Here is a 55,968-nt window from a genome sequence, read left to right as displayed (position 1 = left end):
GGCCTCTCCCTCGACGCGGCGCCGTCCGGAGGGTACGACGTCGTCCACGACCGGTACGGCGCGACCGTGGGCCGGTTCCACCGGCCGTGGGCGTGCGACGCGCTCTACCGTCCGATCACGGCGGCGTACGACCTCGACGGCTCGGTCCTCGTGATGACCGTCGGGCACCGGGAGGCCGACGCCCTCTATCCCGTCATCGCCGACCCGTTCTACGCCCGGTGACGTCCCAGGCCTCGGGTCCGATCCGGCCGGCCACCGTGCGGGACAGCAGTACCACGACGGCGAAGACCAGCCCGACCGCCGAAAGCGACATCGGACCCATGGCGCCCACTCTTCCCCAAATCGCCCTCGTATCGCACGAGGGGGTCGTGAGGCACGCCACAATGTAAACCGAGAGGTTCGCGGTTCGAAGTAAGTAGCGTATGCGCGTACGCTGATTACTTTACGACCGTGTCCGCCGGACGGGAGTCGAAGTGCTTTTCAGCCATGACACCGAGCACGCACTCCAGATCGTGGTCGATCTGGTCAACACCGGGCCGCCGGCCACCGCGACCGAACACCTTCCCGACCTGGCCGCCCTGCAGGAGTTCGTCGACCGCAACCTGCTGAGCGACGCGCACGACCTCGACGCCGGCGACCTCACCGCCACCCGCGGCCTTCGCGACCGCTTCCACGAGGTCTTCCGCACGGCCGAGGACAAGGAGACGGCCGTGCGCCGGATCAACGCGATCATCGCGGAGGCGCGCACCTCACCGCACCTGACCGACCACGACGGGTACGACTGGCACGTCCACTTCTTCGCGCCGGGCGCGCGGCTGGCCGAGCACCTCGCGGCCGAGGGCGGCATCGCCATCGCCTACGTCCTCGCCGCCGACGAGCTCGACCGGCTGCGCGTCTGCGAGGCCCCCGACTGCTCCCGGGTGCTCGTCGACCTGTCCCGCAACCGGTGCCGGCGGTACTGCGACAGCCGCACGTGCGGCAACCGCATGCACGTCGCCGCCTACCGCGCCCGTCAGCGCGAGTCGGCGACGGGCTGACCCGCGGGCCCGACGGAGGCCGGGCCACCCGGCTCGGCGACGCCGGGACGCGTCCGATCCGGGCCGCCCGGGTCCGTGGCGGGGCCGCTCCGCAGGGCGGCGACCGCGTCCAGCGCCCGCCGGGCCCCGGCGGCGTCGTGGACCCGGAAGACCCGGGCGCCGAGCCAGGCCGAGACCCCCAGCACCGCCATCGTCCCCACGCCGCGCTTGTCCACCGGCCGGCCGAGCGTCTCCCCGATGAAGTCCTTGTTCGACACGGCCACGAGGACCGGCCACCCGGTGCGGGTCAGCTCGCCGAGGCGACGCGTGATCTCCAGCGACTGACGGGTGTTCTTGCCGAAGTCGTGCGCCGGATCGATGAGGATCGCGTCGCGGCGCACCCCCAGCGACACGGCGCGCTCCGCCTCGGCGGTCACGTGCCGGACGACGTCGGCCACCACGTCGTCGTAGGCCACCCGGTGCGGACGGGTCCGCGGGCGCAGACCGCCGGCGTGCGCGCAGACCAGGCCGATGTCGTACGCCGCCGCCACCTCGGCCAGCCGCGGGTCAGGCCCGCCCCACGTGTCGTTGAGCAGGTCGGCTCCGGCCGCCGCGACCGCCTCGCCGACCTCCGCGCGCCAGGTGTCGACGCTGACGACCACGCCGGGGTGGCGTTCGCGCACCGCCGCGACCAGGTCGACGACCCGCCGGAGCTCCTCGGCGACCCCGACGTCCTCGCCCGGCCCGGCCTTGACGCCGCCGATGTCGACGATGTCGGCGCCGGCCTCCACCGCCGCGTCGACGGCCGCGAGCGCCGCGTCGAAGGCATAGGTCGCGCCCTTGTCGAAGAACGAGTCGGGGGTCCGGTTGACCACGGCCATGACCGCGAAGTCGTCGAGGGCCCGTCCGCCGAGCCGCAACCGGGCGGGGCCCCGGCCCGGGCTCGCGTCGGCGGGATCCTTCGCCGCCTCCGGCGTCTCCACCCCCCGGAGACGCCCGCCTCCCCCATCACGCACCACGACATCCTATTCGGCGCCCCCGGCCGGGCTCTGGGCACGGACCCCGCAGAGCCAAACGAATCTGATTCGGGTCACCGTGGGCCGCTATCGCCATCGCGCGGCGGGGGCGGCTAACCTCTGGGGTCACACGAAACGGGCAAAGCCCCGTGAGCATGGAGGTTCCGCTGACCACGCGAGCGCTCATCACCGGGATCACCGGGCAGGACGGCTCGTACCTCGCCGAGCATCTGCTCGAGCGGGGATACGAGGTGTGGGGCCTGGTCCGCGGCCAGGCGAACCCGCACGTGTCGAGGCTGCGCAAGCACATCGGCGACGTGGGGCTGGTCTACGGCGACCTCCTGGACCAGGGCAGCCTCATCTCCGCCGTGGAGAAGGTGCGGCCCGACGAGGTGTACAACCTCGGTGCCATCTCCTTCGTGCCCATGTCCTGGCAGCAGGCGGAGATCACCGCCGAGGTCACCGGGATGGGCGTCCTGCGGATGCTCGAGGCGATCCGGGTGGTCAGCGGCATCAGCGGCTCCCGCACGCCGGACGGCGGCCAGATCCGCTTCTACCAGGCGTCGTCGTCGGAGATGTTCGGCCAGGTGCGCGAGACGCCGCAGAACGAGCGGACGCCCTTCCACCCGCGCAGCCCGTACGGCGTCGCCAAGACCTACGGGCACTTCATCACCCAGAACTACCGGGAGTCGTACGGGATGTTCGCCGTCAGCGGCATCCTGTTCAACCACGAGTCGCCGCGCCGGGGAGCGGAGTTCGTCACCCGCAAGATCTCCCTCGGCGTGGCGCGCATCAAGCTCGGCCTGGCGACGGAGCTCCGGCTCGGGAACCTCGAGGCGCGGCGCGACTGGGGCTTCGCCGGCGACTACGTCCGGGCGATGCGGCTGATGCTCGCGCAGGAGACCCCGGAGGACTACGTCATCGGCACCGGCCGCACCCAGTCGGTGCGCGACCTCGTCGAGCTCGCCTTCAGCACCGCCGGTCTGGACTGGCGGGACCATGTGATCGCCGACCCGGGGCTCACCCGCCCCGCCGAGGTCGACCTGCTGTGCGGGGACCCGAAGAAGGCCCGGGACCAGCTCGGCTGGGAGCCCACCGTGTCGTTCGAGGAACTGGTCGCGATGATGGTGGAGTCCGACCTGGCGCTGCTGTCGCGCTCGGACCGGCCGGAGGACGAACCGCTGAGCTTCGACCACTGGTAGGGCCTGTCTCGAAGTCCTCGTCCGTAACGAGCGCGCAGTGGGTCAGCGGGGCTTCGAGCCAGGCCCTTCAGCGCGGCATGCCCGTCGCGTGCGAGTATGCCTTTTATGACGACGACCACCTGTGATCACGTTTCGACGCTGCCGGAGCCCGCGCCCGAGGCGCGCACTCCGGAAGGGTGTGAGGACTGCCTGCGTGTGGGCGGCCGGTGGGTCCACCTGCGGCTGTGCCTGACCTGCGGGCACGTCGGCTGTTGCGACTCCTCCCCTGCCAAGCACGCGACGGCGCACCACCATGAGACCTCTCACCCGATCGTGCGGTCCTTCGAGCCGGGTGAGGACTGGCGCTGGTGCTACACCGATGAAGTGATCGTTTGAACCTGCGACTGTCCGAGGCCCGTGGGCGCTGGGTGCTGGCCGCCACCGTCCTCGGCTCCAGCCTGGCGATGCTCGACGCCACGATCGTCAACGTGGCGCTGCCGCGCATCGGCAAGGACTTCCAGGCCTCCGTGGCCGGCCTGCAGTGGACCATCAACGCCTACACCCTCACGCTGGCCGGCCTGATCCTGCTCGGCGGCTCGCTGGGCGACCGGTTCGGCCGCCGGAAGGTGTTCGCGATCGGCGTCGTGTGGTTCGCGGTCGCGTCCGCCCTGTGCGGGCTCGCCCCGAACATCGGGATTCTGGTGCTCGCCCGTGCCCTGCAGGGCGTGGGCGGCGCGCTGCTGACGCCCGGGTCGCTGGCCATCATCCAGGCGTCGTTCGCGCCGGACGACCGGCCGCGTGCCGTCGGCGCCTGGTCCGGGCTCGGCGGCGTCGCGGGCGCGATCGGGCCGTTCCTCGGCGGCTGGATCATCGCGGCGGCCGGGTGGCGCTGGGCGTTCCTGCTGAACCTCCCGCTCGCCGCCGTCGTCGTCCTCGTCGCCGCCCGGCACGTCCCGGAGAGCCGCGACGAGAGCGAGCAACGGGGCTTCGACATTCTGGGCGCGGCGCTCGCCGCCCTCGCGCTGGCCTGCGTGACGTACGCCCTGACCGAGGCTCCCGAGAAGGGCACGTCGACGGCGGTCGTCGTCGTCACGGCCGTGATCGGCGTCGCGGCGGGCGCGGCGTTCGTCATGGTCGAGCGGCGCAGGTCCAACGGGCACGGCCCGAGCGCCATGATGCCGGTCGGGATCTTCCGGTCCGGCCAGTTCACCGCCGTCAACGTGGTGACGTTCCTCGTGTACGGCGGAATGGGCGTTCAGTTCTTCCTACTCGTCGTCGAACTGCAGGTCGTGGCCGGCTACTCCCCCATCCTCGCGGGCACGGCCCTGCTCCCCGTGACCGTGCTGATGCTGCTCCTGTCCTCCCGGGCGGGCGCCCTGGCCCAGCGCGTCGGCCCGCGTCTTCCCATGACCGTCGGGCTGGTCCTGGCCACCGCCGGGATGCTGCTGACCCTGCGCATCGGCCCGCACGCGTCGTACGTCCGGGACGTGCTGCCCGCCGCCGTGATCTTCGGGCTGGGCCTGTCGGCGACCGTGGCACCGCTCACCGCGACCGTGCTGGCCACCGCCGACGTCCGGCACGCGGGCGTCGCGAGCGGCGTCAACAACGCGGTCGCCCGCGCCGCGAGTCTCCTCGCGGTCGCGGGCGTCCCGCCCGCCGTCGGCCTCACCGGGAACGCCTACGCGAACCCGCACGTCTTCGACGACGGCTTCCACTCCGCCATGCTGTTCGCGGCGGCCCTGCTGGCCGTCGGCGCGGTGCTGACGTTCCTCACCGTCCGCGACGACGCCCTCAGTCCCGAACAGTGCACCGTCCGCCCGGAGTGCCCGTTCAACTGCCCCGTCGGCGCTCCGACGCTGGACCCGGGCACCGCCCGGGAACCGGCCTAGGGGTGTACGGCCCCCGCTTCTCGTACCCGGCTCAAGAACACGTACGGGGCCGTGCCCGGAAGGCGGCACGGCCCCGTCGCGTTGGTCAGGACACCGGGATCAGCCGCCATTCCTGACTGGGCGCGCCGCTCGGGGTGTTCTGCTGGACGCCCGCGCCCGGATCCCTGCGCTGCTGCCAGATGTCCACGGCGAGCCCGCTGTGGCCGTTGGTCAGCGTGTACGCGCCGCCCGGGGCCGGGGTGAGCTGCCACTGCTGGTTCGAGGCGCCGTTGTCGGTCCACTGGTCCAGGTCGGTCGCCGGCTCGGTGGACGCCCCGGGGACGTCGAGCACCTTGCCGCTGTTGACGTTGACGAGGACGTAGCGGGACCCGGCCTGCTTGAGCCGCCACTGCTGGTTGGATCCGCCGTTGTCGGTCCACTGCACGACCTTGCCGCCGTCGTCGCGCGACTGGCCGGCGACGTCCATCACCAGGCCGCTGCCGACGTTCTGCAGCCTGTACGTCGCGCCGGCCGTGGGCACGGGCACCAGCTCCCAGCGCTGGCTCGCCGCGCCCGATCCGGGGTTCTGCACGACCGCGGCGCCGTCGTCCTTGGACCGGACGTCGGCGGTCTTGCCGCTGTCCCGGTTCGTGATCGTGTAGTGGCCGTCGCCGGTCGGGACGAACCGCCACTGCTCGCTACCTGCGCGGGTGTCGGCACGCTGTTCCAGCTGGGCGCCGGCCGCCCCGGACGGCGCGGCCAGGACCTTGCCACCGGCTCCGACGATCTCCAGGTATCCGGTGCCGTGACCCTCCAGCCGCCACTGCTGGGCGGCGGCTCCGGTGTCGGCCGCCTGCACGATCTTCGTACCGTCGGCGGCGACGGACAGGGCCTTGCCGCTGCCCGCGTTCACCAGCTTGTAGGCCGTGCCGGCGGTGGCGTTCTGTCCCGGCGTGACCTTCAGGTCGTCGAACTGGGCGTTCAGCCAGCCCGCGCCCGGGATCTGCTTGTAGATGGCCGCGTCGGAGGCCAGCAGGTCGACCGGTCCGTCACCGGCCGTGCGCACCTGGAACTGCAGCGGCCGGATGTCCCCGCCGGGGACCGTCGTCTTGACCTCCACCGTCTGCGGCGTGTCGCTCAGCTGGACGGCCTGGCCGCCCACGTCGCTCTGGCCGTTGTAGAAGTTGAGGTAGACATTGCCCTTGCCGCGCAGGGTCAGGCTCGCCTTGTAGGAGGTGCCCTGGGCGAGCCCGCTCGGCGTGTACTGGATCCAGGTGTTCTGCTTGGCGTCGTCCATCTTCCAGTGGACGGCGCTCTTGCCGTCCGGCGTGGTCGCCTTCTCGACCGTGCCGCTCACGTCGCCGTCGAGGGAGTACGGGCCGTTCCAGTCCAGGTCGCCGGTCGGGTCGGTGATGAGGTTGCCGCCGACGTTCCCGCCGTCGCCGACGCCGACCGCCAGGCCGGCCGGTCCGGCGGCATAGGTGGAGTCGTGCGCGGTGCCGACCTGCCTCCCGTCGATCGCCGCCGTGATCGCGTCGCCCTGGAAGGTGAGCGCCAGGCGGTGCCAGCTGACCGGCCCGAGCGCCGCGACCTTTCCGGAGGCGAGGGTCGTCAGACCGCCGCCGGTGTCGCCGCGCACGATCGACCAGTCACCCGCGTCGGTGACCCGCAGGTAGTAGGCGTCGATGTGGCCGACCTCCCAGTAGTCGCGCCCGCCGTACCGGCCCAGCAGCTCCACGGAGCCGGTCTGCTCGAGCATGACGTCGGCGCTGACCGTGTAGTTCGTCCACGTGCCGTCGCCGATCAAGCTGTACGGTGTCGCCGCGTTGTCGTGCCAGACGATCGGCTTGACCGCTGACATCTGGCGGGCGCACTTGCCGGACCGCCCGGCGCCGCAGGGGACGATCTCGAACGAGCCGTGCTGCGGGGCGAGGTAGCCGGGAATCGCTCCCGTCCGCGAGTGGTCGAACGTGTCGGAGTACGGCAGCCCGAACGCCGCCGACGGCCCCGACGTCGCGGTGCCCTTCCCCGCACCGGTCGTGGTGGTCAGCGTGTAGACGCGTCCCGGCTTCAGCGTCACCGTGTACGTCCCGCCGGCCGGGGTGACGTCGGCGACGTGCGCGAGGTCGTCCGCCGGGTTCTTCGACGCGAGGTCGGTGGACCAGACGTGCACCGCCCCGGTCGACAGCCCACCCGTGACGCTGAAGCTGACGGTCTGGTCGGCGGTGGCGCGGGTCGTCTCGATCACGGTGCTGTAGTCGCGTCCCTTCGGCGACTTCAGCGTCACGTAGCTGCCGTTGGCGCGGTCGCCGCCCAGCAGGCCGCTCGCGCTGTCGACGTACGTCCAGCCGGGCCGGGTGAACTGGGTGGTGTGGGCGGTCACCCAGGCCTGCTTGCCGATCGCGAAGCGGCCCGACCACGGCTGGTCGTCCACGGTCAGCGCGGTGGTCTGGAACGGCAGGCCGGGCGGCAGCGCCGCGACGAGCGGCCAGTTGATGAACGAGGTCATCCGGCCGTCGACGTAGCCGAGGTTGATCGCCCGCGCCATCGCCGGCGCGCCGTTGTCGTAGTCCTGCGAGCCGTTCTCGCTGGCCCAGATCGGCTTGCCGACGTTCTTGGCGGCGTCGGGGGTGTCGCAGGTGTTCGCGCTGCCGCCGTCGCCGCCCTCACACGGGTAGTGGGCGCCGACGATATCCACGGCGGCGGCGAACTTCGGGTCCGCGGTGATCGCGTCGGCGACGTCCCAGCCGGAGTCGGCGGCCACGACCTTCGTCGCGTATCCGTTCGCCCGCAGGGCCGTGTGCAGGTTCTCGTACCAGGCCTTGTCGAAGCCGTTCTCGTTCCAGCCGCCGAGGTAGTCGATCGGCAGGCGGTGGGTCTTCGCGCAGCCGAGCCACTTCATCAGGTAGTCGACCATGTCCTGAGTCCAGAAGCTGCCCTTGCCGATCCAGCCGGGCGCGCCCCAGGACAGGGCTGCCAGCTTGATGTCCGGGTTGCGCTTCTTGGCCTGCTCCATCAGCCACCACTCGTAGCCGCGGTCGCAGTTCAGGTCGTCGGGCGAATGCATGTGGCTGGGCTCGGCGCCGTCCGTGGAGTTCATGTCCCCGCCGATCTCGACCTTCAGGATCTGCAGGGAGGCGCCGTAGCCGGGCTTGAACAGGTAGTCGAGGATCCGGCTCCGCTGCGGCTCGGGGTAGTCCGTCAGGAGCCGCGAGTTGCCGCCGCCGCCGCTGATCGCGCCGATCCCGTCGAACGTCCGGCCGCCTTTCGTCCCGTCGACGGTGACGGTCGTGCCGGCGGCCCGCGCCGACGCCGCCGGCGCCACGGCGGAGATGACGGAGACGAAGAGCGCCAGCAGGGCGAGGAGGACACCGCTCCGGTGTTTCAACATGATCATCACCTCGAGAAGGCCGCGACGGCGGCGTTCCAGCCGAAGCCCTGGCGGTCGAGACCGCTGGAGCCGAGGGGGTAGGGCCAGGCGGGATCCGCGCCCGCGATGTCGGGGTTCTGCTGCGTGACCTTGAACTCCTTGGAGAGCGGGGTGACGGCGACCTCCGCCGCGATCGAGTCGCGCATCGCGCCCCGCGCGGCGGACACGCCGTGCCGCGCCGCCGAGTACTCCGCGAGGTACTCCCACAGCAGCCAGCTCGCGCCGTTCTGGTACCAGCCGACCGGCTCGCCGAGCCCGATCACCTTGCCGGTCTTCGGGTCGTTGGTCAGCGTCAGGAACTCGCTCGGCGGGACGGCCGAGCCGTCCTCCTTGGCGAGGACCTTCATCCCGTACGGCGTGCGCTCCTGCGCGGCGAACGTGCGCCGCACCATCGTGTCGGTCAGCAGCGGCCTGCCGAACAGGTAGAGCGACAGGGCGTCCCCGACGAGGACGTCCGGGGACTTGAAGTCCTTGGTCGACAGCCACCGTACGTAGCCCAGGTGGTCGTCGTAGAGCCTGCGGTAGACGCCCGTCGCCGCGTCGATCTCCGCGTCGCTGACGTCCGCGCCGAGGCTCTTGGCGGCGCGGAGCGCCACCACGTACAGCCCCTGGTTGTACGCGTTGACCGCGCCCGTCGGGAACAGGTACCCGTCCAGCCAGGAGTCCGGGGTGATCTGGAAACCGGCGTTGTCGACCGGCGCGGCGGTCACGAACGCCCCGCCGCTCACCTGGTGGGCCCGGATGTAGGCCAGCACGAGGTTCGCCGTGGCGGTGTCCTTGACCGGCAGGCCCCACGTCGTCGCGTCGTGGTACATCCGGATCAGGTAGTACAGGCCGCTCTCGTCGCCGAAGAACGGCCCGCCGCCGGTCACGGGCACGTGCCCGGACTCGCCGCCCGATCGCGGGATCGCCCGGGTGAACTGCGCGAGCAGTTCCTTCTCGGTGTCCTTCGCGTACGGGGTGCCGTCCAGGCCGAGCGTCGTCCAGAAACTGTCCCGCATGTACGTCGTCGCACCGAAGTGGGCGTACTTCTGGTTCGGCGCCAGTGCCTTGACGCCGCTCGCGGTCGTCATCCGCGCCCAGTAGGCGGTGATCTTCGCGATGGCGGCGAACTCGTCGGCGGCGGCGCGGCGCAGCGTCGCGGCGGAGGACGCCTTCCCCCAGGCGGGCATGGACCGGTCCGGGGTGCTCAGCCCGAGCGTCTCGGCGGTCGCGAGCTGGGCGCCGAGCGCGAGGCCGTACGGCCCGGCGGCCGACCGGTAGAACACGCTGTGGAACGACCGAGCCTGCCCGTCGCCGAGCACGATCGGGTCGGCCTCCGTGCCGATCTGCGGGGCGGCCAGCCGGGAGCCGTCGATGACCAGGTGCGGGGCGGAGTAGCCGGGTAGCGGCTCGTCCCACGTCGCGGCGCCTGCGACGCCGTAGGTGTACGTCCCGTCGGACACGCCCAGGGCGGGCACCGGCGAGTCCAGCAGCGCGTTGGACGGGTTCGGGCTCTCGTACGAGGTCGTCTCCCCGCCGGTCCACAATGGCCGACCGATCTTGAAGTCGGTGTACGGGGTGTACCAGTAGACGACCGGACCGCCGCTCGTCGCGGTGCGGACCTGCGCGTCGATCACGTTGGGGGCGACGAACCGGTAGGTCTCCGACCGGGTCACGGTGGTCGAGCCGATCGCGTCCGTGGCGCCGGAGAGGGTCAGCGTCGCGGTCGCCGGGTCGTAGCTCACCGCGGTGTACCGGTTGGCGAGGCGATTGGCGTCGGTGACGGGCTGCCGGGTCACCGCGCGTACCGAGGTCTTCCAGGCGAGCAGGTCGACGTCCCCGGCGGCGGAGGTGCGGATCTGGAACTGCGGCGTCCGCGAGTGCTCGGGGATCGGCACGTCCAGGGTGAGCGTCTGCGGCTGCGGCGTCAGCGTCACCGGCGTTCCCCCGACGTCGCGGGTGCCGTCGTAGATGTTGAGGTAGACGGTGCCGGTGCCCTGCAGGGTCACCGTGCCCCGGTAGGTGGTGCCGACCTTGGCGTCGGCGATCGGCACCTCGATCCAGGTGTTGTTCTCCGCTCCCGGGAGCGTCCAGTGGACGGCCGATTCACCGTCCGGCGCGGCGGCCTTCGTGACGGCGCCGCCCCCGGAGCCGGGGCCGCTCCAGTCGAGGTCGCCGGCCGGGTGGCCGAGCAGGTCGTCGCCGGTCGGCTGGTTGAGGCTGGTGCCGGGCACGGCGGTCAGGTCGTACTTGCCGGTCATCCCGCGGGTCGTGATGAGCCGGGCGCCGTCGTGGATCTCGGCGTGGTATCCGCTCGACCCGTCGCCGGCGACCGTGACGTGCAGTGCGTCGGCGGGACCGTACGACCGGGGGGTGGGCTGAGAAGGGGACGTCGTGGGAGAGGCGGCGGGGGAACGGCCGGGACCGCGGACCGCTTGGGCCGCGCTTCCGGTGCTGAGGATGAGGATGGTCCCCGTGGCGATGGCCACGGGTGTCGCGCCGAGAAGGCGTGAGGGGCGGGGCATGCAACCCTCCAGGGCCGCAGGTGGTCTGGGGTGAAAAGACCGATGACAACGTTGTCGTGGCTGACGTGAGTGTCGTGTCCTGTGTGACCCATGTCAAGGTCTGCGCGTTTTTGTGCGAATACGTCGCCCTCAGTGGGACTTGGCGAAGGCCAGGAAGTCGCGGGCGACGGGGGTGAGCGGGCGGCGGGCGTGGACCAGGCCGATCGTCGCGGTGATCGGCGGCATGAGCGACCGCACGACGACCCCCTCGGCGGCCTCCACCTGGTTGCGGTACCAGAGGAGGGAGCCACGGCCCGCGCGGACCGAGGGGAGCCACGACGCGCGGTCGTCGGACTCGACCGCGGGGACCGGGCGGACGCCGAGGCGGGCCAGCAGCGCGTCGAGCTCGGCCCGTCGCGGCCCGCCGCGGGACGGCATGATCAGGCGCATGCCGTCGAGCGCGGACATCGGGACGGGCTCCCGGAGGTTCAGGGCGGGCGGGGAGATCAGCACGATCTCCCGTTGTTCGAGCGGATGCGCGGCGAGGTCACCGGGGACCGGCAGGTCGGTCAGGGCGAGGTCGGCCCGGCCGTCGCGGACGACCGCGCCGACCGCGTCGCGGCCGTCGCAGCGGAGCACCCGGACGCGTACGGCCTGCTGGTCGCGGGCGAACGCCGGCAGGAGGCGCGCGGTCAGCTCCGGCTCCAGGGTGAGGGTCGAGGCGACCCGCAGCTCCCCTGCCCGCGCGCCCGGCCGGCCGCCGGGCGGGCTGGCCGAGACCGCCGTGATGGCGTCGACCGCGCGCAGCGCGTCGCGGGCGTACCGCACGATCTCCTCGCCGGTGTCGGTGAGCGCGACGCCGCGCCCGGCGCGCGCGAACAGCTCGACGCCCAGCTCTCGCTCGAGTTCCCGGATCGCCCGCGACAGCGCGGGCTGCGCCACGAAGAGTGCCTGCGCCGCCGCGGTCATCGTCCCGTGGTCGGCGGTCGCAACGACATAGCGCAGCTGCCGCAGATTCATGCCACGACGGTATGACAACCCGCTGGATTGGTCGTTGACATAGCCGGAATTGGCCTGGACATCCTGGGTTGCCGATGTTTTCTCCCGGCCGTCAGATGATCATCTAAAAGACGGCCGGCCATTCTCGGCCCGGTCACGGCAGCTCCGCGCCGTACACCCGCTTGACGACGTCGAGATGCTGCCAGGTCTCTCCGACCCACGCCCCGGGAACCGCCCGTACCGCCTCCAGAGTGCTCAGGAGGACGTCGCGGGAGGTCGCGTCGATCCCGGCGAGCAGGTCGTGACGGCCGAAGCCGGTCACCACATAGTTGACGCCGGGCAGCGCCGCGATCCGGGACGCGGCCGTGGCGATGTCGGAGGACACCCGCACGCCAAGCCCGGCGAGCTCGCCGGAGCCGAGGGCCTGCGAGTCGACGATGCCGGTCACGTGGATGATCCCGGAGCGCATCAGGCGCACGGCGCGCGCCCGCGTCGCCGCCTGGGAGAGCCCCACGACCTCGGCCAGCCTCGTGTACGGGGTCCGGCCGTCACGAGTCAGCTCGCGGAGCAGTCGCCAGTCGATCTCGTCCAGGGACACGTCGGGCAGCTCGGTGACCACCGAATGCGCGTCCTTGACGACGGTCGTCACACGGAACACCTCGATGCCGCGCACTCCGGGCAGCGAGCGGACCGCGTCCACTTCTTCGACAAGGGCCGCATCGTCGCGTACGCGCAGCTCCGCGACGACGGGATGCGCACCGGCGGCGAGCGCCGCGAACCAGGCGGCGGCCCTGCGCGCGACGGCGTCGGCGACCTGCTTCGCCGGGCCGTCGACGTCGATCGCCAGGTGACCGATCGCTCCGGTCCCGACCACCGACGCGTGCACGATCCCCACCACACGCACGATCCCCGAATCGAGGAGGTGCTGTACGCGCGTGCGCACGGCCGTGCGGGACAGCCCTACACGGTCGGCGAGCGCCTGGAAAGTGGCCCTCCCATCCCGCTGCAGCTCGCGTACGAGCACGGCGTCGACCGCATCGAGCACGGGGTTCCTCCTCGGTATGTATGGTCCTGCAACTGTTTGCATGATCATTTCATTAGTGGCGTGTTCGCCGCGAAAACGGAGCGTTGTTCGTGTTTCTTCGCCGAACGACCACGAATGTGTCGGTGAGGCGCGAGGTCGGTGCCGAAATCGGCGCGTGACACGATGCAGCGGCATCTCAACGTCCGAGATCACCACGTCAGTACTCGCGTACCAGTTCGGCGAGTATTTGGCGACGCTCGTCACATGCAGCCCCGCGAAGAGCGCTTGAGGACGCCCTTTTCCGCCCGTCCGCGCGGACCGCGGATACGCCCTCGGAGCGGTGAACATCCGGCGGCACCATCGAGGGCAAGACTCTGAACTGCATGAATGCCTCTCAGCGAGGGGGCGCGGACCCATGCACCCGGCACCGGCCCGGGGGAGGCGCCGGATTCGCAAAGTGCGGTGGGACAGCTCAGACGTCAAGTGTTCCATGGGGAAATCACGGAAGGTCAATGACCCTGGCAGGAAACTTTCCTGCCGGGATCGTCGTGGAACCCGGTCCGACACGCCAGACTTGACAGATGAGACGGGGATCTCTCGTGGTCCTGCTCGTCCCGGCCGCCCGCCGTACGTCGAGGGGCGGAGGCGGCGACGCCCGCACGCCGCGACTCAGCGCGACGACGCCCGCCGTCGCCGCGACGCCCCGGGCGGATCGATCGTCGTCCCGCATCCGGGCGGTTCGGCCGTCGTGACGCGTCCGGGCGATCCCGCCCCGGAGACCGGCGCCGTCCTGTGCGCCCGAAGCCTGCACCTCGTCGAATCCACCTAAACTCCGCGCAGCTCATTGAACCGGGCACTTCCGGGTATCCCCGACAATGGAAGGCGGCCTTCCTCGTGCCGATCACTCCAGAATTCCGGACGGTGTAGACGAACGTGCGCCTGCTGAACGGTGAGCAACCGGCTCATGACCTGACCTACAACGACGTCTTCATGGTGCCCCGCCGCTCCGACGTCGGGTCCCGCCTCGACGTCGACCTGTCGACCTCGGACGGCAGCGGTACCACGATCCCCATCGTCGTCGCCAACATGACGGCCGTCTCCGGACGGCGCATGGCCGAGACGATCGCGCGGCGCGGCGGTCTCGCGGTCATCCCCCAGGACATCCCCGTCGACGTCGTCGCCAACGTCGTCCGCTGGGTGAAGACGCGCCACCTGATCGTCGACACGGCGATCAAACTCGGCCCGAGCGACACGGTCGGCGCCGCGCTCGGCCTGCTGCACAAGCGGGCGCACGGCGCGGTGATCGTTGTCGAGGACGACCGCCCGACCGGTGTCGTCACCGAGGCCGACTGCATGGGCGTCGACCGGTACACCCAGCTGCGGGAGGTCATGTCGCGCGACGTCCTCACGCTCCCGGACGACATCGACCCGCAGAAGGCGTTCGACACGCTGCACTCCCGCGGGCACCGGCTCGCCCCGGTGGTCGGCGGGGACGGCCGGCTCGTGGGCGTGCTGACCCGGACGGGCGCGCTGCGCGCCACGCTCTACCAGCCCGCCCTCGACGCGGACGGCCGGCTGCGCGTCGGCGTCGCCATCGGCGTCAACGGCGACATCGAGGAGAAGGCCCGCGCGCTGCTCGAGGCGGGCGCGGACCTGCTCGTCATCGACACGGCGCACGGGCACCAGGAGAAGATGCTCGGCGCGCTCCGCCGGGTGCGGGCCCTGAACCCCGGCGTACCGCTGGTGGCGGGCAACGTCGTGACCGCCGAGGGCGTACGCGACCTCGTCGAGGCGGGCGCCGACATCGTCAAGGTCGGCGTCGGCCCGGGCGCGATGTGCACGACGCGGATGATGACCGGCGTCGGCCGCCCGCAGTTCTCCGCCGTGCTGGAGTGCGCCGCCGAGGCGCGCCGGCTCGGCCGGCACATCTGGGCCGACGGCGGCGTACGCCACCCCCGCGACGTGGCGCTGGCCCTCGCCGCCGGGGCCGCCAACGTCATGATCGGTTCCTGGTTCGCCGGGACGTACGAGTCGCCGGGTGACGTCCAGCGCGCCGCCGACGGCCGGCTCTACAAGGAGAGCTTCGGCATGGCCTCGGCCCGTGCGGTCCGGCTCCGCACCGCCGACGACTCCCCGTTCGAGCGCGCCCGCAAGGCACTGTTCGAGGAGGGCATCTCGACGTCGCGGATGTACATCGACCCCCAGTCCCCCGGCGTGGAGGACCTGGTCGACTCGATCATCGCGGGCCTGCGCAGCGCCTGCACGTACGCGGGCGCGCGCACGCTCCAGGAGCTGCACGAGTTCGCCGTCGTCGGGGTACAGAGCCCGTCGGGCTACGCGGAGGGCAAGCCGCTGCACGCCAGCTGGTGACCGCGGCGGCCCCAGGGCGTGTCCTTGCCGCGATCGAGCTATCCGCCGAGCGCGGCGTAGGCCGCCATGACGATGCCGACCCCGCGCTCGTCACCGAGCGTGCCCTGCGCCATCCGGTTCATGACGTACGCGACGGTCAGCCGGACGTCCAGATCGACGACGACCACCGAGCCGCCCCAGCCGCCCCAGAAGCAGCTGCGTGGATTCGGCAACGAAACCGTGGGCGAGGGCAGGCCATAACCCATCCCGAACCGCATGGGCACGCCCAGGACGAGATCCTCGCCGTCGAACTGCTCCTCGAAGACGGCTTCACAGCCTGCCTCGGACAGCAGCCGGACGCCGCGTGCCGCACCGCCGCCGGCGAGGACCGACTGGACCTGCGCGACGGACCGGGCGTTACCGTGCCCGCCGGCGGCCGGGATCTCGGCGCGGCGCCACTCCGCCGTCCAGGACGCCTCCGCGGTCAGAGGCGGGTTGCCGGCAGCGCGGTGCGACTCGTGCGGGATGACCGGCGCCACGCGGTGGTCGTGCTCTTCCGCCAGGCCGATGTGGAAGTCGGCGCCGAGCGGTGCCGCGACCTCCTCGCGGAAGAACGTGCCGATGGTCCGGCCGGTGATGCGGCGGATCACTTCGCCGACCAGGTATCCCTGGGTCAGCCCGTGGTAGCCCGACATCGTGCCGGGCTCCCACAGCGGTGCCTGCCGGGCCAGCGCCGCGGTGGCCGTCTCCCAGTCGTACAGGTCGGCGACGCTGATGGGCTCGGTCCAGGACGGCAGCCCGGCGGTGTGCCCGAGGACATGGCGCACCAGGACGCGTTCCTTCCCCGCGGCGGAGAACTCAGGCCAGTAGTCGGCGACGGGAGCATGAAGATCCAGAAGGCCTTGGTCGGCGAGGATCAGCGCGCACAGGGCCGTCATGGTCTTCGTCGTCGACCAGGTGTTGGTGATGGTGTCCTGTTCCCAGGGCCTGGTCGCGGACGCGTCCGCGTGCCCGCCCCAGATGTCGACGACCGGTTCGCCGTCCAGGTACACGGCGACCGAGGCGCCGGTCTCGGCGCCTCGGTCGAGGCCGGCCGCCAGCGCGTCGCGCACGGCGCCGAAACGCTCGTCACAGGTGCCGTCGATCGTCGCCATGGCACGGACGGTAGCCGAAGCACGGATGCGCCGTCACCGTTCTCGGACGCGTGGCGTTTCCGCGCCGCGAGTGGGATGTCGGCCCGTGTCCGGGCATGCCCGTGATGGGGGGATCATAGAAGGAGTGTCGAGACGAGGACGGTGACATGCCCCGCATCGAGGGGTTCGAGGCCTACCGCATGACGATGCCTCACGGCCGGCGGCCGGAGAGCATCCTCGTCCGGGTCTGCGACCAGGACGGCGCCATCGGCTGGGGCGAGGTCGCGGGCTCCGACGCCTGCTGGGCCGACATCGAGGGGCGCGTCGGCCCGGCGCTGCTCGGCCTCGACTGGGAGCTGCCGGAGGAGGTCGTCGGCGTTGGCGGGCTCGGCGACCACGCGGCCGCCTCCGCCATCGACATCGCCTGCTGGGACCTGTGGAGCCGCCGGCAGGGCACGCCGTTGTCCCACGCCCTGGGCGGTACCCGCACCTCGATCGTGGCCGGCGCGCGGCTGGACGTGGAGCCGATGCTGGACGTGCTCCTCACCCGCGTGAACCGCCTCGTCAGCGCCGGGTACGCCCGCGTCACGGTGGCCGTACGGCCCGGCTGGGACATCGAGCCCGTACGCGCCGTGCGCCAGGCGTTCCCCGCGCTGGCCCTCCAGGCCGACGCGGGCGAGGCCTACACGGAGGAGCCCGCGCACCTGGACGCGCTCGAGGCGCTCGACGCGTACGGACTGATCGCGATCGAGCGACCGTTCGCGGGCGGCGAGCTGGACGCCCACGCCCGCCTGCAGCGCGTGGTCGACACCGCCGTGTGCCTGGACCCCGCCGACCTCGACACGGTCGACACGGCGATCGCGATGGGCGCGGGCCGGATGCTCGGCCTGCGGATCGCCCGCCTGGGCGGCCTCACGGCCGCCCGCGGCGCGCACGACCGCGCCCTCGCGTCCGGCTGGGACACCTGGTGCGGTGGCGCCGCGGGCTTCGGCATCGGCCAGGCGGCGGCCGTCGCCCTGGCCGGGCTCCCCGGCTGCGACGTGCCCAGCGACGTCAGCGAGACGCCGGCCCAGACCGCCGTCGTGTCACCGCCCGTCCGTGCCAGCGGCGGCGTCGTCGCCGTACCGCTCACCCAGCCGGGCCTCGGCCATGACGTCGACGAACGCCTGGTCGCCCGTCTGTCGCGCCAGACTCTCCGCATCCCCGCCTGAGCGGTCCCGCACGCGTCCTTCACCCGCTTGCACTTAGTTCAAGAAATCACTTGCACTTTGTTCAACCGACCGCCATCGGCCTGCTGCAGGGCGACGGCGACGGCGACGGCGACGGCGACGGCGACGAGTACATCGTCACCGAGGGCGGCCTGAAAGGACAGCGCGGCTTCTTCACCCGCGCCGAGCACGGCACGGTGACGGGAGTCGACCTCGCCGGCCGCCTGTTCACCCACGTGCGTACTAATTGTGCGGTGCGCGTACACGACGGCGGTTGTACTCGAAGTACTGTACCCGTACTTTAAGTACTAGCTCAGCGTGACGACCCCTGTGAGCTGCGTAAGCAGAGGCGGGACATGCCATGACAACCCCTACGCTTCCGGAAGAACCAGGCACCTGCATCTACCGGCGCGTCTTCCGCGGACACCCCGACCAGATCGGGGAGGTCCGCCGATTCCTCCGCGCGCACCTCGGCGGGCATCCCAGCGCGCCGGACGTGACCCTCGTCGCCAGCGAACTGACGACCAACGCGTGGGAGCACACCCGTACCGGCAGGCCCGGCGGGACCTTCACCGTCGAGGCCCGGCAGCGCGCCGACAACACGATCCGCCTTGAGGTCCACGACGTACGATCTTGGCGTCCATGCGGAACATTCCCACATGACCACAGCGGCTGCTTGCAACGCGTCTGCTGCGTCAATAACGGGACAAATCCCTTAGAGCACGTCGGACAGGAACTGGCGGAGCCTCGGGCTGTCCGGGGAGTCGAAGAGCTTCTCGGGTGGGCCGGACTCGACGGCGACGCCCTGGTCGAGGAAGATCACGGTGTCGGAGGCCTCGCGGGCGAAGCCCATCTCGTGCGTGACGACGACCATGGTCATGCCCTGCTTGGACAGGTCGGCCATCAGGCTCAGGACGCCCTTGACCAGCTCGGGGTCGAGGGCCGAGGTGGCCTCGTCGAACAGCATGACCTGCGGCCGCATGGCGAGGGCGCGGGCGATCGCCACGCGCTGCTGCTGCCCGCCGGACAGGTGACCGGGCCGGGAGCCGGCCTTGTCGGCCAGCCCGACGAGCTCCAGGTGGTGGCGGGCGGCCTGCTCGGCCTCGTCGGCGGACAGTTTGCGGATCCGGCGCAGCGGCAGCATGAGGTTGCGCAGGACGTTCATGTGCGGGAACAGGTTGAACTGCTGGAACACCATGCCGACCTGCTGCCGCAGCCGGTCGGGGTCGCGGTCCAGGACGCTTTCGCCGTCGAGGAGGATGTCGCCCTTGTCGGGTTCGATCAGCCGGTTGATGGTCCGCAGGAAGGTCGACTTGCCCGAGCCGGACGGGCCGATGACGCAGGCGGTCTTGCCCTTGCCGACGTCGAGGTCGACGCCGCGCAGCACCCGGTTGTGCCCGAACGCCAGGTGGATGTCGCGGGTGGCCAGGCTGACCGAGGAGAAGGTCTCCTCCTGTACCGACTCACGCTGCTCTTCGGTCATTTCGTTCCCTCGCTCGTCGCGGGAAGCGGCGTCTCGCCGGCCACTATCAGCGGCTCGTCCGCGTCCGGCGGCCCGGTCCTCGTACGGCGGCCCTGGCGCAGCCGGTGGTCGACGAAGTTCACGAAGTGGGTCAGCGGCACGGTGAGGATCAGGTAGAAGATGCCGGCCAGCAGCAGCGCCGACTCGTTGCCGGTGTTCGCGGCGGCGTCCTGCCCGATCCGGAACAGCTCCCGCTGGCCGGCCGCCAGGCCGAGGAAGTACACGAGGCTGGAGTCCTTGATCAGCGCGATCAGCTGGTTCACCCAGGCGGGCAGCACCCGCCGTACGCCCTGCGGGATGATCACCAGCAGCATGGCGGCCGAGTAGGAGAAGCCGAGCGCCCGGGACCCCTCGAGCTGCCCGGGGTCGACGCTCTGGATGCCCGAGCGGAAGATCTCCCCGATGTAGGCGGTCGCGATGAGCGACAGGGCGAGGATGCCCAGCGGGTACGGGTTGGGCCCCCACACCTTCATCCCGATCTGCGACAGGCCGACCCCGATCAGCAGGATCGTGACCACGGCCGGCAGGCCGCGGAAGATGTCGGTGTAGACGCGCGCGGGCCAGCGCAGCCAGCGATGCCGGGAGATGCCGGCCATCGCCAGCAGCATCCCGAGCAGCGTGCCGATCAACGCGGAGATGATCGACAGGATCAGGGTGTTCGGCAGGCCCGTCTTGAGCATGTCGGGCAGGGCCTGCCGCATCGATTGCCAGTTGAAGAAGGTGTCCCACAAGGTCGTCAGCTGGTCCATCTACCTTCTCCCATCAGCCCGCGCGCGTCCGTCTCGATCGATCGGTCAGGACGACGGGGACGCGGCCGGCGCCCCCGAGACCTGGACCGGCGGGAAGGTCACCGTGCCGCTGCCGGGCTTGAACTCCTTCGGCACCGGACGGCCGGGGTAGTACTGCTCCTGCAGCTTGCTCCAGGTGCCGTCCTTGATGACCTCGTCGAGGCCCTTGTTCAGCGCCTCGACCAGCTTGGGGTTGTCCTTGGCGACGGCGAACGCGGTGGGCTGCGAGCTGAGCTGCTTCGCGGCGACGACGACCTTGCCGCCGCTGTCCTTGGCGGTCTTCTCGCCGATCTCGGCCGGGGCGACCCAGGCGTCGGCGGTCTTGGACTTCAGCTGGTTGAGCGCGCCGTTGTAGTCGGGCACGCGGACGGGGTTGAGGCCCTGCTTGGTGGCGTAGTCGTCTTGGACCGTTCCCTGGACGACGACGACGCGCTTGCCCTTGAGCTGGTCGAAGCTCTTGATCTGCGAGCCGGCCGGCACGTCGAGGCCGAAGTAGCCGAAGTCGTAGCCGTTGGTGAAGGCCACGGTCTTCTTGCGGGCGTCGGTGATGGTGATCGACGAGCTGCCGGCGTCGTACTTGTGGTTCGCCACCTGCGACAGCAGGGCCGAGAAGTCGGTGCCCGCGAACTGCACCTTCAGTCCGATCTTGGCGGCGACCGCGGTCAGCAGGTCGTTGTCGAAGCCGGTGAACTTCCCGTTCTTCAGGAAGACGTTCGGCGGCGCGTCGGTCAGGGTGGCCGTGCGGAGGACGCCCGGCTGGAGCAGCTTGTACGGGTTGTCGGCGGACGCCTTCGGGCTGCTTCCGCCGCACGCCGTCATGGCGCTGGCGGCGATGACGGTGACGGCGGTGGCCGCGAAGGCTCGCAACGGACGCATGGGAGTTCTCCTCCAGGGGTTAAGCGCGTGAGTGCCCGCGCCGATGCGACGGCATGGCGCGGTATCGGCGAAGAGACGTCGGCGTCAGGGGACGCCGACGGTCATCTCAAGATGTGTTCAGACCCGTAAAAGCGCCCCGTCAGCGCATGACGGGGCGGCCGGAGCACGGCCGACAGCTCATGGACGTGACACGGAGCAGGTCGATGTGCCTGCGCGTCACGAGGTAGCTGTCCATGCCCGCAATCCTGCCCATTTCAGTGGGATATCGTCAAATTGACGACCTATAGCCTGAATGCCGGGCTGACCTGCGATATTCCGGGGAACGGCCGGTTCCGGACGCGATCAAGGTCACTCTTGCCACTCGAAGCAATCGCTTGGTAGACACGTCTCGATGGAGACGTTCGCGCGCGCGCTGCTGGACCGCGCCGGCGACGGCGGGACCGGCCTGCTGTTCGAGCATGAGCGTCACACGTGGGCCGACGTCGTACGGGAGTCCCGGCACCGCGCCGCGCTCGCCCGGCGCCTCCTGACCGCGGGACGGCCTCCGCACATCGGCGTGCTGCTGGACAACGTCCCCGACCACGTGTTCTGGATCGGCGGAGCGGCGCTGTCCGGCTCGGTGGTCGTGGGCATCAACCCGACGCGCCGAGGCCCGGAACTGGCCCACGACATCCGGCACACCGACTGCCAGGTCATCGTCACCGACACCGCGCACGCCCCGCTGCTCGACGGGCTCGACACCGGCGTGCCGCCCGGACGCGTGCTGCGCGTCGACGACCCGGGCCACACCGGCCTGCTCGCCTCGGCGGAGCCGGTCCCGGCGGTCGAGCCGCACCCCCGCGACCCCCTCCTCCTGCTGTTCACGTCCGGGTCGACCGGCGCTCCCAAGGCGGTCGTCTGCGGTCAGGGCCGCCTCGCCGCGATCGCCCGGCAGGCCCCCGCCTTCGGCATCACCGCGGACTCGGTCACCTACGCCGCCATGCCGCTGTTCCACGGCAACGCGGTCATGGCGAACCTCGCGATGGCGACCAGCGCCGGAGCGGCCGTCGCGCTGCGCCGCAGGTTCTCGGCGTCCGGGTTCCTGCCCGACGTCCGGCGCTACGGCGTCACGTACTTCAACTACGTCGGCCGCGCGCTCGCGTACATCCTCGCCACGCCCCGCCGCGACGATGACGCCGACAACCCGCTGGAGGTGGCGTTCGGGACGGAGGCGTCCGCCCGGGACATGGCGGACTTCGCCGGGCGGTTCGGCTGCCGGCTGATCGAGTCGTACGGGTCGAGCGAGGGCGCGATCTCCATCCGCAAGACCCCGGACAGCCCGCCGGACGCGCTGGGCCTGCCGCCTGTCGGTGCGGACGTCGCCGTCGCCGACCCGGCGACCGGTGAGGAGTGCCCTCCGGCGCGCTTCGGCCCGGACGGCGAACTGCTCAACGGAGACGAGGCCATCGGGGAGATCGTCGCGCGTGGCGTCGTCTTCGAGGGCTACTACCGCAACCCCGCCGCCGACGCCGAGCGGCTTCGCGACGGCGTGTACTGGAGCGGCGATCTCGGCTACCGCGACGCCGACGGTTTCTTCTACTTCGCGGGCCGGGGCGGCGACCGGCTCCGCGTGGACGGCGAGAACTTCGCGGCCGCGCCGGTCGAGCGCGTCCTGTCCCGCTGGCAGCCCGTGGTGATGTGCGCGGTGTACCCGGTGCCCGATCCGCGTACGGGCGACCAGGTGATGGCCGCCCTGGAGCTGGACGGCCCGTTCGCGCCGGAGGCGTTCGCGGAGTTCCTGGCGGGCCGGGCGGACCTGGGCACCAAGTGGGCGCCGAGGTTCGTGCGGATCGTGCCCGCCATGCCGCTCACCGCCACCAACAAGGTCGACAAGGGGCCGCTGCGCCGGGCGGGATGGCGCGGCGGCGAGGTCTGGTGGCGGCCCGGCCGGGAGCCGCGGTACGAGCCGCTGACCGACGCCGTCCGGCGGTCCCTGGAGGAGGAGGCCGCCGTCCACGGCCGCCGGCTGTAACCGGCTGGCCTCTCCCTTCGCCGAGAGGCGATAATCGACGCGGTGCAACGGCGACGGACGGGGTGGGCGCGTGCTCCATATCGCGGTTCTCGATGATCACCCGGTCGCCCGCCACGGGCTCAAGTCGATGCTCGCCGCCCTCCCCGACTGCGACGTCGCCGTGTCCGTCGCCTCACTCGACGAGGCTCGTGCCGCGTTAGGGGACGACCCTCGCATCGGCCTGTTGGTGGCCGACCTCTACCTGGACGGCGGCCGGCCTTCGATCTCGGCCATCAGCGAATTCGCGGAGCGGTTGCCCGTGCTGGTGATGTCGGCGTCCGCGCGGCGGGCCGACGTGATCGGTGCCATCCGCGCCGGCGCCGCCGGGTACCTGACGAAGTCGTCCTCGCCCGAGCTGTTCCGCTCGGCGGTCATGACAGTGGCGGCCGGGGGTTTCTTCCTGGCCGCCGAGCTGGCCGATCTGCTCCAGGCGGAGCTGGCCGCCTCGGCGGCGACGATCGAGGCCGTTCCTCGCCTGTCCGATCGGGAAGAGGAGACGCTGTCGTACATCGCCCGGGGCTTCACCCACGCCCAGATCGCCACCCGCATGCACGTCCGCAAGTCGACCATCGACACCTATGTGGAGCGGATCCGCACCAAACTCCAGGTCGGGAACAAGGCGGATCTCACGCGGGCCGCCCTGCGCCGAGCCGATGCCGCAGAGCCGCGCCCGGACACCCAGTGAGCCGAGCGGACGCCGGGCACCCGTCGTCCGGGGCGGGAGCAGAACACGCCGAACGCGTCCTCATGCGCGCGTTCGTCCTGTTCCGGCTGGGCGGTCTGTTGCAGATCGGGGTCGCGGTGGTGACCGCCGGGACTCGTCAGCCGCATTCACTGGCGGTGGTGTCACTCGCGGCCGTGATCACCGCCGAGAGTCTGGGCCTCGTCGCGCTCGCCGTACGACGACATCGTGTCCCTCCCGCCACGCTCATCGCATTGGACGTCTGTCTGTGTGTGGCCGGCCTGTTCGTGGGCGCGGTGCTGGCCCGGCGCCAGGACGCCCACAGCTGGGGCTACTTCATGTATCCCTACTCGCTCCTCGCGGGCGTGGGAATCGGGTTGGGGATGCGCCCGGGCCTCTCGCTGGCCTGCGGGACCGGCGTGCTCATGGGCGGCTACATCGGTTCCGCGCTGACGGAGCTGGGCGACCCGGTGTGGAACGTCATCCCGAACTCCCTCACCTATGTCTGCAACATCGCGATCGCCGCCATCGTCGCCCACACGCTCCGCCGCGACGGCCGGAACCTGGATCGGCTGAGCATGCGGCTCGCCCACGAGGAGAGCAGGCGCGCCCGGGAACAGGAGCGGGCTCGGCAGGCGAGGCTCCTCCACGACCGGATCCTCCAGACCCTCGAGACCCTCGTGCGGGACGATCGCAAACTCGACGGCGTCCTGCGCGATCGACTGGTCGCCGAGACCGGCTGGCTGCGCGCCTTCGTCCGGGACGGCGAGGCCGAACCCTGCGACGACCTCGAAGAGGCCCTTCGGCTGCTGGCCGAGGAGAAGACCCTTGCCGGGCTGCGGGTGGAGCTCCACAGCGAGCAGCTCCGTACGGCGGCACGGGGACTGCCGCCGCCGTCCGTGGCGACGGTCGAAGCGATCGTCGGAGCAGCACGTGAGGCCCTGACCAACGTGCAGAAGCACGCGGCGGTCGACCGGGCGGTGGTGCGGGCGGAGCTGACCGATGGCGAGTACATCGTCACGGTGCTCGATCACGGTCGGGGGTTCATCGCGGACGCGTCGGCGGCCGGCACCGGGGTTCGTGAGTCGATCAAGGCGAGGATGGCAGAGGCGGGAGGGAGCGGGACCGTGGAGTCCGGCCCCGGGGACGGCACCTACGTCGAGCTTCGGCTGCACGCCACCGCCCCGTCCACCGGTGACGGCGGAACGGGGCGGCGCGTCGGTCCGGGTCAGAGGTAGATCCGGCCCCCGAATCCGATCAGCTGGTTGTCGTAGTACCAGTTCGGCCCGTTTCCGATGCCGTTGCCGAGGTTGTTGAAGCTGCTGTCGTACGCCTTGAAGATCTCGACGGATCGCGTCAGGCAGTTGTCGTTGACGACGTTGTACGGCCGGCTGTAGACCTGGTTCACCTTGTTCTTGGCCGCGGTCACCGAGCTGTTGGTCGTGTCCTTGCACCGGAAGTGGTCGTAGTAGCCCCTTCCGTTCGTGGTGCGGAACGTGGCCAGCATGGTCGCGTAGTTGCTCTCCCGCTGCCAGTTCCAGCTGGCGCTCTCGGTGGCACCGTAGATCCAGTCGTCCGCCGGGCCGACGCGGAACGCCCATCCGACGTGGCCCAGCCCGTTGGCGCCTTCCGTGGCGTTGAACATGCAGGCGCGGCCCTTGCCGAGGGCGTGGGCGGGCCGTGCCGTGGCGAGTCCGAGACCCACCAGAGCGAGCGCCATGACCATGAGTGCCGTGATCCACCGGCGAGGGGATGCGATTGCCGACATTGAATGCCGCTCCCGTCGATCTGTGACGGCCGTCCGAGGCCGCCGGAGACAAGAGCAAGATTCGCTCGCCGAAGGTACGTGTGTCTGTCCGGCGTACCGTCATGCGAATGCACCACAAGGCCGCGTGGCGCGGGTCGTGGTGCTTTCCGGGACCCTCAGGCCGACTTCTCGGGGCGCTCCTCGCCGCCGTACGGGCGCTCGCGCGGTACCAGAGTCGGATTGACGTTCCGCAGGACGGTCTCGCCGGTGACCACGACCTTTGCGACGTCGTCCCGGCCCGGCACGTCGTACATGACGCCCTGGAGGACCTCTTCGAGGATCGCGCGGAGCGCCCGCGCGCCGGTGCGGCGCAGCAGGGCTTGGTCGGCGACCGCGCCGACGGCGTCGTCGGTGAACTCCAGCTCGACCCCGTCCATCGCGAAGAGCTTCCGGTACTGCTTGATCAGCGCGTTGCGGGGCTCGGTGAGGATGCGGGTCAGGGCCGCCCGGTCCAGGGGCTCGACGCTCGAGACCACCGGGAGCCGGCCGACGAACTCCGGGATCAGCCCGAACTCCCGCAGGTCCCCGGGCGTCACCCGGGCGAAGAGGCCGTCCACGCCGTCGTCGGCGCGGAGCGCGGCGCCGAACCCGGCGCCCCTGCGCCCGATCCGCCGTTCGACGATCCGCTCGAGGCCGGCGAACGCGCCGCCGCAGATGAACAGCACGTCCGTGGTGTCGATCTGGATGAACTCCTGGTGCGGATGCTTGCGGCCGCCTTCCGGCGGGACGTTCGCGACGGCGCCTTCGAGGATCTTCAGCAGCGCCTGCTGGACGCCCTCCCCCGAGACGTCCCGGGTGATCGACGGGTTCTCGGCCTTGCGGGCGAGCTTGTCGATCTCGTCGATGTAGACGATCCCGGTCTCCGCCCGCCGGACGTCGCCGTCGGCGGCGCGCAGCAGCGCGAGGAGGATGTTCTCGACGTCCTCCCCCACGTAGCCGGCCTCGGTGAGCGCGGTGGCGTCGGCGACGGCGAACGGCACGTCGAGGGTCCGCGCGAGCGTCTGCGCCAGGTGGGTCTTGCCGGAGCCGGTCGGCCCGATGAGCAGCACGTTGGACTTGCCGAGCTCGACCGTCTCCTCGCGGGCCTTCCGGCGCCCGGTCCGCGCGCCGAGGCGCTTGTAGTGGTTGTGGACGGCCACGGCGAGGGTCTTCTTGGCGGATTCCTGGCCCACGACGTACTGGTCGAGGAAGGCGTGGATCTCACGGGGCCTCGGCTGCCTGCGGACCGGACCGCGGGCGTCCCCGTCGTCGTCCGCGATGAGGTCGTTGCAGATGGCGACGCACTCGTCGCAGATGTACACCCCGGCCGGGCCCGCGATGAGCCTACGGACCTGGCGCTCTCCTTTCCCGCAGAAGGTGCACTTCAGCGGGTCCGCGCCCGCACCGGTGCGCGACATTCGCAACGTCTCCTCAGGGTCCGCGACTGCTTCGGATGACCAGACCATATGATCTCATCATCTGGATGGCGACGGTATCTTCTACCGCCACGTACGGCAATCCGGCGACCGGGGGAACGATGGTGCGGCTCACGAGGGCGCAGGCCCAGGAGCGCAACCGCGCCCAGGTGCTGGTCGCCGCGCGCGAGGAGTTCGCCGAGCGCGGCTACCGCGACGCCAAGGTCGACCACATCGCCGAGCGCGCCGGGCTGACCCGGGGCGCGGTCTACTCCAACTTTCCCGGCAAGCGGGCCCTGTACTTCTCCGTCCTCGCCGAGGACGCCGAACAGCGTGGCGCCCCACCCGCCCCGGCGACGGCCAGCACCCCGCGCGAGGCGCTCGGCGCGCTCGCCCGGGCCTGGATCGCCCGGCTCCCCCTCGCCACCGACGACGCGGACCGGAGGCGCATCGGCCTCGACCTGCTGCCGGAGGTCCTCGCGGACGACACGGTCCGCGAGCCGTTCGCGCAGCTGATGAGGCTCGACGCGATCCTGCTGGGGCTGGCCCTGGAGCGGCTGCGCCCACCCGGCGCACCGCCCGCCCGGCTCGTACGGGTCGCGGAGGCCGCCCTCACGATCCTCCACGGCGCGAGCCAGATGACCGCCGCCGCGCCCGGCCTGCTCGAGCCCTTCGACCTCGTCACCGTCTGCGAAGGCCTCGCGGACCTCGACCTGGGCGGCGGATGGCCGCCGGTGCCGCCCGTCCCCCCGGCACGGCCCGCCGACGCCCCCTGGGACCCCCCGGACGCGGTGGACGCGGTGCGCGGCGAGCCGGTCCGGCTCGCCCGCGACGGCGTGATCGCGGTCCTCGGCCTGCACCGGCTCGAGGCCGCCGAGGAGGCCGTACGGGCCGCTCCCCCAGGCGCCGAGGTCACCGCCGTGGTGGTCACGGGCGACCCCGGCGAGCTCGCGCCGCTGGCCCGGCTGGTCGTCGCCGACCTGTCCGGTTACCTCCGCCGGGCGTTCCCGCCGTCGGCGTGGCCGGGCCTGCGGGTCGTACACGACCCCACGGGCGTCATCGCCGCGGCGGCGGGCGTCCCCGCCGTGGGCGACGCCACCGAGACCGCCGTCCGCGTCGAGCGTGGCCGGGTCGTCGCCCGCGCCGACGGCAGGGGCGCCTGCCACGCCGCCGCCTCGGCCGGCACCCCCGCCTCAGAGGGAACACCCCGGGCAACGTAGGCGCCCTGCGCCCGCCCAGGCATGATCGGGGGCATGCGCGATGTGGCACGACCGGCGGAGCTGTGGATCGTGGCGGGTCCGCCCGCGAGCGGGAAGTCGACGGTGGCGCGGCTGCTGCTCGAGCGGCTGCGGCCGGTGCCCGCTCTGCTGGACAAGGACACGATGTTCGGGTCGTTCGTCGCGGCGACGCTGCGGGCTTCCGGGCGTTCGGACGGCGAGCGCGAGGGGCCCTGGTACGACGAGCACATCAAGGGACACGAGTACGCCGGGATGACGGCGACGGCCCGGGAGATCCGCTCGCACGGCTGCCCGGTGCTGCTGAGCGGCCCGTTCACCGGACAGGTCCACGACGCCGGGCGCTGGCGGGCCTGGGTCGAGGAGCTGGGCGGGCCGCCCGTCCACCTCGTGTGGGTGCGCTCCGACGCCGAGACGCTCCGCGCGCGGCTGCTGAGCCGGGGGCTCGGCCGGGACACGGGCAAGCTGGAGCGGTTCGAACGGTTCCTCGCCGCCGTGCGGGCCGACGAGCCACCGGTCGTGCCGCACACCGTCCTCGACAACCGGTCGACGGCCCGGCCACTGACCGAGCAGCTCGACGAGGCGTTCCTCAGCGGTGGAACAGCTCGCGGAGATTGACCACGAGCAGCACCCCCGCGACGACGACCAAGGGCGCCAGCAGGACGTACCGGCCGCCGTAGATCACCGCCAGCCCCAGGCCCACGGCGACGGTCAGGCCGCCGGCCAGCATGAGCAGGCCCGTCGCGAAGGCGAGCAGCTTTCGCTTGACCCACGCCTCCATCGTGACGAAGAACATCACGACGGCGGTGAGGAGGATCGTGACGGGCTCGTGCGGGATGACGAAGACGCCGACGAGCGCCAGCAGGAACAGCGGGGTGCTGAGAGCCGCCCACGCGTGCAGGAGTCTCGTGCGCGGCCCGCGGAACGGCGTGTACGGCAGGTGGGGTTCGCGCAGGTGCGCCTGCGCGGCCTCCGGCGCCGGCGGGCGGGCCAGCGTCGCCTCGTGGGCGCTGCGCTCCTCCGCCAGCTCGGTACGGTCGCGGACGAGCAGGCCCAGGGCGGCCTCGGCCTTGACCACCTCGGCCGCCCGCCGGCGGGCGAGGTTGCGGGTGTTGCGGTGCCCGGCCAGGGACAGCGCCGTCGTACGGAGCCGCCGCAGTTCCTCACGGCTCTGCTCGATCTCGACGTCGGCCGCCTTGATCTCCTCGTCCAGGGCGGCGATGCGCGCCCGCAGGTCCCGTCGCTCCTCCTCGGGGGTCGGCGGGATCTTCTGCAGCCCCGCCCAGCCCAACGGGTCGGCCCACAGGGGCCGGACGCGCCCGTCGCGCTCGTACCGCGGCCCGGCCGGAGCTCGCTCACCGCCGACCCAGTCCCGGGTGTCCCGCCCCCACAGCCCGCGGAACCCCCGGACCCACGGCGTCTCGTCGGAGATGGGCACCGCCCGCCATGTACGGGCCCGGCCGGGGCCGATCCGCTCCCCGTCGCCGAGCGCGTAGTCGATGAAGGGGATGCCGACCCCGTAGTGCGGCTTCTCCCGTGACCAGGGGAACGCCAGTGCCATCAGCCGCTGCACCCAGCGGACGTAGCGCCGGAGGCGTGCCGGGTTCACGGTGACGAGGTACTGGCCGGGGAGGAACGCGCCGGAATGCGAGCCCGCCCCGACGAAGACGACCGGGTGATCGCCTTCCTTCCGCAGGTCGGGGTCGTCCCAGCGGCGGCGCAGGTCGTCGCCGCGTTCGTCGTGCGCGGAGACCGCGACCCAGGCGGGCCGCGGGCCGTCCTCCGTCTCGGCGAGGTAGACGGTGACCGACTCCCAGTCGCCCTCGTGGTCGTTGACGCCGGCGAACGTCGTCCGCCAGTCGTTCATCGCGTACAGGAACCAGTACTGCAGCACGATGTAGCCGCCCTCACGGACGACCCGGCCGTAGTAGGTCGCCCCGTCGCGGCTCAGGTGGCGTTCGCCCAGGTCCGCGGCTGCCGCCGCGACCCCGCCCGGCACCGAGCCGCGCAGGAACAGCGAGGCGCGCAGCAGCACGTCGAAGACCCGCCCGATGAGGCCGACGGCGGCCAGGCGGCCCGAGCGGGCGATGGGCGGCTTGGCGCGGGCGCGGTGGGCGCGGACCTCACGCCGGTCGAAGGGCCGCTGAACGAGCAGCAGCGACAGCCCGGTGTCCGGGCGTTCGGCGGCCTCGGCGACCAGGCGTTCGGCCGTGAGCTCGCCCGCCTCGACGAGGCGTTGCTCGCCCTGCCACAGGCTGCAGCAGCCGATGTAGTCCTCGGCGTCGACGGGAAAGAACCGCTCGCCCCGGGTGTAGGCGAGAACCGGCTCGTACCGCCGCAGCAGTTCACGGTCGTGGTCGTGGTCGTGTCGGACGGCCCCGACTTCCTCTGTCACCGGTCCCCCCATCGTGACGACGACTCCGCACGTTATACCGGCTCACATCCCCGCAAAGCGCGGGCGACGGACGCGCTTGAAAGGTTTCTTGCCGGGTAACCCGTAGGCGCCCGAGAGTTCAGGAGCTGATTTTCCATGACCGGGATGCTTCGAGTACCTCGCAGCAGGGGTGCCTTCAGCGGTGTGATCCTCGTGCTGCTCGGCCTGTGGGGCGGCCTGGCCGCACTGGCCGGTCCGTACTTCCACTTCGCGTTCGCGCCGGACAAGGCGTGGTCGTTCACGTCCGGGCGTGTCTGGCTGGAGATCCTGCCGGCCTGCGCGCTGCTGGTCGGCGGTCTGATCCTGCTGGTCAGCGCCAACCGGGCCACGGCGGCCGCCGGGGCGTGGATCGCCGCGCTCGGCGGCGCCTGGTACGTGGTCGGTGGCCCGCTCAGCATGCTGTGGTCCGCCGCCGACCGGCTCGGCCCGCCCGTCGGCGGGACGACCCGGCAGGTCGTCGAGCAGATCGCGCTGCTGACCGGACTGGGCGTGGTGGCCGTGTTCTTCGCCGCGGTGGCGCTGGGCCGCCTCGCGGTCGTCGGGGTCAAGGACGCCCGTCTCGCCGAGCGCGAGGCGTACGTCGAGGAGGCGCCGACCGTCGAGGAGCGTCGGCCGGTGCCCGAGGACCGGCCCGACCCGATCCACGCGACGCAGCCGTTCCCCCGCCGTACGGGCAGGGTGCCCGTGACCCCGCCTGAGCAGGCGGCGCCCCGACCGCCCGAGCAGGCGGCGCCCCGACCGGTCGAGCAGGCGGCGCCCCGGCCGGTCGAGCACACCGTGCCGCCGGCCGAGCCGTCGGACCGCAGGGTCGCCGGCGGTCCCGCCAACGACGACACCCGCACCTTCCGGCGGCCGGGCGAAGGGGTCTGATCCACGATCGTCCCGCCGGGCGAGCCCGGCCCTGCGATCATCGAGGGCATGGACCTCCCCGGCGGGACGTGTCACGTCTGGTGGGCGCCGCGGTCCGCGGCCGCCGAACCACTGACGGCCGTGCTCGGCCCGGACGAACGGGAGCGCCGGTCGCGGTTCCTGCGCCGGGCGGACCGGGACCGCTACCTCGTGGCGCACGCGCTGGCCAGGACCGTGCTCGGCGCCCTGGCCGGGTCGCCTCCGAAGGAGCTCGCGTTCGACCTCGCCTGCGCGGTGCGGCGGCCCCCACGGGAAGCCGCGGCTGCGCGGGAGCGATCTGGAGTTCTCAGCCGAATCGCACACCGGCGCGCCGGCGCGCCGGTCGCCGTAGTCCTCGCACACAAGCGCGCCAGACGCTGTAACCCTCGTACGCACGCGCATCAGTCGCCATTTCCGTCGTGCACCGACGCGTCGGTCGCCGTAGCCGTCTGCACGGGCGCGTCAGGCGCCGTAGCGGGCGAGGATGGCGTGCGCCGACCCGACGATGCGGTCGCGCAGCTCCCGGGGCTCCAGGACCTCGGCATCGGCGCCGAACTTCAGCAGCTCGGTGTGGGCGTGGCGTATGGATTCGATGGGGATGACGGTGCGCACCCAGCCGTCCTCGTCCGGCGGCCCGGCGTTCCGCTGGGCCGCGCGGATCACCTCCGGCGTGAGCAGGTGGCGAAGGGCCCGCATCCCGTCCGGGGAGAACCGGACCACCGCCTCACCGCTGAACATCCCGCTGCGGAACCGCTCGAGGTAGGACCGCCAGAACTCGGCGAGGTCGAAGTCCACTGGCCGCTCGAACTCCTCCTCAATCATCTGCAGCCCGAGGATCCGGTCGACGCGGTAGGTGCGTTCGTCGCCGTCCGACCGGCCGATGAGGTACCAGTTGCCCGCCTTCAGAACCAGGCCGAGCGGGTCGACGGTGCGGGTGATGTCCGTGGGCGTCTTCCAGCGGCGGTAGCGCATGTGCAGCCGGCGCTGTTTCCACACGGCGTCGGCGACCGTGTTGAGGTACGGCGTGGGCTCTTCGCCGTGGAACCACCCGGGCGCGTCAAGGTGGAAACGCTCGCGGATCCGTGCCGCGCGCTCGGCCAGCTGCGGGGGCAGCGCCGCCATGAGCTTCAGCTCGGCCGCCGCGAGGACCGTACCGAGGCCGAGCTCGGCGGCGGGCCCGGGCAGGCCGGTGAGGAACAGCGACTCGGCTTCCTCCGTGGTCAGCCCCGTCAGACGGGTGCGGTAGCCGTCCAGCAGGCGGTATCCGCCCGCCGGGCCGCGGTCGGCGTACACCGGCACGCCCGCCGCCGACAGGGACTCGACGTCGCGGTAGATGGTGCGCAGGGACACCTCCAGCTCGTCGGCCAGTTCCTGGGCGGTCATGCGGCCCCGCGACTGCAGCAGCAGGAGGAGGGAGACCAGGCGGCTCGCACGCATGCGCCCAGTCTGCCGGGCGGGCACGGCGCATCCGACCGCACGGTGCGCGTCGGACCCGGACGGTCGCCCCACTCAGCGGCCCGCACCGGACGCGCGTCGTCGTGGAACGCCGGCCGGTACGCGGCCGAGCCGGGTACCGGCGACCGCCCAGCGCGCGTCGGCGCGCGGGCGGGTCAGATGACGATGACGGTCTTGCCGCGGGCGCGGCCGGTCCTGCTCTGGGCGAGGGCGGCGGGCGACTGGGGCAGGGTCACGGTGTCGCCGATGAGCACGCGGACGTGGCCGGCGTCGATCTCCTGGGCGAGGCGTTCCAGCCGGTCGGTGCCCGCCTCGTTGAGGAAGTTGGCCGCGTTCACCGCGGGAAAGCCCTCCTCCGGGACCGCGAAGACCGGGCTGAGCACCGTGCCGCCGGGACGGACGGCCGGCAGCAGCCGGCGCAGTCCTTCGGTGTCGCTGACCAGGTCGATCACGGCGTCGACCTGCGAGGTCAGCTGGTCGGCGACGGGACCGGCCTGGTAGTCGACGATCTCGGCCGCGCCCAGCGCCCGCATCAGGTCGGCCTTGTCGGCGGACGCGGTGGCGACGACCGTGATCCCGCGCGCGGCGGCCAGCTGCGTGGCGAACGTGCCCACGCCTCCCGTCGCCCCGGTGATCAGGAGCCGGTGCGCGTCGCCGATCCGGTCGACGAGGTTCAGCGCCGTCGTCCCGGCGGTCGGCACGGCCGCCGCCTCGCTCAACGCGATCGTCCGTGGCGGAGGCGCGAGGGCGCCGACGCGGGCGACGGCCCGTTCGGCGTACGATCCGCGGCCGCGCCGTGGATCGCCGAACTGCCCGAACACCGGGTCGCCGGCCTGGAAGGCGGTGACGCCCGGCCCCGCCCGCTCGATGGTGCCCGCCCCGTCGGTGCCGACGACCAGCGGGAACACCGCGTCCGGGACGGCGCCGTCGATGACCTTCCAGTCGAACGGGTTCAGCCCGGCCGCGGTCATCCGGACGAGTACCTCGTCCTGGCCCGGCTCGGGCACCGGCTGGTCGGTCAGCTCCGGCTCCGCCCCGAAATCGGACACCGTGACAGCTCGCATAAGGTCCCCCCGAAAACGGCCGTGCTGCACCGAGCACTACCCTGGGTAATCAAGGCTCATTCGTCGGCACGCGGGTTGGGCGATCTTGCCCTCGGCTGCGGATAGCCTTCAGGGGTTCCCATGCCCCTGGCGATCATTGGCAGGTTCGACAAGTGCGACCGACAGGCCGTGGAGTGACCATGGCACGTCTACACGTGGCCGGATCCGGCGCCGCCCTGGCCCTCGTCCTCGCGGCGGCGACCGCGTGCAGCAGCGACTCCGGCGGAGGTGCGGCTCACCCGCCGAGCGCGGCCGGTGTCCCGTCCGCGACCTCGGCAGCGCCGAGCCCGACCCCGAACCCCCTCGCCACGTCGCCCGTGCCCGCCGGCGACCCCACCGCGGCCGCGATGAACGCCTACCTTCAGGGCCTCGCGAAGAAGGGCAAATTCACGGGCGTGGCCGAGGTGGTCCGGCATGGTCAGGTACTGGCCCGCTTCGCCGCGGGCAAGGCCGACGAGGCCAAGAACACCCCGAACCGCCCGGACACGATCTTCCGGATCGCCTCGGTGAGCAAGCAGTTCACCGCCATGCTCGTGCTGAAGCTGCAGGATCAGGGCAAGGTGAAGCTCGACGACAAGGTCTGCCCGTACCTGGTCCCGACCTACATCAAGTCCTGCCCGGCGGCGTGGCGCCCGATCACGGTGCGCGAGATCCTCGTCCACACCTCCGGAATCCCGGATATATCCGAGATGCCGGACTTCTTCACGAAGCTCGACCAGCCGACCACGACCAAGGAGATCATCAGCCGGTTCGTGAACAAGCCGCTGGATTTCAAGCCCGGCACGGGCTGGAAGTACAGCAACTCGGGCTACATCCTCGCCGGAGCGATCATCGAGAAGGTGACCGGCAGGTCGTACGGCGAGGTGCTCCAGCAACAGATCACGGCCCCGCTACAACTCCAGCACACCGGCTACAGCGAGACCGACCCGCCGGACGGCTGGGCCAAGGGCTACCTCACGGTCGGCAAGCCGGCGGGCCACATCAACGGGTCGCAGGCCAACGCCGCGGGCGGCGTCTACACCACGGCCGACGACCTGGCCCGCTGGGACCGGTCGTTCGGCGCGAACCTGGTCGCCCCGCCGGCGACGGTGAAGCTGGCCTTCACCTCCCAGGCCGACTGCCCGTCCGGCGGCTGCCTCGACTCGCCCTCCAGCGGCTACGCCTTCGGCTGGCTCGTCGACCGGCTGAACGGGCACCGGTACCTCTACCACCCCGGCCTGCTGGAGGGGTACCACGCCAGCAACGTCTACCTGCCCGACGACGACATCGCCGTCGTCGCACTCAGCAACGTCCAGGACACCGACGTCAACGGCATCGCCCGCCACCTCGCCGAGCTGGCCCTCAAGCCCTGACGGCGGGCGCCCCCTCCGCGCCCTACTCGCGGGGCGCGCGCAGGCCGTCGAGGACGACACCGAGGGTGCGCTCCCGTACCGCGGCGTCACCGGCGACGCGCTCGGCCGCCCCTGACGCGCCGACGAGGAGGGCCAGGACCTCAGGGAGGCCGATGTCGTGCCGTACGGCACCGGCGTCCTGGGCGCGGCGAAGCAGCGCGCCGAGCGCGCGTTTCAGCTCGCCCCCTGTCTCGGCCGTGGTCGCGCGGACGTCGACGCCCGCCTCGGCCAGTGCGGCGGTGAAGGCGTTCTTGGTCGCGGCGTGGCCGACGACCTGGGTGAAGAAGGCGAAGAACGCCTCGCCCGGGTCCTCCGCGCCCATGAGCGCGTCGGCCTCGGCGGCGAGCCGGTCGAGCCGGGCGACGAAGACCGCTTCGAGCAGGGCCTCCTTGGTCGGGAAGTGGCGGAACACGGTGCCGATGCCGACGCCCGCCTGCCGGGCCACCTCCTCGGTGGACACGGAGGTGCCGTGGGCGGCGAAGACGGCCTCGGCGGCCTCCAGGATCCGGGCGCGGTTGCGGAGCGCGTCCGCGCGCAGCGGCCGGCCGCCGCCCGGTCCGGGCGCCCGCTTCGGTGGCGTCATCGGATCCCTCCTCATTGACAATCGGAGTAGAAACTCCGGATAATCCTTAACGGAGATGTCACTCCGCTTATTCCCGTACGATCTCGCAGGAGTCTCGCATGCCCGAACAGCTCACGCCGCGCGCCGTCTTCGAGCGCCTGAACCGTGGCATCGCGGAAGGACGGTGGAACGACCTGGCCGACCTGTACGCCGAGGAAGCCGTGGTCCATCAGCCGTTCGCGCCTCCGGCGCCCGCCGACGGGCCCTCGGCGCCGACCGTCATCCGGGGCCGGGAGACCCTCCGGGCGCGCTTCGCGGGGGCGGACCGGATGGGCCTGAGGTTCGGCGTCCGCAACGTGGTGGTGCACGAGACCGCGGATCCGGAGGTCGTCATCGCGGAGTTCGACTACGACATCCCGGCGGGCGACGAGGTGCTCACGGCGGCCAACATCCAGGTGCTGCGGGTTCGCGACGGCCTGGTCGTCGAGACGCGCGACTATCACGACCACCTCACGATCGCCCGCGCGACCGGCAGCCTCCCGGCCCTCGTCGCCGCCCTCACCAGGGAGCCCGTGTGACGCGGTCGTCGTCGATGTCCTGAATGATCCGGGTATTTCACTACTCACAGCGGCTTTTACGCCCATGGCCCAAGGTGGCCATGTCTTACCTGGCTCATGACTGGTTGTCGGCTCGGCACATAGGCTTACCGATCATGGAGGAACGGATCCCCGACGTCATCGACGTCCACACCCCGTCCCCCGCCCGCATGTACGACTACTGGCTGGGCGGCAAGGACAACTTCGCCGCCGACCGTGAGGCGGCCGAGAAGGTCATCGCCGCCCACCCCGAACAACGCAGGCTCGTACGGGCCAACCGCGACTTCCTCGTCCGCGCGGTGCGCTTCCTCGCCGACCAGGGGATCGAGCAGTTCCTCGACCTCGGAACCGGCATCCCGACCTCACCGAACGTGCACGAGGTGGCGCGAGAGGTCCAGCCGGCCGCACGGGTCGTCTACGTCGACAACGACCCGATCGTCTTCGCGCACAACCAGGCGTTCCGCGCCACCGACGACCGGATCGCCACCGTGCAGGCCGACGTCCGCCGCCCGAGCGAGATCCTCGGCGATCCGGCCGTCAAGCGGCTGCTCGACTTCGACCGGCCGGTGGGACTGCTCGCCATCGCCGTCCTGCACTTCGTCCCGGAGGGCGAGGCCGTGATGGCCACGCTGCGGGAGGCCCTGCCGCCCGGCAGCTTCGTGGCGCTGTCGACCGGCACGTACGAGGGGCTCACCCCGGAGCAGCGCGAGCGCATCGAGAACGCCTACGCCAAGGCCAGCGCCCCGGCCGTGATCCGCTCCCGTGCGGAGATCGAGCGGCTGTTCGCCGGGTTCGACCTGGTCGAGCCGGGTCTCGTGCACGTCGCGAAGTGGCGCGCCGACGGCCCGGAGACCCGAGGGCGCCTGCTCGCCGGCGTCGGCTCGCTCAAGCCGGCGGACTGAGCCGCTCCCCCGATCTGCTCGCAGACGTCGGCTCGCTCAGAGCGTCAGCCGCGGACGACCGACCGGCGCACCTGAACCGCGTCGGCGTCGGACGGCTCACGAGCAGCCCACCTGAGCCGCTCGCCGACGTCAAAGGCTCACGAGGTCGCATGTGGGCTGAGCGGCTCACTGAGGCGGGTGCGGGCGATCTCCTCGGCGAGCCGTTCGAGCAGCGAGCCCGCCTCCGCCATGCACCGGGCCGGGTCCGGTTCGAGGTCCGTCAGCGCGTACGAACCGGCGAACCCCGCGTCGCGGAGCTCCTCGTCGGTCAGCGCCCGCCGCCCGGACACGGCGACGACCGGCACCCCGGCCCGCCCGGCCGCCCGCGCCACGCCGACCGGCGCCTTGCCGCGCAGGCTCTGGGCGTCCAGGGAGCCCTCACCGGTGACGACGAGGCGCGCGCCTTCGAGGTGCGCGGCGAACCCGAGCAGGTCCAGCAGGTAGGCGATGCCCGGCTCGATCCGGGCGGACAGGAACGCCAGCGCGCCGAACCCGACCCCGCCGGCCGCCCCCGCCCCGAGGTGCCCGGCCACCACCATGCCGAGGTCCCGGCGGACGATCGCGTCGAGGCGGGCCAGCCCCGCCTCGAGGATCTCGACCTGGTCCGGGTCGGCGCCCTTCTGCGGCGCGAACACCCGGGCCGCGCCGTCGTGCCCGAGCAGCGGGCTGTCCACGTCGCTCGCCACGACGACGGTGGCCCCGCGCAGGCGGTCGGCGAGGGCGGAGGTGTCGACGGCGTCCAGGTCGCGCAGTGCCGCGCCGCCGGGAGGCAGGTCCCGGCCGTGCGAGTCGAGAAGGCGGACGCCGAGGGCGGCGACCATGCCCGCGCCGCCGTCGGTGCAGGCGCTCCCCCCGAGACCGAGCACGACGCGCCGTGCGCCGTCCGCCACCGCCGCGGCGATGAGTTCGCCCGTGCCACGGCTGGACGCGGTGAGCGGCGTGCGGACACCGCCGGGGAGCACCCGTAGTCCGGACGCCTCGGCCAGCTCGACGACGGCCGTCTCGTCGCGCACGGCGTACGACGCCGTCACGGGCTCACCGGTCGGCCCGCTGACGACGGCCTGCCGCCGGGTGAATCCGGCGGCCACGGCGGCGTCCACCGTGCCGTCACCGCCGTCCGCGACCGGCAGGGCCGTCAGGCGGATCTCCGGATGGACGCGCCGCAGCCCGGCTGCGACGTGCGCGGCCACTTCGGGAGCGGTCAGCGACCCCTTGAACTTGTCGGGCGCGATGACGACGTGGCTGCTCATGGATCCCCTTCTCAGCGGACCGAATCGTTGGATCGTTCCGCCGATTATGCAGTCTTGTCCGGTTCATCCCGCGCTTATCGCTTTCGGCACAAAAGGCGAAAAGATTTCAGCCGGCGGACGTCTCCTCAGGAGCGTCGGCGCGGGCGATGGCGGTCTGGGCCGCGCCGATGACCCGGGTCAGGGACTGGTGGAGGTCCATCAGCTCGGCGACCTCCATGCCGAGACGCTCGACGATGGCCGGCGGGATCTTCTCCGCCTCCGCGCGCAGGGCCCGGCCCTCGGCGGTCAGGGTGACCGCCAGCACCCGCTCGTCCCGGCCGTCGCGGCCGCGCCGGACGTACCCCACGGCCTCCAGGCGCTTGAGCAGCGGCGACAGGGTGCCGGGGTCGAGCTGGAGCAGCCGGCTGAGGTCCTTGACCGACAACGGCGCGTGCTGCCAGAGCGCGAGCATCACGAGGTACTGCGGATGGGTGAGACCGAGGGGCTCGAGCAGCGGCCGGTAGACGGCGACCACGCCGCGCGCCGCGACGGACAGGGCGAAGCACACCTGGTGCTCCAGCGCGAGGGGGTCGGCTATGTCACGTTCGTCCATGGAATCTCCCGGCGTCCGCTGTGGCTACTATATTGTGCACCAACGATTGGGGTACCAATGATGACCAGCGAAGAACTCGCCCCCCGTAAGAAGTCCTACGAGGAGAAGTTCGCCGAGCGGATCGCCGAGCGCGAGGCGAAGCGCGGCCCCCTCAAGGAGGGCAAGGTCTTCGAGCACGGGCCCGCGAAGTTCCTGTTCATGTTCATCATCGGGTTCGTGATCGTCACCCACGTGGTCATCCTCATCGTCATGATGGCCAGCGGGATGCGCTGATCACGCCTCCCGCGGGTTGACCCTGACGCCGGGGTCACGGCATAGCGTCGCGTCCACTCCATCGACATGGTTCGGGAAGGACGCCATGACAGACACGCTGCACGGCCGCGCTGTGATCATCACCGGTGGCGGGACCGGGATCGGCCGGGTGACGGCCTGGCAGTTCGCCGACGAAGGAGCCGACGTCCTGGTCGTCGGACGCACCGAGGATCGGCTCAAGGAGACCGCCGACGGGAGGCCGGGCATCCGCACCTTCGTGGCCGACGTCGCGGCGCCCGACGCGCCTGAGCGGATCGTGGCGGCGGCGACGGAGGCGTTCGGCCGTATCGACGTGCTCGTGAACAACGCCGGCATCACCCGGCCCGCCCCGCTGGGCGAGATCGCCCGTGAGATCGCCGATCGGCAGCTCGCCACGAATCTTCTCGGCCCGCTGTTCCTCGCCCAGGAGGCGCTGCCGCATCTGGAGGCGAGCGGGGGCGTCATCGTCAACGTCACCTCCCTCCCGGGGCACCGGGGCTGGCCGAACAACTCCGTCTACGGCGCCACCAAGGTCGCCCTGGACTTCCTCACACGTACCTGGTCCGTGGAACTGGCATCGCGGGGCGTCCGGGTCGTCTCGGTCGCGCCCGGCGTGACCGAGACCCCGGTGATGATCCACGCCGGATTCAGCCCGGAGCGGCTCGCTGCGTCGCGGGACGAGCTCCTCCGGCTCATCCCGCTCGGGCGTCTCGCCCGGCCGGAAGAGATCGCGTGGTGGATCGTGAACGCGGCACGACCCGAGGCCGCCTATCTCACCGGCGCGGTGCTCACCGTGGACGGCGGCATCAACGTCTCCTGATTGACCCCGCCCCGACGGCAGGGTCTACCGTGCCGGGCATGCGGATCGGAAAGCTGGCACGGGCCGCGGGGACGACGGTGCGGGCACTGCGCTACTACGAGGAGCACGGCCTGCTTCACGCGCGCCGGTCGCCCAACGGCTACCGGGACTATGACGAGTCGGCCGTGCTCCGCGTGCGCAACATCCGGCGGCTGCTCGCGGCCGGTTTCACCGCGGACGAGGTACGGGCCTTCTCGCCGTGCCTCGACCAGCCCAGCGCGGGCGACGGTGCCTGCCCGGAGAGCGTCGCGGCCATCACGCGTAAGCTCGCCGCCCTCGACGAGGAGATCACGGCCCTGGCGCGGATGCGCGACCGCCTCGCCGTCGAGCTCCGACGGGTGCGCGGGGAGTCCGCGGGACCGGGCGACGACACGGACCCGGACGACATCGGCGACCGTAACCGGAACTGGTACGTCCGCCGGGACCGCGTCCAGGAGGTCGCCGGCGACATCGCCGCACGATGACCACGACCGCCTGCGGCCGCAGAGCAGAATGATCTTGCCGTCGGACGTCCGCGCCTCTAAGGTGCGGATTCCGACCGGCGAACGCCAGCCGACGATGGCGCGCCGGCCGTCCTCCGTGACCGCACCCCACAGGTCACGACGGCTCTGCGAGGAGATCGCCCATGCGTCTTCGCCGGTTCGCCTGTCTCGTCACCGGCGCCGCCGTAGCCCTCTCGCTCGGCACCGCGCCGCCCGCGGGCGCGACCGCAGTCCCCGACGACCAGCCGCTGCCGCCGTACACCATCAGCAATCCGGCGCTCGCCCCGCTGACGGTCGGCGGCCGGCCGACGACCGTGCGCCAGGGCGTGTTCCACCACGCCGCGTACGACATCGAGGTCCCGCCGAACTGGAACGGCGAGCTGGTCATGTGGGCGCACGGGTACCGCGGCCAGACCACGACGCTGACCGTCGACCCGCCCAACTTCGGGCTGCGCGAGAAGCTGGTCGGCGAGGGCTACGCCTGGGCCGCGTCCTCGTACGCCGACAACGGCTACGACGTACGCACCGGGGTCGTCGGCACGCGTGACCTGGCGGACCTGTTCGGCCGACTCGAGCACCGGCCGAAGCGCACCTACATCACGGGCGTGTCCATGGGCGGCCACGTCATCGGGCGATCGATCGAGCAGTACCCGCACTTCTACTCCGGCGCGCTGCCGATGTGCGGGGTGCTCGGCGACAACCGGCTCTTCGACTTCTTCCTCGACTACAACCTGGTGGCCCAGGACCTGGCCGGCGTACGCGCCTATCCCCCGCCGGCCGACTACCTGACGAACGCCGTGCCCAGGATCCAGCAGGCGCTCGGGCTCGGCGGGCTGAAGCCGGGCGGACCGGACACCACCAACGACCGCGGCAAGCAGCTCCGCGAGATCGTCGTGAACCGCTCGGGCGGACCCCGGCCCGGCGCCGAGGCGGCCTTCCCCCTCTGGAAGGACTTCCTGTTCAGCCTGGGCGCCCCCGCGACCGGCACCGGCCTGGCGCAGAACCCCTCACAGGTCGCCACCAACGCCGGTACGCGCTACACCCCGAACGCTCCGGTGGACGTGAACGCCACCGTGCAGCGGGTGCGCCCCGCCGACCCGGCCGACCGCCACTCCGCGCGCCTCTCCGAGATCCCGCGGATCTTCGGGCTGCCGACCGCCAAGGTCGTCACCCTGCACGGCCTGGGCGACATGTTCGTGCCGTTCTCCATGGAGGAGATCTACGGCTCGGAGGTCGCCCGGACCCACCGGTCGGGCCTGGTGGTACAGCGCGCGATCCGCACCGCGCAGCACTGCGAGTTCTCCCCGGCCGAGGCCGGGCAGGCCTGGGACGACCTGGCCCGCTGGGTGCACGGCGGCCCCCGGCCGGCCGGCGACCCGGTCACCGATCCCGCGCAGGTCGCGCGCCCGGACTTCGGGTGCCGGTTCACCGACCCGACCGGCGCCCCCGCCGGCACCCGCGCGCTCTTCCCCGCCTGCCCGAAGTCCTGAGATGGACACGACGATGAGCGAGGACGGACAGCGCGCGTACGCGCGGCGGTTGGCCGCCGAGTCGATCGCCGAGGGCGACCCCACCGGCTGGTTCGAGCGGCTGTACGCGGCCGCCCAGCGCGGGGAGGCGATCGTGCCCTGGGCCGACCTGGAGCCCAATCCGCTGCTGCGGGGATGGGTGCGGCCGGGCTCCGGCCGCGCCCTGGTCGTCGGCTGTGGGCTGGGCGACGACGCCGAGCACCTGGCCGGGCTGGGCTACGACGTGACCGCGTTCGACGTCGCCGAGAGCGCGGTCGCGCACGCGCGCGACCGGTTCCCCGGCTCCCGCGTGCACTACCGGGCGGCGGATCTGCTCGTCCCGCCGCCGGAGTGGCGGCGGGCGTTCGACCTCGTCGTGGAGAGCTACACGGTCCAGGTGCTCCGCGCGGAGGCGCGCGAGCGCGCCATCGCCAACACCGCCGACCTGGTCGCCCCCGGCGGAACACTCCTCGTCATCGCCCGCGCCCGGGAAGAGGCCGACGACCCCGGCCGGATGCCCTGGCCGCTGACGCGCACCGAGGTCGAGTCGTTCCCCCTGCCCGTCGTACGGATCGAGGACCTGTACGACGACGAGGACCCGCCGGTGCGCCGCTGGCGCGCGGAGTTCCGCAGGGCCGCCGCGGCCTAGGAGCCTTTCCGCAAGCCCTGACCCCGGTCACGGGCCCGGCGAGTCGCCCGTGACCTCCGACAGGATCGTGCGCGCCTCGTCGGGGTAGCTCTCGATCAGCCGCCGGAGCTCCGCGAGGTCCCCGCTCCGGTTGGAGCGTCCCACGGTCGGCAGCGCGAGGACCTTACGGAACTCCTGCAGTGCGCGGGCGAGGTCGTCGTTCATGCGGACTCGCCCGGTGCGGCGCAGCCCAACAGCAAAGAGAACACGAAAAGTAGTCAATCCACTACTGTTCGTATTCGCAAGTCACATCCCGGTCCGTACCTAACGTGTCCCGATCCGGACACCCCTAGGCGGGAGGCCGCCAGTCGGGCGAACGGCCGAGCAGCGCGAGCAGGCGGTCCCGGTCCGGAGTCTCCGAAGAGGCGTCGATCGCCGGCTCGAAGGCCAGCCCCGGGCCGCGGTCGGCCGGCGTGTCCGGCACCTTGAGCGCGATGGCGAGCGACGCGGCGACGAGTTCCTCGTCGGGCCGCCACGCGGCACCGATCGACGCCGCGACGTCCCACGCGTGGACGACGGTGTCGACGAGGTGGAATCCGATGGCGACGGCCGCCGGGAACCGGCCGCCGTCACGGACCTCCGGCAGGCTGAACTTCGCCTCAAGAACGCCCTCCGCGCCGAACGCCTCGTCGACGAGCGCCGCGGATCGCTCGTAGGCGCCGCGCGGGTCGCCGTCGATCCGCCCGTTCCGCCACTGGGACAGGTGCGTCTCCTCCCCCCGTGCGGCGGCGGCGAAGCCCTCGTTCTGGCTGACGATGTGGCGGAGCAGGCCGTACAGCGTCCAGTCCGGGCACGGAGTGGGCACGCTGAGCCGCTCCGGGCGGACCTGGGCGATGATCTCTGCGGCGAACGCCTGGGCACGCCGGTCGAGGTGACGGATGTCCATGACGAATGAGCGTAGGGACCAGGAGAGGCTCAACACCAGTTCCAAAACCGGCCGATAGCATTGGGCCAATATGGAGTTCCACGTCAGCCTCACCGACCGACGAGACCTGGCCGGTCAGATCTACCGGCAGCTCCGGGAGGCGATCCTCGACGGCCGGCTGCGGGTGGGCGAGGCGCTGCCCCCGACCCGGGAGCTGGCCCGGCGGCTCGACGTCGCCCGCAACACGGTGAGTGTCGCCTACGAGCGGTTGACCGCCGAGGGGTTCCTGGAGAGCCGGGTGGGCGCCGGCACCTTCGTCCACGAGGGCGGGCCGGCGTCACGGAGCGCCCCGGCCGAGTCGCCGCTCCGCCCGCGGCCCGTCTGGCGTTCGATCTCCCCCTGGCCCGACTGGCTGGACCAGCGACCGCGGTTCGACTTCCGGGTCGGGCTGCCGGACCACCGGCTGTTCCCGTACGAGGCGTGGCGCCGCCTGACCGCCCGCGAGCTGCGCCGCCCGGCGGAACCGGTGTACGGCGACCCGGCGGGGCATCCGGACCTGCGCGCGGCCGTCGCCCGGTACATCGGCGTCTCCCGCGCCGTCCGCGCCTCCGCGGGCGACATCATCGTCACCAGCGGCATCCAGCAGGCGCTCGACCTCATCGCGCGGGTGCTGCTCGACCCCGGCGACCACGTCGCCGTGGAGGCGCCCGGGTACGCCCCGGCCCGAATGCTGTTCCAGTCCCTGGGCCTGCGCGTCACCGGCGTCCCGGTCGACGCGGAAGGGCTGCGCGTGGACGCCCTCCCCCACGACGCCCGCGCCGTGTACGTCACGCCGTCGCACCAGTTCCCCCTGGGCATGCCGATGTCCCTCGCCCGGCGTACCGCGCTGCTGGCCTGGGCGGACCGGCACGACGCCGCCGTCATCGAGGACGACTACGACAGCGAGTTCCGGTTCGGCGGCCGGCCGATCGAACCACTGCAGAACCTGGACCACAGGGGACGCGTGCTCTACGTCGGCTCGTTCTCCAAGGTGCTGGTGCCGAGGCTGCGGGTGGGGTTCCTCGTGGCGCCGGCCTCGCTGCACGCGGCACTGTGCGCGGCCAAGTACGTCACGGACTGGCACGCGCCGGTTCCGACCCAGGCCGCGCTCGCCCGCTTCATCGACGAGGGGCTGCTCGCCCGGCACGTACGCCGGACGCGGCAGGAGTACGAGCGGCGGCACGAGCTCATCACGACGACGCTCCGCCGGGATTTCGCGGACCGGCTGGAGCTCGTGCCCTCCGCCGCGGGTCTGCACGTGAGCGCCTTCACGGCGGGCGACCCCGCGCCCGTACTCGAACGCGCCCGGTCCGCCGGAGTCGAGGCGCGGACGCTGGCCGAGGTCGCCAAGGACCCGTCGACCGCCCCGGGGATCGCGCTGGGTTACGGCGCCATCCCCACTGACCTGATCGGTGAGGGGCTGCGACGCCTGCGCGTTGCCTGGGACGCCGACCCGGACTAGCGTCTGGACAAGTGTCCACGCGCAGTCGGCCGACGGACCGCACGGGAGGTCCTCATGATGCGGATCGAGGTCGATCGGGACCTGTGCCAGGGCCACGCGATGTGCGAGCTGGAGGCCCCCGACGTCTTCGCGGTGCCGAGAAAGGGCACGGTCGAGCTGCTGACCGAGACTCCCCCGGCCGACCTGCGGCCCGACGTCGAGCGCGCCGTCCGCTACTGCCCCACCCAGGCCCTGCGACTCGTCGAGGACCGACCCTCCTGACCACATATCGAGACAATCCTTCTTACTTGATGAGACACCCCGTATGGTGACACCGGGAGGGGTGATCGTGATGATCAGGGAATGGGACGCCACGGTGTACGACGCGCTGCCACTGCCGCATCTGCGGTGGGGGCGGCGCACTCTGGACCGGCTGGCGCTCACGGGCGATGAGACGGTGCTGGAGGCCGGCTGCGGCACCGGCCGCGACACGGCCGAACTGCTCGACCGGCTCCCCCGGGGGCGTGTCATCGCGGTCGACGGGTCGGCGCGGATGCTCGACCGGCTCCGGTCCAAGCTCGCGGACCGCCTCGACCGGGCCGACGTCGTCCAGGCCGACCTGACGCGGCCGTTGCCGATCACCGAGCCGGCCGACGCCGCGTTCAGCGTGGCGACGTTCCACTGGATCCACGACCACGACGTGCTGTTCGCCAACATCGCGCGGGCGCTGCGGCCCGGCGCGCCGTTCGTCGCCGACTGCGGCGGACGGGGGAACGTCGCGCGGGTGCGGGCCGCGGTGGAGAAGGTGACCGGGGAGACGTCCGAGACGTGGCACTTCGCCGACCCCGAGGAGACGCGGCGACGCCTCGAACGGGCCGGCTTCACGGACGTCCGGGCCGCCCTCGTACCGGACCCGGCCCGCCTCGAACCGGGCGGGCAGTTCGAGACCTACCTCGCCACCGTGGTGCTCGGCGCGCACCTGGACCGGCTGCCGCCCTCCGAGCACCGGGCATTCGTGCGCGCGGTCGCGGCGGAACTGCCCGAGCCGGTGGTCGACTACGTGCGCCTGGAGTTCTCCGCCCGGCGGGCCGGAGGCTGACGGGCCCGGTCAGTCGGACAGGCGGGCGATCTCGCGCATCTTGTTCATCGTGTCGAGGGCTGCGACCTTGTACGACTTCGCCCGGGTGGTGCAGGAGTCCTCGCTGATCAGCGGGCATGCCGACCTGGCGATCCTGAAGTGCCCCAGGTGCCCCAGGTGCCCCAGGCTGGTGTCGGTCGGGATAGTAGATGGTCCCGCCGTTGAAGCCGTTGCCGGGCGGCACGCCGGCCAGGGTCGGGTCCGCACCTCGCTGGTACTGGTTGCGACGACCGCGTCGCCGTTGTCGCCACCGGCGCTCACGCTGATCGAAGCGCCGGACGCGACCTCGGGCACGGTAGGCGGAATGTCATCACTGACGATCCGGACGGTCGATCGAGCTCCTTTCTTCAGCGGGTCGGTCGAAGGTGGTGGTGGGGCGGAGCAAATATGAGCCGGGGAGGTATGTCAAGCGCCCGATGCACATCGTGCGAACGCGACGGGGCTGACTTCGGCTCATCTGGTGTTATCCGCGTAGATACACCTGGCCGGTGAAGCGCCGTCATGAAAGCTTTCATAGGCGATCCACGCTCAGTAAGGGGTCGTCGAAAGTTTTCGACAGCGCACTCGCCCACTGGAATAGGTAGGTGACGTAGGCAGACCACGATGAGCATCCGAAATATTTTCGAAAGTCTTGACACGTTTTCCGGGCGTTACTCACACTGAGTCCCCGAGGCGGTTGGGCGTGCCAGGCGTGGCAAGGCCCACCATCTGGCGACGCCTTGGTGGTGTGCGTTCCCGGCGATGGGACGCGGCGTCGATTCCGCGGGGGTGTCCCCGCGTTTCCGACATTTCCCGTGCTTCAGTAATGGAGGCTCAGGAGTGAGCACCAAAGAAAGACCCTCGCCCGGAATCCGGCGATCCGTCGGCCGCTTCCGTCGGGCTCTGGTCGCCCTCGCCCTCGGCGTCGCCGGGGCGACGACCGTTGCGCTGGCGGTGGCGGTTCCTTCGAATGCCGCGGCGAGTACGCTCGGCGCGGCTGCCGCGCAGAGCGGGCGGTACTTCGGCACTGCCATCTCCGCGGGCAAGCTCGGCGACTCGGCGTACACCACGATCGCGGGCCGTGAGTTCACCATGGTGACGCCCGAGAACGAGATGAAGATCGACGCCACCGAGCCGCAGCAGGGCCGGTTCAACTTCACCGCCGGCGACCAGGTCTACAACTGGGCGGTGCAGCACGGAATGCAGGTCCGCGGCCACACCCTGGCCTGGCACTCCCAGCAGCCGGGCTGGATGCAGAGCCTGAGCGGGAGCGCGCTGCGCCAGGCGATGATCAATCACATCAATGGCGTGATGGCCCACTACAAGGGCAAGCTCGCGTACTGGGACGTGGTGAACGAGGCCTTCGCCGACGGCGGCTCCGGGGGCCGGCGCGATTCCAACCTGCAGCGGACCGGCAACGACTGGATCGAGGTGGCCTTCCGTACCGCACGGGCGGCCGACCCGAACGTCAAGCTCTGCTACAACGACTACAACATCGAGGACTGGAGCGCCGCCAAGACCCAGGGTGTCTACACCATGGTCAAGGACTTCAAGTCCCGCGGCGTCCCGATCGACTGCGTCGGCTTCCAGTCTCACTTCAACAGCGGCGACCCCTACAAGAGCAACTTCCGCACCACCTTGCAGAACTTCGCCGCCCTGGGCGTCGACGTGGCCATCACCGAGCTGGACATCCAGGGCGCCTCGGCCACGACCTACGCCAACGTGACCAACGACTGCCTGGCCGTCTCGCGTTGCGTCGGCTTCACGGTCTGGGGCGTACGGGACAGCGACTCCTGGCGGTCCGGCGACACCCCGCTCCTCTTCGACGGCAACGGCAACAAGAAACCTGCCTACACCTCTGTTCTGGGCGCCCTCAACGCCGGGTCATCCTCCACGCCGACTCCCACGCCGCCCGACGGCAGCGGACAGATCAAGGGCGTCGCCTCCGGCCGCTGCCTGGACGTGCCCAACGCCAGCACGACCGATGGCATCCAGGTGCAGCTGTGGGACTGCAACGGCAACAGCAACCAGCAGTGGATCTACACCTCCGCCAACGAGCTCAAGGTCTACGGCGACAAGTGCCTGGACGCCGCCGGCACCGGCAACGGCGTCAAGGTACAGATCTACTCCTGCCACGGCGGCGACAACCAGAAATGGCGCGTCAACTCCGACGGAACCATCGTCGGCGTCCAATCCGGACTGTGCCTGGACGCCTCTGGCCAGGGCACCGGCAACGGCACCCAGATCCAGCTGTACTCCTGCTGGGGTGGCAGCAACCAGCAGTGGTCCCGCAGTTGACCCGGGAGGAGGAGGTTCCCATGTACAGAGCACGTATCAGTAAGGGGCGCCGCGCGCTGACGGCGGCGCTGGTCATGGTGGCCGCGGGCGCGGTCGCCCTCGCAGTCACCCTGGTGGCCGACCCGGCTCGGGCCGACGTCACCGGTGCCCTGCGCGGCGTCGGTGCCGGCCGGTGTCTGGATGTGCCGGGCCAGAGCCAGACCGACGGTACCTTCCTGCAGATCTATGACTGCTGGGGCGGCGCGAACCAGCAGTGGACCTCGACCTCCAGCGGCCAGCTGACCGTGTACGGCAGCAAGTGCCTGGATGTGCCGAACCACGCGACCGCCGCCGGTACCCGGGTGGAGATCTGGACCTGCAACGGTGGTGCCAACCAGCAGTGGCGCGTGAACTCCGACGGCACGGTGGTCGGCGTGGAGTCCGGGCTGTGCCTGGACGTCACGGGCGCCGGTACGGCCAACGGCACCGCGGTGGATATCTGGACGTGCAACGGCGGTTCCGGCCAGAAGTGGACCGGCCTGTCGGGCACGACCCCGACGCCGACCCCGACCGGCACGTGCTCTCTTCCGTCGACGTACCACTGGACGTCAACGAATCAGTTGGCGACGCCGCAGCACGGGTGGGTCTCGCTCAAGGACTTCAGCAACGTCGTCTACAACGGCAAGCACCTGGTCTATGCGTCGAACGTGTCGGGATCGTCGTACGGTTCGATGGCCTTCAGTCCCTTCACGAACTGGTCTGACATGGCTTCGGCCGGCCAGACCGGGATGAGTCAGGCCACGGTGGCGCCTACGCTGTTCTACTTCGCGCCCAAGAACATCTGGGTCCTGGCGTACCAGTGGGGTGCGTGGCCCTTCATCTACCGGACGTCGAGCGACCCCACCAACCCCAACGGCTGGTCCTCGCCGCAGGCGCTGTTCACCGGCAGCATCTCGGGCTCCGGCACCGGCCCGATCGACCAGACTCTGATCGGTGACGGTTCGAACATGTACCTGTTCTTCGCCGGTGACAACGGCAAGATCTATCGGGCGAGCATGCCGATCGGGAACTTCCCGGGTAGCTTCGGCTCGTCGTACACGACGGTGATGAGCGACTCGACGGCCAACCTGTTCGAGGCGGTTCAGGTCTACAAGGTCCAGGGTCAGAACCAGTACCTGATGATCGTTGAGGCGATGGGGGCGAATGGGCGGTACTTCCGCTCGTTCACGGCCTCCAGCCTGAGCGGTTCGTGGACCCCGCAGGCCGGCAGCGAAAGCAACCCGTTCGCGGGCAAGGCCAACAGCGGGGCCACCTGGACCAACGACATCAGCCATGGTGACCTGGTCCGCAGCAACCCTGACCAGACCATGACCATCGATCCCTGCAACCTGCAGCTCCTCTACCAGGGCAAGTCCCCCAGCGCCAGCGGCCCCTACGACCAACTGCCGTGGCGTCCGGGTCTGCTGACGCTGCAGCGCTAGCCTGCGTGATCCACGGTGATCGCGAGCTGGTGGCCGCCGGCGTGTAGGTGAGCCGCGTGCCCCTCCCGCAACGGAACCGACGGTGTCGAGTCGACCAGGTTCCCGCGTGGGAGGGGCACCTTTGCAGAGCGTGCGGCACGGCCCCCCTGCGTGCCTCCGTTCAGAGGGCGAGGATCTGCCAGTCCTGGTTGGCGCCGCCGGTCGTGGGCCACTGAATGACGTTGGCGCCGTCGGCGGTGGAGGCGTTGGCGACGTCGGCGCACCAGCCGTTGCGGACGTTGACGATCCGGTAGTAGCCACTCGTGGTCGAGGGGACGAGCTTCCACCACTGGTTGTCGCCGCCGTTGTCGGTCCACTGGTCGAGGTTCGCGCCCTGGGTGGAGCCGCCGGGGCTCTCCAGGACCTTGCCGCTTCGGACGTTGACGAGCCGGTAGGAGCCGTCGGCGTTCGGCACCAGCTTCCACTGCTGGTTGGTGCCGCCGTTCCAGGGCCATTGGATGATCGTGGCGCCGTCGGCGGTGGAACCGTTGGCGACGTCCATCACTTTGCCGCTGTTGCGGTTGACCAGCTTGTAGGTACCCAGCTCCGCGGTGAAGGGCCGGTCGTAGATCTCCAGGTTGCGGATGGACGCCCACACACCGGCCGGGAGCCCGGTGACGGTGACGCGCACGTACCGTGCCTGGGCGCTGAAGAGGGCGACCTGAACCTGGCTGGTGCTGGTGGTGGCGGTCAGGTCGGCCAGCGTGGTCCAGGTGGTGTTGTCCGTTGAGCCCTCGATCTTGTAGCGGTAGTTCGTGCTGTCCTTCTCCCAGGCGATGCGGGCGCCGGTCAGGGAGCGGGCCGAGCCGAGGTCGACCTTGAGCCAGTGGCCGGTGTTGCCGTCGTTCGCGGACCAGCGGGTGGAGGTGGCCCCGTCCACGGCGTTGGCGGCGTAGTTGCCCTTGGAGCTCTCCACGCTGTCGGCCGACGCCGTCTTGCCGGCGGCGATGTCGGCCGGCTGCACGCTCCGGTCGAGCGTGACCCCGACGACGCTGTCCTCGGGGTGGGTGGTGCGGTCGATGCCGGTGATCGTGACCCGGCCGTCGCCGCCGACGGTGTACGAAAGGCTGTTTCCCGAGCGTACGTCGAACACGCGGGTGACCTGGGCGTCGCCGACCGGCGGGGTGGTGAAGCCGGTGCCGCTGTAGCCGGGCAGCAGGTGGATGTAGAAGGTGTTGTCCTTGTACGTGTACCCGTACTGGCCGTCCACCGGGTTCCATGGGCCGCCGCGGGTGCCGTAGATCGACTGGCCGCAGGCGGTCATGAAGGTGCCGATTCGCCGCAGCAGGTTGGCCTGGGCGTCGGAGACGGTGCCGTGCCGGTCGGGGCCGACGTTGACCATCGCGGTCATGTTCCGCACCCAGCAGTTGACCAGGATGTTCATGGCGGTGCCGTAGCTCATGACGGTGGCGCTGGAGTTGTAGCCCCAGGTGCCGCAGACGGTGAAGACCTTCTCGACGAGCTTGCCGGTGCGGATCGTCCCGGTGGGTACCGAACCGCCCTCGTCGCTGGCGTAGTCGCCCATCCAGCCGGAGCGGGAGGTGGCCACGATGTCCGGCTGATGCTTGCGCACCATGCCCATCAGCCCCAGCGGGTTGCCCGCCGCGTCGGTCTCGCCGTACGTGGAGTCCACCGGCCACTGATTGGTGGGGGCGCGGTACTGGCCGGGCTCCCAGAAGAACGCGCCGTCGGCGTCGCTGCCCTGCTCGGCGATCCAGCCGCCGTCCCACCACAGGTCGTCGATCACACCGTACCGGGTGACCAGTTCCTTGACGGACTCGTACACCTCGGTCTTCATGATCCGCGCGTTCTCCTTGTGCGCCGGATCGGTGGTGTAGTTCCAGGGGTTCGGGGCGCAGTTGGTGCCATAGACGTCGTAGTAGCCGGGGTAGCGCCAGTTGATCGGCGAGTAGTACAGACCGACCTTCAGCCCGGCCGTCCGCACGGCGGCGACGTAGTCCTTGACGAAGTCGCGGTTCAGGGGCGCCTGGCCGGAGTTCCAGCTGTTGGGGTGGTTGAGCGGCCACAGCGCGAACCCGTCGTGGTGACGCGTGGTCAGCGTCACGTACTTCGCCCCGAAGTCCTTGGCCAACTGCGCCCAGGCCGCCGGGTCGTAGGCATCCGCCGTGAACTGCTCACTGGTGGCGTCGGTGACGTACTTCCGGTAGTCGCTCGGCGTGATCGGAGCGTTGTGCATCCACCACTCGCCCTTCGCCGGGCCCGCGTACACACCCCAGTGGATGAACATGCCCAACTTGGCGTCCTGCAGCCACTGGATCTTGGAATCCGGCTGCTGCTCGACGCCCATGTCGGTCTTCGGGATCCGCAAGGGAGGAAGCGGCAAGGGGTCGGTCGTCCCGGCGTACGCGGGCGTCGCCACCGCGACGGGGTCGACCGCGGCGGCCACCGTGATGACCGCCATGCCGACGAGAACCGATCTTCGGGAGATGGATTCCGGCAACGTGGTTCCTCCTGTTCGATTGTCGGAAGCCGCCCGGAGCCGGCGACCCTCGACTAGGCGGCAGGGCGACTCGGCAGGTGGTGCCGCGAGCCCATGGGAGCCCTGCTTCCCGTCCCTCTCCGCCTCAGAGACATTGGATGGATTAACCAACACCGGCGTTGCGTCTGTCTAGACTTGTGACCCATTTTCCTCCAGAAAGTCGGCTAGCGCCCGATGAAGCGGCCCTAGCGTTGCAGCACGACATGGGATGTCTCTGTGGAAGATGTCAGCGCTCCGAGTTCAAGACCGGAACGGTTCGAAGCGTTGACGAGGCCCCCGTCGCGCCTTACCGTGCTCCACAGAAACGAACACCTTCCGACATTTTTCGAAGTCCCCAGGTGGATCCCGCCCCCCGGCCCAACGCCGACCCTGCCTCTCCGCCGCGCTTTCCATGAAGGAACGCCATGCTCCGCCGTGCCGGTTTGATCCTGTCGGCCGTACTCATGGGCGTGCTCGGGCTGCTGCCCACCGGTGCGCCCGCGCAGGCCGCTTCCGTCACCGTGACCAACGCGACTCAGTTCACCGACACCACCGGCGCCGTGGTCCACGCCCACGGCGGCGGCGTGATCAAGGTTGGTTCGTACTACTACTGGTTCGGCGAGAACCGCAATGCCGACAACTCCTTCAAGTACGTCTCGGTCTACCGGTCGACCGACCTGAAGACCTGAGAGTGGCGCAACAACGTCCTCACCAGAACAGCGCCGCCGAGCTGGCGTCTGCCAACATCGAGCGGCCGAAGGTCATCTACAACAGCACCACTGGCAAGTACGTGATGTGGATGCACAAGGAATCGGCCACCGACTACACCCAGGCCCGGGTCGCCGTCGCGGTCTCGGACACGGTCGACGGCCACTACACCTACCTGCGCAGCTTCCGGCCCCTGGGCATCACCTCGCGGTCCCGCCGGCCTTACAAGGCGGCGGCGCTGACGGCGCGAACGCCTGGCAGCGGTTCCGGCACATTCCGCCGGCCGCCCGCCGCCCAGCCCATCCGACCAGCGCTCGCCCCCGACTCCCGGGCGTCCGAACGCCCGGGCTCCACCCGACCACTGGGAAAGCCGCATGCACTCGCCACATGTGTTCTCAGGATTCCGAACCGACAGCCGGCCCGAACGCCCCGCACGTTATGGCGGCCGCAGGCACCGGGCCCTGTCCGCCATCGCCGTCCTGCTGGCCTCGCTGACGGGCATCCTCCTGCCCGCCGGTCGGTCGCACGCCGCCGACACCAGCATCACCGTCGACTTCGCCACCGCCGGAGGCGCCCCCACTTACCACGCCTCGGGCATGATCTACGGGATGACCCCGGACGGGGCGCTGCCGCAGGACCACTTCTTCAAGGACATCAGGTGGCACTTCATGCGGGCCGGAGGCGCACAGCTGAACAGCGGCGGCTACGCCACCAGCCTCGCGGACTACCAGACCCGCTGGAACGCCACCCTCGCCCAGTACAAGCGCACCGTCGCCCTCGGGGGCACGTTCGTGCTGCTGCCGCACGACCTGTGGGGCGCCGACGGCACCACCAGTCAGGGCTGGCCCGGCGACAACGGCAACTGGACGCTGTTCGACAACTTCGTCACCCAGCTCATCAATGACGTCAAAGCAAACAACATGACGGTCGAGTGGGATCTGTGGAACGAGCCCGACGGCAGTGGCTTCTGGGGCGCCTCGCAGGCGCAGTACCTGCAAATGTGGTCGCGCTTCTACGCCCGTGTCCGGGCGGCGTTCCCCGGCCAGTTCATCGTCGGCCCGAGCATGGCGGGCCAGCCCACCTCCTCCAACACCTGGTGGACGACCTATCTGAACTACGTCAAGGCGAACAACGTCGCCCCGGACATCTACAGCTGGCACGACGAACCCGCCGATCCCGTCCCGGGCGCTGCCAGCGCCAACTCCACCCTTTCCGCAGCGGGTCTGTCGAACACCCGTCCGTACCAGATCAACGAGTACGCCGCGCTGTCCCAGCAGAACCCCGGCGGCGGTGCATGGTACATCGGCCGCCTCGAACGCGCCGGCGCCGACGGCCTGCGCGGCAACTGGGCATCGGGCACCAACCTGCACGACGACGAAGCGAACCTGCTCACCAAGATCGGCAGCCAGTACCTGCCGCTCGGCGAGTGGTTCATGTACCGCTACTACGGCTCACAGACCGGCAACATCGTCAACCTCATCCCGGGCACCGGCACCGACGGGCTGGCCACCAAGGACAACACCGCGGGCAACGCCAAGATCCTGCTCGGCAGCAACGGCAACACCGGCAACGTCACCGTCAACCTCACCGGCCTGAACACCACCTCGGTCGTCGCGAACGGCCAGGTCCGCGCCGTCGTCCAGCGCATCCCCTACAACAACGGCGCCGCCGTCACCGGCCCCACCACCATCTCCGACACCACCCTCGCGGTCACCAACAACGCCGCATCCGTCAGCATCCCGTTCAGCAACGCCAAGGACGGCTACACCGTCACCTTGCTCCCGCCGTCCAACACCACGATCTCCACAGTCGCCGTGAGCGAGAACAGCGGCCTGTGCCTGGACGACACCAACCTCAGCACCGCCAACCTCACCCAATACCAGCAGTACTACTGCGAGGGCGGCTACCAGCAGATGTTCGATCTCAAGCCGGTCACCGGCCGGGCGAACACCTACACGGTGGTCGATGAGCTCAGCGGCAAGTGCCTGGACGTCAAGGACGCATCCACCGCCGACGGCGCCGCCGTCATCCAGTACACCTGCAACGGCGCAACCAACCAGATGTTCACCCTCAACCCCGTCAGCGCGCTCGGCAACAGCCAGGACTACCAGCTGGTCGCCGTCCACAGCGGCAAATGCGTCGACGTCTCCGACGTCTCCACCGCGCCCCGAGCACTGATCCACCAGTGGACCTGCGACCCGGCGAGCGCCCTCAGCACCAAGAAGAACCAGATCTGGCGGCTGCAGGGCAAGGCCTGACCACCAAGCTCCGAGGCCGCCCGGCGCTTGGTCGGGACTGTCTGAAAGATCGTGGGCGGGCTGGTGATCCGGCAGGCTGGAGCTGACGCTCTGGCCGGAAAGGATCACTGTGACCGACGCTGAAGAAACCAACGAGCAGGTGCCGGCGGCCGGCCTGGAT

The 55,968-nt window shown here is 71.1% G+C and carries 51 protein-coding genes and 1 pseudogene (1 of these 52 only partly in view); 30 read left to right on the top strand and 22 right to left on the bottom strand.

Features of this window, described 5'->3' with window-relative positions; genetic code table 11:
* Together ABEA24_RS50745 and ABEA24_RS50740 are read left to right on the top strand one after the other, a co-directional pair.
* On the top strand, positions 1-222 hold the 3' portion of the coding sequence (locus tag ABEA24_RS50745; protein WP_345443398.1) for a hypothetical protein. Its footprint begins 357 nt before the window's first position; the window shows 222 of its 579 coding nt (coding positions 358-579); the start codon falls outside the window, past its left edge; it ends in the stop codon at positions 220-222.
* 251 nt (positions 223-473) lie between these two features.
* A complete protein-coding gene (locus tag ABEA24_RS50740; RefSeq protein ID WP_345443395.1) occupies positions 474-1,037 on the top strand; it encodes a CGNR zinc finger domain-containing protein in 564 nt (187 codons plus the stop codon).
* Here ABEA24_RS50740 and folP read toward each other — a convergent pair.
* Entirely contained in the window at positions 1,013-1,897 is an 885-nt protein-coding gene (folP, locus tag ABEA24_RS50735; RefSeq protein ID WP_345443498.1) for a dihydropteroate synthase, read from the bottom strand. The two genes, ABEA24_RS50740 and folP, sit on opposite strands and share 25 nt — an antisense overlap.
* Positions 1,898-2,199: 302 nt before the next feature.
* Here folP and gmd point away from each other — a divergent pair, with 302 nt between their 5' ends.
* From gmd to ABEA24_RS50720, 3 genes are all read left to right on the top strand, one after another.
* Positions 2,200-3,234 (top strand): GDP-mannose 4,6-dehydratase, encoded by a 1,035-nt coding sequence (gene gmd, locus ABEA24_RS50730; RefSeq protein ID WP_345443494.1) that lies wholly within the window; start codon positions 2,200-2,202, stop codon positions 3,232-3,234.
* A gap of 105 nt (positions 3,235-3,339) precedes the next feature.
* The gene (locus ABEA24_RS50725; RefSeq protein WP_345443392.1) at positions 3,340-3,609 is read left to right on the top strand and encodes a UBP-type zinc finger domain-containing protein; all 270 of its coding nucleotides are present in this window, start codon (positions 3,340-3,342) and stop codon (positions 3,607-3,609) included.
* Positions 3,606-5,102, top strand: a complete 1,497-nt coding sequence (locus ABEA24_RS50720; RefSeq protein ID WP_345443389.1) for an MFS transporter — start codon at positions 3,606-3,608, stop codon at positions 5,100-5,102. The genes ABEA24_RS50725 and ABEA24_RS50720 overlap by 4 nt, the downstream gene beginning before the upstream one ends.
* An 85-nt stretch (positions 5,103-5,187) precedes the next feature.
* Here ABEA24_RS50720 and ABEA24_RS50715 read toward each other — a convergent pair whose 3' ends face one another.
* From ABEA24_RS50715 to ABEA24_RS50700, 4 genes are all read right to left on the bottom strand, one after another.
* Entirely contained in the window at positions 5,188-8,472 is a 3,285-nt protein-coding gene (locus ABEA24_RS50715) for an RICIN domain-containing protein (protein ID WP_345443386.1), read from the bottom strand.
* 5 nt (positions 8,473-8,477) lie between these two features.
* Positions 8,478-11,018: a hypothetical protein gene (locus tag ABEA24_RS50710; protein WP_345443383.1), complete on the bottom strand. Its 2,541-nt coding sequence runs from the start codon at positions 11,016-11,018 to the stop codon at positions 8,478-8,480.
* A 129-nt stretch (positions 11,019-11,147) separates the two neighbouring features.
* Positions 11,148-12,017: a LysR family transcriptional regulator gene (locus ABEA24_RS50705; protein ID WP_345443380.1), complete on the bottom strand. Its 870-nt coding sequence runs from the start codon at positions 12,015-12,017 to the stop codon at positions 11,148-11,150.
* A gap of 133 nt (positions 12,018-12,150) precedes the next feature.
* Positions 12,151-13,041, bottom strand: coding sequence for an Lrp/AsnC family transcriptional regulator (locus ABEA24_RS50700; protein WP_345443377.1), 891 nt, complete (start codon positions 13,039-13,041; stop codon positions 12,151-12,153).
* Between the two features lie 560 nt (positions 13,042-13,601).
* Here ABEA24_RS50700 and ABEA24_RS50695 point away from each other — a divergent pair.
* Positions 13,602-13,772, top strand: coding sequence for a hypothetical protein (locus ABEA24_RS50695; RefSeq protein ID WP_345443374.1), 171 nt, complete (start codon positions 13,602-13,604; stop codon positions 13,770-13,772).
* Positions 13,773-13,953: 181 nt separating this feature from the next.
* Positions 13,954-15,390: a GuaB1 family IMP dehydrogenase-related protein gene (locus tag ABEA24_RS50690; protein ID WP_345443370.1), complete on the top strand. Its 1,437-nt coding sequence runs from the start codon at positions 13,954-13,956 to the stop codon at positions 15,388-15,390.
* A gap of 38 nt (positions 15,391-15,428) precedes the next feature.
* Here the strand turns inward: ABEA24_RS50690 and ABEA24_RS50685 are convergent, their stop codons facing one another.
* A complete protein-coding gene (locus tag ABEA24_RS50685) occupies positions 15,429-16,523 on the bottom strand; it encodes a serine hydrolase domain-containing protein (RefSeq protein ID WP_345443367.1) in 1,095 nt (364 codons plus the stop codon).
* A gap of 146 nt (positions 16,524-16,669) precedes the next feature.
* Between ABEA24_RS50685 and ABEA24_RS50680 the strand changes: the two genes are divergently transcribed.
* Positions 16,670-17,713: an enolase C-terminal domain-like protein gene (locus ABEA24_RS50680; protein WP_345443364.1), complete on the top strand. Its 1,044-nt coding sequence runs from the start codon at positions 16,670-16,672 to the stop codon at positions 17,711-17,713.
* A gap of 38 nt (positions 17,714-17,751) precedes the next feature.
* On the opposite strand, the gene ABEA24_RS50675 is transcribed toward ABEA24_RS50680, so the two are convergent.
* Positions 17,752-17,946: a hypothetical protein gene (locus ABEA24_RS50675; protein WP_345443361.1), complete on the bottom strand. Its 195-nt coding sequence runs from the start codon at positions 17,944-17,946 to the stop codon at positions 17,752-17,754.
* Positions 17,947-18,071: 125 nt separating this feature from the next.
* Between ABEA24_RS50675 and ABEA24_RS53950 the strand changes: the two are divergent.
* Positions 18,072-18,335: pseudogene (locus tag ABEA24_RS53950) on the top strand (ATP-binding protein); the annotation flags it as partial.
* A 90-nt stretch (positions 18,336-18,425) separates the two neighbouring features.
* On the opposite strand, the gene ABEA24_RS50670 reads toward ABEA24_RS53950, so the two are convergent.
* From ABEA24_RS50670 to ABEA24_RS50660, 3 genes are read right to left on the bottom strand one after another with little or no spacing between them, the layout of a single operon-like run.
* On the bottom strand, positions 18,426-19,193 hold the full coding sequence (locus tag ABEA24_RS50670; protein WP_345443358.1) for an amino acid ABC transporter ATP-binding protein: 768 nt from the start codon (positions 19,191-19,193) through the stop codon (positions 18,426-18,428).
* Positions 19,190-19,981 (bottom strand): amino acid ABC transporter permease, encoded by a 792-nt coding sequence (locus ABEA24_RS50665; RefSeq protein WP_345443355.1) that lies wholly within the window; start codon positions 19,979-19,981, stop codon positions 19,190-19,192. The genes ABEA24_RS50670 and ABEA24_RS50665 overlap by 4 nt, the downstream gene beginning before the upstream one ends.
* A gap of 45 nt (positions 19,982-20,026) precedes the next feature.
* On the bottom strand, positions 20,027-20,896 hold the full coding sequence (locus tag ABEA24_RS50660; RefSeq protein WP_345443352.1) for an ABC transporter substrate-binding protein: 870 nt from the start codon (positions 20,894-20,896) through the stop codon (positions 20,027-20,029).
* Positions 20,897-21,287: 391 nt separating this feature from the next.
* On the opposite strand from ABEA24_RS50660, the gene ABEA24_RS50655 reads away from it, so the two are divergent.
* The 3 genes from ABEA24_RS50655 (at position 21,288) to ABEA24_RS50645 (ending at position 24,866) form a co-directional block, all read left to right on the top strand.
* On the top strand, positions 21,288-22,907 hold the full coding sequence (locus ABEA24_RS50655) for an AMP-binding protein (protein ID WP_345443349.1): 1,620 nt from the start codon (positions 21,288-21,290) through the stop codon (positions 22,905-22,907).
* 70 nt (positions 22,908-22,977) lie between these two features.
* Positions 22,978-23,631: a LuxR C-terminal-related transcriptional regulator gene (locus ABEA24_RS50650; protein WP_345443346.1), complete on the top strand. Its 654-nt coding sequence runs from the start codon at positions 22,978-22,980 to the stop codon at positions 23,629-23,631.
* Complete coding sequence (locus tag ABEA24_RS50645) at positions 23,628-24,866, top strand: sensor histidine kinase (protein ID WP_345443343.1); 1,239 nt, start codon at positions 23,628-23,630, stop codon at positions 24,864-24,866. Before ABEA24_RS50650 ends, ABEA24_RS50645 begins: the two co-directional genes overlap by 4 nt.
* On the opposite strand, the gene ABEA24_RS50640 is transcribed toward ABEA24_RS50645, so the two are convergent.
* Together ABEA24_RS50640 and clpX are read right to left on the bottom strand one after the other, a co-directional pair.
* Positions 24,857-25,396: a hypothetical protein gene (locus ABEA24_RS50640; RefSeq protein WP_345443340.1), complete on the bottom strand. Its 540-nt coding sequence runs from the start codon at positions 25,394-25,396 to the stop codon at positions 24,857-24,859. The genes ABEA24_RS50645 and ABEA24_RS50640 overlap by 10 nt on opposite strands.
* Positions 25,397-25,551: 155 nt before the next feature.
* Positions 25,552-26,832 carry an ATP-dependent Clp protease ATP-binding subunit ClpX gene (gene clpX, locus ABEA24_RS50635; protein WP_345443337.1) on the bottom strand — a complete coding sequence of 427 codons (1,281 nt, stop codon included), beginning with the start codon at positions 26,830-26,832 and terminating at the stop codon, positions 25,552-25,554.
* A gap of 119 nt (positions 26,833-26,951) precedes the next feature.
* On the opposite strand from clpX, the gene ABEA24_RS50630 reads away from it, so the two are divergent.
* Complete coding sequence (locus ABEA24_RS50630; protein ID WP_345443491.1) at positions 26,952-28,049, top strand: TetR family transcriptional regulator; 1,098 nt, start codon at positions 26,952-26,954, stop codon at positions 28,047-28,049.
* Between the two features lie 33 nt (positions 28,050-28,082).
* Positions 28,083-28,682: a P-loop nucleotide/nucleoside kinase family protein gene (locus tag ABEA24_RS50625; protein ID WP_345443334.1), complete on the top strand. Its 600-nt coding sequence runs from the start codon at positions 28,083-28,085 to the stop codon at positions 28,680-28,682.
* On the opposite strand, the gene ABEA24_RS50620 is transcribed toward ABEA24_RS50625, so the two are convergent.
* The gene (locus tag ABEA24_RS50620) at positions 28,654-30,459 is read right to left on the bottom strand and encodes a hypothetical protein (RefSeq protein ID WP_345443331.1); all 1,806 of its coding nucleotides are present in this window, start codon (positions 30,457-30,459) and stop codon (positions 28,654-28,656) included. The genes ABEA24_RS50625 and ABEA24_RS50620 overlap by 29 nt on opposite strands.
* Before the next feature lie 144 nt (positions 30,460-30,603).
* Here ABEA24_RS50620 and ABEA24_RS50615 point away from each other — a divergent pair, with 144 nt between their 5' ends.
* Entirely contained in the window at positions 30,604-31,368 is a 765-nt protein-coding gene (locus tag ABEA24_RS50615) for a hypothetical protein (protein WP_345443328.1), read from the top strand.
* A 480-nt stretch (positions 31,369-31,848) separates the two neighbouring features.
* Here ABEA24_RS50615 and ABEA24_RS50610 read toward each other — a convergent pair whose 3' ends face one another.
* Positions 31,849-32,823, bottom strand: coding sequence for a helix-turn-helix transcriptional regulator (locus ABEA24_RS50610; protein WP_345443326.1), 975 nt, complete (start codon positions 32,821-32,823; stop codon positions 31,849-31,851).
* A gap of 173 nt (positions 32,824-32,996) precedes the next feature.
* On the bottom strand, positions 32,997-33,905 hold the full coding sequence (locus ABEA24_RS50605) for an NADP-dependent oxidoreductase (RefSeq protein WP_345443323.1): 909 nt from the start codon (positions 33,903-33,905) through the stop codon (positions 32,997-32,999).
* Between the two features lie 179 nt (positions 33,906-34,084).
* On the opposite strand from ABEA24_RS50605, the gene ABEA24_RS50600 reads away from it, so the two are divergent.
* Positions 34,085-35,296 (top strand): serine hydrolase domain-containing protein, encoded by a 1,212-nt coding sequence (locus tag ABEA24_RS50600; RefSeq protein WP_345443320.1) that lies wholly within the window; start codon positions 34,085-34,087, stop codon positions 35,294-35,296.
* Positions 35,297-35,318: 22 nt separating this feature from the next.
* Here the strand turns inward: ABEA24_RS50600 and ABEA24_RS50595 are convergent, their stop codons facing one another.
* A complete protein-coding gene (locus ABEA24_RS50595; protein WP_345443317.1) occupies positions 35,319-35,918 on the bottom strand; it encodes a TetR/AcrR family transcriptional regulator in 600 nt (199 codons plus the stop codon).
* A 98-nt stretch (positions 35,919-36,016) separates the two neighbouring features.
* On the opposite strand from ABEA24_RS50595, the gene ABEA24_RS50590 reads away from it, so the two are divergent.
* On the top strand, positions 36,017-36,475 hold the full coding sequence (locus tag ABEA24_RS50590) for a nuclear transport factor 2 family protein (RefSeq protein WP_345443314.1): 459 nt from the start codon (positions 36,017-36,019) through the stop codon (positions 36,473-36,475).
* A 134-nt stretch (positions 36,476-36,609) separates the two neighbouring features.
* A complete protein-coding gene (locus ABEA24_RS50585; protein WP_345443312.1) occupies positions 36,610-37,395 on the top strand; it encodes an SAM-dependent methyltransferase in 786 nt (261 codons plus the stop codon).
* A gap of 137 nt (positions 37,396-37,532) precedes the next feature.
* Here the strand turns inward: ABEA24_RS50585 and ABEA24_RS50580 are convergent, their stop codons facing one another.
* Entirely contained in the window at positions 37,533-38,684 is a 1,152-nt protein-coding gene (locus ABEA24_RS50580) for a glycerate kinase (RefSeq protein ID WP_345443310.1), read from the bottom strand.
* Positions 38,685-38,790: 106 nt separating this feature from the next.
* Entirely contained in the window at positions 38,791-39,276 is a 486-nt protein-coding gene (locus tag ABEA24_RS50575; RefSeq protein ID WP_345443307.1) for a MarR family winged helix-turn-helix transcriptional regulator, read from the bottom strand.
* Between the two features lie 57 nt (positions 39,277-39,333).
* Here ABEA24_RS50575 and ABEA24_RS50570 point away from each other — a divergent pair, with 57 nt between their 5' ends.
* The 5 genes from ABEA24_RS50570 to ABEA24_RS50550 all read left to right on the top strand — a co-directional run bounded on the left by ABEA24_RS50570 (position 39,334) and on the right by ABEA24_RS50550 (position 43,065).
* A complete protein-coding gene (locus tag ABEA24_RS50570) occupies positions 39,334-39,549 on the top strand; it encodes a hypothetical protein (RefSeq protein ID WP_345443304.1) in 216 nt (71 codons plus the stop codon).
* A gap of 85 nt (positions 39,550-39,634) precedes the next feature.
* Positions 39,635-40,387 carry an SDR family NAD(P)-dependent oxidoreductase gene (locus ABEA24_RS50565; RefSeq protein ID WP_345443301.1) on the top strand — a complete coding sequence of 251 codons (753 nt, stop codon included), beginning with the start codon at positions 39,635-39,637 and terminating at the stop codon, positions 40,385-40,387.
* A gap of 38 nt (positions 40,388-40,425) precedes the next feature.
* Entirely contained in the window at positions 40,426-40,890 is a 465-nt protein-coding gene (locus ABEA24_RS50560) for a MerR family transcriptional regulator (protein ID WP_345443298.1), read from the top strand.
* Positions 40,891-41,051: 161 nt separating this feature from the next.
* Complete coding sequence (locus ABEA24_RS50555) at positions 41,052-42,398, top strand: hypothetical protein (RefSeq protein WP_345443295.1); 1,347 nt, start codon at positions 41,052-41,054, stop codon at positions 42,396-42,398.
* Between the two features lie 13 nt (positions 42,399-42,411).
* Positions 42,412-43,065 (top strand): class I SAM-dependent methyltransferase, encoded by a 654-nt coding sequence (locus ABEA24_RS50550; protein WP_345443292.1) that lies wholly within the window; start codon positions 42,412-42,414, stop codon positions 43,063-43,065.
* A 27-nt stretch (positions 43,066-43,092) separates the two neighbouring features.
* On the opposite strand, the gene ABEA24_RS50545 is transcribed toward ABEA24_RS50550, so the two are convergent.
* Both ABEA24_RS50545 and ABEA24_RS50540 read right to left on the bottom strand, forming a co-directional pair.
* Complete coding sequence (locus ABEA24_RS50545; protein WP_345443289.1) at positions 43,093-43,269, bottom strand: hypothetical protein; 177 nt, start codon at positions 43,267-43,269, stop codon at positions 43,093-43,095.
* Between the two features lie 124 nt (positions 43,270-43,393).
* Positions 43,394-43,990, bottom strand: a complete 597-nt coding sequence (locus tag ABEA24_RS50540) for a TIGR03086 family metal-binding protein (protein WP_345443287.1) — start codon at positions 43,988-43,990, stop codon at positions 43,394-43,396.
* Positions 43,991-44,060: 70 nt separating this feature from the next.
* Between ABEA24_RS50540 and pdxR the strand changes: the two genes are divergently transcribed.
* The 3 genes from pdxR to ABEA24_RS50525 all read left to right on the top strand — a co-directional run bounded on the left by pdxR (position 44,061) and on the right by ABEA24_RS50525 (position 46,548).
* Complete coding sequence (gene pdxR / locus ABEA24_RS50535) at positions 44,061-45,470, top strand: MocR-like pyridoxine biosynthesis transcription factor PdxR (protein ID WP_345443284.1); 1,410 nt, start codon at positions 44,061-44,063, stop codon at positions 45,468-45,470.
* Positions 45,471-45,524: 54 nt separating this feature from the next.
* Entirely contained in the window at positions 45,525-45,731 is a 207-nt protein-coding gene (locus ABEA24_RS50530) for a ferredoxin (protein ID WP_345443281.1), read from the top strand.
* A 70-nt stretch (positions 45,732-45,801) separates the two neighbouring features.
* Complete coding sequence (locus ABEA24_RS50525; protein WP_345443488.1) at positions 45,802-46,548, top strand: class I SAM-dependent methyltransferase; 747 nt, start codon at positions 45,802-45,804, stop codon at positions 46,546-46,548.
* A 9-nt stretch (positions 46,549-46,557) separates the two neighbouring features.
* Here ABEA24_RS50525 and ABEA24_RS50520 read toward each other — a convergent pair whose 3' ends face one another.
* Positions 46,558-46,881 carry a hypothetical protein gene (locus ABEA24_RS50520; RefSeq protein WP_345443279.1) on the bottom strand — a complete coding sequence of 108 codons (324 nt, stop codon included), beginning with the start codon at positions 46,879-46,881 and terminating at the stop codon, positions 46,558-46,560.
* Positions 46,882-47,406: 525 nt separating this feature from the next.
* On the opposite strand from ABEA24_RS50520, the gene ABEA24_RS50515 reads away from it, so the two are divergent.
* Both ABEA24_RS50515 and ABEA24_RS50510 read left to right on the top strand, forming a co-directional pair.
* Positions 47,407-48,864, top strand: coding sequence for an endo-1,4-beta-xylanase (locus ABEA24_RS50515; RefSeq protein WP_345443276.1), 1,458 nt, complete (start codon positions 47,407-47,409; stop codon positions 48,862-48,864).
* 20 nt (positions 48,865-48,884) lie between these two features.
* The gene (locus ABEA24_RS50510) at positions 48,885-50,324 is read left to right on the top strand and encodes a non-reducing end alpha-L-arabinofuranosidase family hydrolase (RefSeq protein ID WP_345443274.1); all 1,440 of its coding nucleotides are present in this window, start codon (positions 48,885-48,887) and stop codon (positions 50,322-50,324) included.
* A gap of 160 nt (positions 50,325-50,484) precedes the next feature.
* Here ABEA24_RS50510 and ABEA24_RS50505 read toward each other — a convergent pair whose 3' ends face one another.
* Positions 50,485-52,824 carry an alpha-L-fucosidase gene (locus ABEA24_RS50505; RefSeq protein WP_345443267.1) on the bottom strand — a complete coding sequence of 780 codons (2,340 nt, stop codon included), beginning with the start codon at positions 52,822-52,824 and terminating at the stop codon, positions 50,485-50,487.
* A gap of 443 nt (positions 52,825-53,267) precedes the next feature.
* On the opposite strand from ABEA24_RS50505, the gene ABEA24_RS50500 reads away from it, so the two are divergent.
* Together ABEA24_RS50500 and ABEA24_RS50495 are read left to right on the top strand one after the other, a co-directional pair.
* Positions 53,268-53,531, top strand: a complete 264-nt coding sequence (locus tag ABEA24_RS50500) for a hypothetical protein (protein WP_345443264.1) — start codon at positions 53,268-53,270, stop codon at positions 53,529-53,531.
* Positions 53,532-53,924: 393 nt separating this feature from the next.
* Positions 53,925-55,808, top strand: a complete 1,884-nt coding sequence (locus ABEA24_RS50495) for an RICIN domain-containing protein (protein WP_345443261.1) — start codon at positions 53,925-53,927, stop codon at positions 55,806-55,808.
* Positions 55,809-55,968: the final 160 nt, after the last annotated feature.

It is taken from the genome of Actinoallomurus vinaceus, from assembly GCF_039542055.1.
Classification (GTDB): domain Bacteria; phylum Actinomycetota; class Actinomycetes; order Streptosporangiales; family Streptosporangiaceae; genus Actinoallomurus; species Actinoallomurus vinaceus.
The sequence above is the reverse complement of the archived record's forward strand: the minus strand, read 5'-3'. Positions and strand labels throughout refer to the sequence as shown.

Bases quoted from the DNA above. Each gene is read 5' to 3' on its own strand.
- ABEA24_RS50595 (WP_345443317.1), bottom strand. From the start codon at position 35,918: ATGACGCCACCGAAGCGGGCGCCCGGACCGGGCGGCGGCCGGCCGCTG.
- ABEA24_RS50630 (WP_345443491.1), top strand. From the start codon at position 26,952: ATGGTGCGGCTCACGAGGGCGCAGGCCCAGGAGCGCAACCGCGCCCAG.
- ABEA24_RS50580 (WP_345443310.1), bottom strand. From the start codon at position 38,684: ATGAGCAGCCACGTCGTCATCGCGCCCGACAAGTTCAAGGGGTCGCTG.
- ABEA24_RS50600 (WP_345443320.1), top strand. From the start codon at position 34,085: ATGGCACGTCTACACGTGGCCGGATCCGGCGCCGCCCTGGCCCTCGTC.
- folP (WP_345443498.1), bottom strand. From the start codon at position 1,897: ATGGCCGTGGTCAACCGGACCCCCGACTCGTTCTTCGACAAGGGCGCG.
- ABEA24_RS50640 (WP_345443340.1), bottom strand. From the start codon at position 25,396: ATGTCGGCAATCGCATCCCCTCGCCGGTGGATCACGGCACTCATGGTC.
- pdxR (WP_345443284.1), top strand. From the start codon at position 44,061: ATGGAGTTCCACGTCAGCCTCACCGACCGACGAGACCTGGCCGGTCAG.
- ABEA24_RS50510 (WP_345443274.1), top strand. From the start codon at position 48,885: ATGTACAGAGCACGTATCAGTAAGGGGCGCCGCGCGCTGACGGCGGCG.
- ABEA24_RS50615 (WP_345443328.1), top strand. From the start codon at position 30,604: ATGCTTCGAGTACCTCGCAGCAGGGGTGCCTTCAGCGGTGTGATCCTC.
- ABEA24_RS50680 (WP_345443364.1), top strand. From the start codon at position 16,670: ATGCCCCGCATCGAGGGGTTCGAGGCCTACCGCATGACGATGCCTCAC.
- ABEA24_RS50605 (WP_345443323.1), bottom strand. From the start codon at position 33,905: ATGCGAGCTGTCACGGTGTCCGATTTCGGGGCGGAGCCGGAGCTGACC.
- ABEA24_RS50655 (WP_345443349.1), top strand. From the start codon at position 21,288: ATGGAGACGTTCGCGCGCGCGCTGCTGGACCGCGCCGGCGACGGCGGG.
- ABEA24_RS50660 (WP_345443352.1), bottom strand. From the start codon at position 20,896: ATGCGTCCGTTGCGAGCCTTCGCGGCCACCGCCGTCACCGTCATCGCC.
- ABEA24_RS50540 (WP_345443287.1), bottom strand. From the start codon at position 43,990: ATGGACATCCGTCACCTCGACCGGCGTGCCCAGGCGTTCGCCGCAGAG.
- ABEA24_RS50570 (WP_345443304.1), top strand. From the start codon at position 39,334: ATGATGACCAGCGAAGAACTCGCCCCCCGTAAGAAGTCCTACGAGGAG.
- ABEA24_RS50590 (WP_345443314.1), top strand. From the start codon at position 36,017: ATGCCCGAACAGCTCACGCCGCGCGCCGTCTTCGAGCGCCTGAACCGT.
- ABEA24_RS50555 (WP_345443295.1), top strand. From the start codon at position 41,052: ATGCGTCTTCGCCGGTTCGCCTGTCTCGTCACCGGCGCCGCCGTAGCC.
- ABEA24_RS50575 (WP_345443307.1), bottom strand. From the start codon at position 39,276: ATGGACGAACGTGACATAGCCGACCCCCTCGCGCTGGAGCACCAGGTG.
- ABEA24_RS50500 (WP_345443264.1), top strand. From the start codon at position 53,268: ATGCTCCGCCGTGCCGGTTTGATCCTGTCGGCCGTACTCATGGGCGTG.
- ABEA24_RS50610 (WP_345443326.1), bottom strand. From the start codon at position 32,823: ATGCGTGCGAGCCGCCTGGTCTCCCTCCTCCTGCTGCTGCAGTCGCGG.
- ABEA24_RS50725 (WP_345443392.1), top strand. From the start codon at position 3,340: ATGACGACGACCACCTGTGATCACGTTTCGACGCTGCCGGAGCCCGCG.
- ABEA24_RS50550 (WP_345443292.1), top strand. From the start codon at position 42,412: ATGAGCGAGGACGGACAGCGCGCGTACGCGCGGCGGTTGGCCGCCGAG.
- ABEA24_RS50530 (WP_345443281.1), top strand. From the start codon at position 45,525: ATGATGCGGATCGAGGTCGATCGGGACCTGTGCCAGGGCCACGCGATG.
- ABEA24_RS50560 (WP_345443298.1), top strand. From the start codon at position 40,426: ATGCGGATCGGAAAGCTGGCACGGGCCGCGGGGACGACGGTGCGGGCA.
- ABEA24_RS50695 (WP_345443374.1), top strand. From the start codon at position 13,602: ATGAGACGGGGATCTCTCGTGGTCCTGCTCGTCCCGGCCGCCCGCCGT.
- ABEA24_RS50525 (WP_345443488.1), top strand. From the start codon at position 45,802: ATGATCAGGGAATGGGACGCCACGGTGTACGACGCGCTGCCACTGCCG.
- ABEA24_RS50715 (WP_345443386.1), bottom strand. From the start codon at position 8,472: ATGTTGAAACACCGGAGCGGTGTCCTCCTCGCCCTGCTGGCGCTCTTC.
- ABEA24_RS50670 (WP_345443358.1), bottom strand. From the start codon at position 19,193: ATGACCGAAGAGCAGCGTGAGTCGGTACAGGAGGAGACCTTCTCCTCG.
- ABEA24_RS50565 (WP_345443301.1), top strand. From the start codon at position 39,635: ATGACAGACACGCTGCACGGCCGCGCTGTGATCATCACCGGTGGCGGG.
- clpX (WP_345443337.1), bottom strand. From the start codon at position 26,832: ATGTCGCGCACCGGTGCGGGCGCGGACCCGCTGAAGTGCACCTTCTGC.
- ABEA24_RS50585 (WP_345443312.1), top strand. From the start codon at position 36,610: ATGGAGGAACGGATCCCCGACGTCATCGACGTCCACACCCCGTCCCCC.
- ABEA24_RS50545 (WP_345443289.1), bottom strand. From the start codon at position 43,269: ATGAACGACGACCTCGCCCGCGCACTGCAGGAGTTCCGTAAGGTCCTC.
- ABEA24_RS50625 (WP_345443334.1), top strand. From the start codon at position 28,083: ATGCGCGATGTGGCACGACCGGCGGAGCTGTGGATCGTGGCGGGTCCG.
- ABEA24_RS50685 (WP_345443367.1), bottom strand. From the start codon at position 16,523: ATGGCGACGATCGACGGCACCTGTGACGAGCGTTTCGGCGCCGTGCGC.
- ABEA24_RS50710 (WP_345443383.1), bottom strand. From the start codon at position 11,018: ATGCCCCGCCCCTCACGCCTTCTCGGCGCGACACCCGTGGCCATCGCC.
- ABEA24_RS50665 (WP_345443355.1), bottom strand. From the start codon at position 19,981: ATGGACCAGCTGACGACCTTGTGGGACACCTTCTTCAACTGGCAATCG.
- ABEA24_RS50705 (WP_345443380.1), bottom strand. From the start codon at position 12,017: ATGAATCTGCGGCAGCTGCGCTATGTCGTTGCGACCGCCGACCACGGG.
- ABEA24_RS50495 (WP_345443261.1), top strand. From the start codon at position 53,925: ATGCACTCGCCACATGTGTTCTCAGGATTCCGAACCGACAGCCGGCCC.